The sequence below is a fragment of the Pseudomonas sp. GW821-FHT07G06 genome, from assembly GCF_058986625.1.
In genome coordinates, this window is record NZ_JBYSVW010000010.1 from 1 (window position 1) to 55,467 (window position 55,467).

57 protein-coding genes and 2 tRNA genes (1 of these 59 only partly in view) are annotated in these 55,467 nt (G+C 60.3%); 49 read left to right on the forward strand and 10 right to left on the reverse strand.

Translation table 11 applies throughout. The features are described from left to right. The first annotated feature begins 1 nt into the window (after window position 1). Window positions 2-77 (forward strand) — tRNA-Glu (locus AC3WJW_RS17650). 3 nt (window positions 78-80) lie between these two features. Beyond that, window positions 81-156, forward strand: a tRNA-Gly gene (locus AC3WJW_RS17655). A 59-nt stretch (window positions 157-215) separates the two neighbouring features. On the opposite strand, the gene AC3WJW_RS17660 is transcribed toward AC3WJW_RS17655, so the two are convergent. Next, the gene (locus AC3WJW_RS17660; protein ID WP_493726816.1) at window positions 216-1,085 is read right to left on the reverse strand and encodes an AraC family transcriptional regulator; all 870 of its coding nucleotides are present in this window, start codon (window positions 1,083-1,085) and stop codon (window positions 216-218) included. 406 nt (window positions 1,086-1,491) lie between these two features. Here AC3WJW_RS17660 and AC3WJW_RS17665 point away from each other — a divergent pair, with 406 nt between their 5' ends. The 11 genes from AC3WJW_RS17665 to AC3WJW_RS17715 all read left to right on the forward strand — a co-directional run bounded on the left by AC3WJW_RS17665 (window position 1,492) and on the right by AC3WJW_RS17715 (window position 11,425). Then, complete coding sequence (locus AC3WJW_RS17665) at window positions 1,492-1,686, forward strand: Flp family type IVb pilin (protein WP_493726817.1); 195 nt, start codon at window positions 1,492-1,494, stop codon at window positions 1,684-1,686. A gap of 27 nt (window positions 1,687-1,713) precedes the next feature. Beyond that, complete coding sequence (locus tag AC3WJW_RS17670) at window positions 1,714-2,244, forward strand: A24 family peptidase (protein WP_493726818.1); 531 nt, start codon at window positions 1,714-1,716, stop codon at window positions 2,242-2,244. A 2-nt stretch (window positions 2,245-2,246) separates the two neighbouring features. Then, entirely contained in the window at window positions 2,247-3,575 is a 1,329-nt protein-coding gene (locus AC3WJW_RS17675; protein ID WP_493726819.1) for a DUF8689 domain-containing protein, read from the forward strand. 15 nt (window positions 3,576-3,590) lie between these two features. Then, on the forward strand, window positions 3,591-4,400 hold the full coding sequence (cpaB, locus tag AC3WJW_RS17680) for a Flp pilus assembly protein CpaB (protein WP_493726820.1): 810 nt from the start codon (window positions 3,591-3,593) through the stop codon (window positions 4,398-4,400). Window positions 4,401-4,475: 75 nt separating this feature from the next. Next, window positions 4,476-5,807 carry a TadE/TadG family type IV pilus assembly protein gene (locus AC3WJW_RS17685; protein ID WP_493726821.1) on the forward strand — a complete coding sequence of 444 codons (1,332 nt, stop codon included), beginning with the start codon at window positions 4,476-4,478 and terminating at the stop codon, window positions 5,805-5,807. 9 nt (window positions 5,808-5,816) lie between these two features. Then, the gene (locus AC3WJW_RS17690; RefSeq protein ID WP_493726822.1) at window positions 5,817-6,296 is read left to right on the forward strand and encodes a TadE/TadG family type IV pilus assembly protein; all 480 of its coding nucleotides are present in this window, start codon (window positions 5,817-5,819) and stop codon (window positions 6,294-6,296) included. Beyond that, the gene (locus AC3WJW_RS17695; RefSeq protein ID WP_493726823.1) at window positions 6,296-6,790 is read left to right on the forward strand and encodes a TadE/TadG family type IV pilus assembly protein; all 495 of its coding nucleotides are present in this window, start codon (window positions 6,296-6,298) and stop codon (window positions 6,788-6,790) included. The genes AC3WJW_RS17690 and AC3WJW_RS17695 overlap by 1 nt, the downstream gene beginning before the upstream one ends. Further along, complete coding sequence (locus AC3WJW_RS17700) at window positions 6,784-8,004, forward strand: AAA family ATPase (protein WP_493726824.1); 1,221 nt, start codon at window positions 6,784-6,786, stop codon at window positions 8,002-8,004. Before AC3WJW_RS17695 ends, AC3WJW_RS17700 begins: the two co-directional genes overlap by 7 nt. 3 nt (window positions 8,005-8,007) lie before the next feature. After that, window positions 8,008-9,450 carry a TadA family conjugal transfer-associated ATPase gene (locus AC3WJW_RS17705; RefSeq protein ID WP_493726825.1) on the forward strand — a complete coding sequence of 481 codons (1,443 nt, stop codon included), beginning with the start codon at window positions 8,008-8,010 and terminating at the stop codon, window positions 9,448-9,450. Beyond that, the gene (locus AC3WJW_RS17710) at window positions 9,447-10,433 is read left to right on the forward strand and encodes a type II secretion system F family protein (RefSeq protein ID WP_493726826.1); all 987 of its coding nucleotides are present in this window, start codon (window positions 9,447-9,449) and stop codon (window positions 10,431-10,433) included. The genes AC3WJW_RS17705 and AC3WJW_RS17710 overlap by 4 nt, the downstream gene beginning before the upstream one ends. A gap of 29 nt (window positions 10,434-10,462) precedes the next feature. Further along, on the forward strand, window positions 10,463-11,425 hold the full coding sequence (locus tag AC3WJW_RS17715; protein ID WP_493726827.1) for a type II secretion system F family protein: 963 nt from the start codon (window positions 10,463-10,465) through the stop codon (window positions 11,423-11,425). A gap of 301 nt (window positions 11,426-11,726) precedes the next feature. On the opposite strand, the gene AC3WJW_RS17720 is transcribed toward AC3WJW_RS17715, so the two are convergent. From AC3WJW_RS17720 to AC3WJW_RS17735, 4 genes are all read right to left on the reverse strand, one after another. Continuing rightward, entirely contained in the window at window positions 11,727-11,996 is a 270-nt protein-coding gene (locus tag AC3WJW_RS17720; protein ID WP_493726828.1) for a DUF3613 domain-containing protein, read from the reverse strand. Window positions 11,997-12,014: 18 nt separating this feature from the next. Next, window positions 12,015-12,728: a tetratricopeptide repeat protein gene (locus AC3WJW_RS17725; protein WP_493726829.1), complete on the reverse strand. Its 714-nt coding sequence runs from the start codon at window positions 12,726-12,728 to the stop codon at window positions 12,015-12,017. Between the two features lie 119 nt (window positions 12,729-12,847). Continuing rightward, window positions 12,848-14,071 (reverse strand): type II and III secretion system protein family protein, encoded by a 1,224-nt coding sequence (locus tag AC3WJW_RS17730; protein WP_493726830.1) that lies wholly within the window; start codon window positions 14,069-14,071, stop codon window positions 12,848-12,850. Window positions 14,072-14,694: 623 nt separating this feature from the next. Continuing rightward, complete coding sequence (locus AC3WJW_RS17735; protein WP_493726831.1) at window positions 14,695-15,321, reverse strand: alanyl-tRNA editing protein; 627 nt, start codon at window positions 15,319-15,321, stop codon at window positions 14,695-14,697. Between the two features lie 89 nt (window positions 15,322-15,410). On the opposite strand from AC3WJW_RS17735, the gene AC3WJW_RS17740 reads away from it, so the two are divergent. Then, complete coding sequence (locus AC3WJW_RS17740; RefSeq protein ID WP_493726832.1) at window positions 15,411-16,409, forward strand: LysR family transcriptional regulator; 999 nt, start codon at window positions 15,411-15,413, stop codon at window positions 16,407-16,409. Between the two features lie 71 nt (window positions 16,410-16,480). On the opposite strand, the gene AC3WJW_RS17745 is transcribed toward AC3WJW_RS17740, so the two are convergent. Both AC3WJW_RS17745 and AC3WJW_RS17750 read right to left on the reverse strand, forming a co-directional pair. After that, a complete protein-coding gene (locus AC3WJW_RS17745; protein ID WP_007972361.1) occupies window positions 16,481-16,888 on the reverse strand; it encodes a PA2817 family protein in 408 nt (135 codons plus the stop codon). A gap of 74 nt (window positions 16,889-16,962) precedes the next feature. Beyond that, window positions 16,963-19,410 (reverse strand): acyl-CoA dehydrogenase, encoded by a 2,448-nt coding sequence (locus tag AC3WJW_RS17750; protein ID WP_493726833.1) that lies wholly within the window; start codon window positions 19,408-19,410, stop codon window positions 16,963-16,965. Between the two features lie 225 nt (window positions 19,411-19,635). Between AC3WJW_RS17750 and AC3WJW_RS17755 the strand changes: the two genes are divergently transcribed. The 5 genes from AC3WJW_RS17755 (at window position 19,636) to AC3WJW_RS17775 (ending at window position 23,049) form a co-directional block, all read left to right on the forward strand. Then, window positions 19,636-20,295 (forward strand): transglutaminase-like domain-containing protein, encoded by a 660-nt coding sequence (locus AC3WJW_RS17755; RefSeq protein ID WP_493726834.1) that lies wholly within the window; start codon window positions 19,636-19,638, stop codon window positions 20,293-20,295. 43 nt (window positions 20,296-20,338) lie between these two features. Further along, window positions 20,339-20,962, forward strand: coding sequence for a glutathione S-transferase family protein (locus AC3WJW_RS17760; RefSeq protein WP_493726835.1), 624 nt, complete (start codon window positions 20,339-20,341; stop codon window positions 20,960-20,962). Window positions 20,963-21,094: 132 nt separating this feature from the next. Then, on the forward strand, window positions 21,095-22,027 hold the full coding sequence (locus AC3WJW_RS17765) for an ABC transporter ATP-binding protein (RefSeq protein ID WP_007972354.1): 933 nt from the start codon (window positions 21,095-21,097) through the stop codon (window positions 22,025-22,027). Further along, window positions 22,024-22,803, forward strand: a complete 780-nt coding sequence (locus AC3WJW_RS17770; protein WP_007972352.1) for an ABC transporter permease — start codon at window positions 22,024-22,026, stop codon at window positions 22,801-22,803. Before AC3WJW_RS17765 ends, AC3WJW_RS17770 begins: the two co-directional genes overlap by 4 nt. A gap of 99 nt (window positions 22,804-22,902) precedes the next feature. Next, entirely contained in the window at window positions 22,903-23,049 is a 147-nt protein-coding gene (locus tag AC3WJW_RS17775; RefSeq protein ID WP_493726836.1) for a hypothetical protein, read from the forward strand. A 147-nt stretch (window positions 23,050-23,196) separates the two neighbouring features. Here AC3WJW_RS17775 and AC3WJW_RS17780 read toward each other — a convergent pair whose 3' ends face one another. After that, window positions 23,197-23,712, reverse strand: a complete 516-nt coding sequence (locus AC3WJW_RS17780) for a DUF2062 domain-containing protein (RefSeq protein WP_493726837.1) — start codon at window positions 23,710-23,712, stop codon at window positions 23,197-23,199. 135 nt (window positions 23,713-23,847) lie between these two features. Here AC3WJW_RS17780 and AC3WJW_RS17785 point away from each other — a divergent pair, with 135 nt between their 5' ends. From AC3WJW_RS17785 to AC3WJW_RS17840, 12 genes are all read left to right on the forward strand, one after another. After that, the gene (locus AC3WJW_RS17785) at window positions 23,848-26,082 is read left to right on the forward strand and encodes a DNA internalization-related competence protein ComEC/Rec2 (protein WP_493726838.1); all 2,235 of its coding nucleotides are present in this window, start codon (window positions 23,848-23,850) and stop codon (window positions 26,080-26,082) included. Window positions 26,083-26,180: 98 nt separating this feature from the next. Continuing rightward, window positions 26,181-26,816, forward strand: coding sequence for a MotA/TolQ/ExbB proton channel family protein (locus tag AC3WJW_RS17790; RefSeq protein WP_015096396.1), 636 nt, complete (start codon window positions 26,181-26,183; stop codon window positions 26,814-26,816). Then, window positions 26,813-27,241 carry an ExbD/TolR family protein gene (locus AC3WJW_RS17795; protein WP_493726839.1) on the forward strand — a complete coding sequence of 143 codons (429 nt, stop codon included), beginning with the start codon at window positions 26,813-26,815 and terminating at the stop codon, window positions 27,239-27,241. Before AC3WJW_RS17790 ends, AC3WJW_RS17795 begins: the two co-directional genes overlap by 4 nt. Continuing rightward, window positions 27,241-28,251, forward strand: coding sequence for a tetraacyldisaccharide 4'-kinase (gene lpxK / locus AC3WJW_RS17800; protein WP_116579974.1), 1,011 nt, complete (start codon window positions 27,241-27,243; stop codon window positions 28,249-28,251). Before AC3WJW_RS17795 ends, lpxK begins: the two co-directional genes overlap by 1 nt. A 24-nt stretch (window positions 28,252-28,275) precedes the next feature. Next, the gene (locus AC3WJW_RS17805; protein WP_003179363.1) at window positions 28,276-28,461 is read left to right on the forward strand and encodes a Trm112 family protein; all 186 of its coding nucleotides are present in this window, start codon (window positions 28,276-28,278) and stop codon (window positions 28,459-28,461) included. Further along, window positions 28,458-29,222, forward strand: a complete 765-nt coding sequence (gene kdsB, locus AC3WJW_RS17810) for a 3-deoxy-manno-octulosonate cytidylyltransferase (protein ID WP_116579975.1) — start codon at window positions 28,458-28,460, stop codon at window positions 29,220-29,222. The genes AC3WJW_RS17805 and kdsB overlap by 4 nt, the downstream gene beginning before the upstream one ends. Then, entirely contained in the window at window positions 29,222-29,686 is a 465-nt protein-coding gene (locus AC3WJW_RS17815) for a low molecular weight protein-tyrosine-phosphatase (RefSeq protein WP_102673880.1), read from the forward strand. The genes kdsB and AC3WJW_RS17815 overlap by 1 nt, the downstream gene beginning before the upstream one ends. Further along, window positions 29,683-30,702, forward strand: coding sequence for a UDP-N-acetylmuramate dehydrogenase (gene murB / locus AC3WJW_RS17820; RefSeq protein ID WP_493726840.1), 1,020 nt, complete (start codon window positions 29,683-29,685; stop codon window positions 30,700-30,702). The genes AC3WJW_RS17815 and murB overlap by 4 nt, the downstream gene beginning before the upstream one ends. Window positions 30,703-30,943: 241 nt before the next feature. Beyond that, window positions 30,944-31,414: a (2Fe-2S)-binding protein gene (locus tag AC3WJW_RS17825; RefSeq protein ID WP_015096391.1), complete on the forward strand. Its 471-nt coding sequence runs from the start codon at window positions 30,944-30,946 to the stop codon at window positions 31,412-31,414. After that, entirely contained in the window at window positions 31,411-33,741 is a 2,331-nt protein-coding gene (locus AC3WJW_RS17830) for a xanthine dehydrogenase family protein molybdopterin-binding subunit (protein ID WP_493726841.1), read from the forward strand. The genes AC3WJW_RS17825 and AC3WJW_RS17830 overlap by 4 nt, the downstream gene beginning before the upstream one ends. Continuing rightward, window positions 33,741-34,724: an XdhC family protein gene (locus AC3WJW_RS17835; RefSeq protein ID WP_493726842.1), complete on the forward strand. Its 984-nt coding sequence runs from the start codon at window positions 33,741-33,743 to the stop codon at window positions 34,722-34,724. Before AC3WJW_RS17830 ends, AC3WJW_RS17835 begins: the two co-directional genes overlap by 1 nt. Further along, window positions 34,721-35,317 (forward strand): nucleotidyltransferase family protein, encoded by a 597-nt coding sequence (locus AC3WJW_RS17840; RefSeq protein WP_493726843.1) that lies wholly within the window; start codon window positions 34,721-34,723, stop codon window positions 35,315-35,317. Before AC3WJW_RS17835 ends, AC3WJW_RS17840 begins: the two co-directional genes overlap by 4 nt. A 173-nt stretch (window positions 35,318-35,490) precedes the next feature. Here the strand turns inward: AC3WJW_RS17840 and rne are convergent, their stop codons facing one another. Continuing rightward, the gene (gene rne, locus AC3WJW_RS17845) at window positions 35,491-38,706 is read right to left on the reverse strand and encodes a ribonuclease E (RefSeq protein ID WP_493726844.1); all 3,216 of its coding nucleotides are present in this window, start codon (window positions 38,704-38,706) and stop codon (window positions 35,491-35,493) included. A gap of 702 nt (window positions 38,707-39,408) precedes the next feature. Between rne and rluC the strand changes: the two genes are divergently transcribed. Genes rluC through AC3WJW_RS17860 form a run of 3 tightly spaced genes read left to right on the forward strand, consistent with a single transcriptional unit; the run spans window position 39,409 to window position 42,035 of the window. Beyond that, entirely contained in the window at window positions 39,409-40,371 is a 963-nt protein-coding gene (rluC, locus tag AC3WJW_RS17850; protein WP_095963753.1) for a 23S rRNA pseudouridine(955/2504/2580) synthase RluC, read from the forward strand. Further along, the gene (locus tag AC3WJW_RS17855) at window positions 40,358-41,020 is read left to right on the forward strand and encodes an HAD-IA family hydrolase (RefSeq protein WP_493726845.1); all 663 of its coding nucleotides are present in this window, start codon (window positions 40,358-40,360) and stop codon (window positions 41,018-41,020) included. Before rluC ends, AC3WJW_RS17855 begins: the two co-directional genes overlap by 14 nt. Before the next feature lie 25 nt (window positions 41,021-41,045). After that, window positions 41,046-42,035, forward strand: coding sequence for a S49 family peptidase (locus AC3WJW_RS17860; RefSeq protein ID WP_493726846.1), 990 nt, complete (start codon window positions 41,046-41,048; stop codon window positions 42,033-42,035). 90 nt (window positions 42,036-42,125) lie between these two features. On the opposite strand, the gene AC3WJW_RS17865 is transcribed toward AC3WJW_RS17860, so the two are convergent. Then, window positions 42,126-42,704: a Maf family protein gene (locus tag AC3WJW_RS17865; RefSeq protein WP_493726847.1), complete on the reverse strand. Its 579-nt coding sequence runs from the start codon at window positions 42,702-42,704 to the stop codon at window positions 42,126-42,128. Window positions 42,705-42,809: 105 nt separating this feature from the next. Between AC3WJW_RS17865 and AC3WJW_RS17870 the strand changes: the two genes are divergently transcribed. The 15 genes from AC3WJW_RS17870 to AC3WJW_RS17940 form a co-directional block, all read left to right on the forward strand. Then, complete coding sequence (locus AC3WJW_RS17870; protein WP_007942001.1) at window positions 42,810-43,337, forward strand: YceD family protein; 528 nt, start codon at window positions 42,810-42,812, stop codon at window positions 43,335-43,337. A gap of 13 nt (window positions 43,338-43,350) precedes the next feature. After that, complete coding sequence (gene rpmF, locus AC3WJW_RS17875; protein WP_003179396.1) at window positions 43,351-43,533, forward strand: 50S ribosomal protein L32; 183 nt, start codon at window positions 43,351-43,353, stop codon at window positions 43,531-43,533. Between the two features lie 4 nt (window positions 43,534-43,537). Continuing rightward, window positions 43,538-44,548 (forward strand): phosphate acyltransferase PlsX, encoded by a 1,011-nt coding sequence (plsX, locus tag AC3WJW_RS17880; protein ID WP_102700898.1) that lies wholly within the window; start codon window positions 43,538-43,540, stop codon window positions 44,546-44,548. Between the two features lie 125 nt (window positions 44,549-44,673). Beyond that, window positions 44,674-45,612, forward strand: a complete 939-nt coding sequence (gene fabD / locus AC3WJW_RS17885; protein WP_493726848.1) for an ACP S-malonyltransferase — start codon at window positions 44,674-44,676, stop codon at window positions 45,610-45,612. Window positions 45,613-45,628: 16 nt separating this feature from the next. Beyond that, a complete protein-coding gene (fabG, locus tag AC3WJW_RS17890) occupies window positions 45,629-46,369 on the forward strand; it encodes a 3-oxoacyl-ACP reductase FabG (protein WP_007977052.1) in 741 nt (246 codons plus the stop codon). A gap of 196 nt (window positions 46,370-46,565) precedes the next feature. After that, complete coding sequence (gene acpP, locus AC3WJW_RS17895) at window positions 46,566-46,802, forward strand: acyl carrier protein (RefSeq protein ID WP_003175607.1); 237 nt, start codon at window positions 46,566-46,568, stop codon at window positions 46,800-46,802. Between the two features lie 109 nt (window positions 46,803-46,911). After that, entirely contained in the window at window positions 46,912-48,156 is a 1,245-nt protein-coding gene (fabF, locus tag AC3WJW_RS17900) for a beta-ketoacyl-ACP synthase II (RefSeq protein ID WP_057713716.1), read from the forward strand. Beyond that, complete coding sequence (pabC, locus tag AC3WJW_RS17905) at window positions 48,156-48,971, forward strand: aminodeoxychorismate lyase (RefSeq protein ID WP_493726849.1); 816 nt, start codon at window positions 48,156-48,158, stop codon at window positions 48,969-48,971. Before fabF ends, pabC begins: the two co-directional genes overlap by 1 nt. Window positions 48,972-48,974: 3 nt before the next feature. Beyond that, window positions 48,975-50,207, forward strand: coding sequence for an endolytic transglycosylase MltG (mltG, locus tag AC3WJW_RS17910; protein ID WP_493726850.1), 1,233 nt, complete (start codon window positions 48,975-48,977; stop codon window positions 50,205-50,207). Between the two features lie 19 nt (window positions 50,208-50,226). Next, on the forward strand, window positions 50,227-50,859 hold the full coding sequence (tmk, locus tag AC3WJW_RS17915) for a dTMP kinase (RefSeq protein ID WP_015096378.1): 633 nt from the start codon (window positions 50,227-50,229) through the stop codon (window positions 50,857-50,859). Beyond that, window positions 50,852-51,838, forward strand: coding sequence for a DNA polymerase III subunit delta' (locus tag AC3WJW_RS17920; RefSeq protein WP_493726851.1), 987 nt, complete (start codon window positions 50,852-50,854; stop codon window positions 51,836-51,838). Before tmk ends, AC3WJW_RS17920 begins: the two co-directional genes overlap by 8 nt. 68 nt (window positions 51,839-51,906) lie before the next feature. Next, window positions 51,907-52,695, forward strand: coding sequence for a TatD family hydrolase (locus AC3WJW_RS17925; RefSeq protein WP_493726852.1), 789 nt, complete (start codon window positions 51,907-51,909; stop codon window positions 52,693-52,695). A 387-nt stretch (window positions 52,696-53,082) separates the two neighbouring features. Beyond that, on the forward strand, window positions 53,083-53,721 hold the full coding sequence (locus AC3WJW_RS17930; RefSeq protein ID WP_007977040.1) for a TetR/AcrR family transcriptional regulator: 639 nt from the start codon (window positions 53,083-53,085) through the stop codon (window positions 53,719-53,721). 137 nt (window positions 53,722-53,858) lie between these two features. After that, window positions 53,859-54,827, forward strand: coding sequence for a GTP 3',8-cyclase MoaA (locus AC3WJW_RS17935; protein ID WP_493726853.1), 969 nt, complete (start codon window positions 53,859-53,861; stop codon window positions 54,825-54,827). Window positions 54,828-54,998: 171 nt separating this feature from the next. Next, a protein-coding gene (locus tag AC3WJW_RS17940) for a DUF4823 domain-containing protein (protein ID WP_493726854.1) crosses the window boundary here: on the forward strand, window positions 54,999-55,467 show its 5' portion. The gene runs 140 nt beyond the window's last position; 469 of the gene's 609 nt are visible here — the first part of the coding sequence; it begins with the start codon at window positions 54,999-55,001; its stop codon lies off the right edge, out of view.

Sequence of the window (55,467 nt, forward strand, 5' to 3'; positions counted from 1 at the left end):
TGTCCCCTTCGTCTAGTGGCCTAGGACACCGCCCTTTCACGGCGGTAACAGGGGTTCGAGTCCCCTAGGGGACGCCATTTGCGGGAATAGCTCAGTTGGTAGAGCACGACCTTGCCAAGGTCGGGGTCGCGAGTTCGAGTCTCGTTTCCCGCTCCATATTTAACGAAAACGCCGCTCATTGAGCGGCGTTTTTGTTTGCGCGTAAAAAACAAGCCTCAACCGCCGAGGCTTTGTACCAGGCTTTCGAGCGCGTCAGTGGTTGCTTCATCCTGCACCCGTTGCGTAGCTTCAGTCGCTCTGAGTTGGCGTGCCAGGCGGTACTCGCTGGGCGTGCAGTTTGCGAACTGCTTGAAGGCACGAGCGAAGTAGGAAGGATCCTTGAAGCCGGCCTCATAGCCGATGCTGGTAATCGGCATCTGGCTGTTGTCGAGCAGTTCTTTTGCGAAGTTCATGCGCTTGTCCAGGATGTAATCCGTGAAGCCAAGTCCATTGGCTTCCTTGAACAGGCGGCTGAAACGAAATGTCGTCATGCCGCAGCGCTGCGCCAGGTCCCTCTGATCGATGCTGTCTCGAAAGTGCTGTTCGATGTGCAGCATGACGCTGTTCAGTGCCTGGTGTTTTTGGTGGCCTGAGGTCAGCCGGATACTGTCCGGCAGGGTCGGGGAGTGTTCGATCTGCGATGACTTGTCCTGGCCTTTGGCATTTCGGCGCAGCTCGCAGAGCTGCAGCACCGCTGTCAGGTAGCGCTTCTTCTCGGTGGTCGAGAACGGGAGCACCATGTATTCCCAGACGCTGGAGCGCATGGCCCATACCGCCAGTTCCTCCGAGTGTTGCACGGTGAACATGGTGATCGGGATGGTAGGGGTGGTGCGTTTGATCTCCAGCAATAGCTTCAATCCTGGAGTGTCGGGGCGATCAAAATGGATGCAGATCATGTCTGCCTGTTCCCCGATGGGCAACACGGAGTTTTTTGCCAGTTTGCAGTCGCAGGCACTCTCGAACTGCGTGACGAGTTCTTTCGTGGACCGATCATGAGTCAGATCGAACCATAGGAGCGATGGCCTACTGGTCAAATTGGACGTCATGTCTTTACTCTGGTGGTTCTAGTGACTCTCATCGCCAGTATTGCCAATGTGCCATCAATTTGCAGATTTAATCCCGATAGAAAATGCGTTTTTTAGTTCTATTCGCTCTATGGGTTATCTGGAAGGCGGCTCCGGGCGATTATTTGCTCGTGTGTTCTCGAAAAAGCCGGGTTTAACCGCCTGTCGCTTGTGAATCAATGGCAATTGCCTTTGCGTTCCAATGCCTTGTTTACCCCTCCCGTGACTGCTGCATCGGCCAATGCTCCGTATTGGCCGCCCCGCAAAAAAGTCCTAGCGATGTGCAAAATCTTCCTAACGCCCATGCCTTGCTCCTGACTAGGGTTGCACTCAGGCAGCGCAGAAAGTACTGCCTCAGAAAAAACAACATTCGAGTGAGGTGGGCAAAATGATCATGCAAACAATCAAGGCTTCGGTACTGAAGTTCGTCAAAGACGAAGATGGCCTGACCATTGTGGAGTATGCGGTGGCTGGTGGGTTGGTTACGGTGGCTGTTGCCACTATGTTCGGTCTTTTGGGCGACGAGGTGCTCACCAGGATCACAGACCTGTGCGCTGCGGTCAAAGGTGCCGACTGCGCATAAGGGCAAATCACGGTGGGGATACACGCCATGTCCATGGAATTGCTGGTGTCAACAGTTGTACTACTAGGATTGCTTGGCGTGGCGGTGGTGAGCGATCTGCTTCGCCACCGCATCCCCAACGCACTGGTCCTGTTAGGCCTTGCCCTGGGATTGGCCGTTCAGAGCTATTCAGGAGGTATCAGCGGATTGGGTGACAGCCTGCTGGGTATCTTGATCTGTTTTGGGGTGTTTCTGCCCATGTACGTCTCGGGTGGCATGGCTGCCGGCGACGTCAAGTTAATGGCCATGGTCGGCAGTTTTCTACCGTTTCCTTTTGCGTTGTGGGCTGCCTTGTACAGCCTGATTGCCGGTGGCGTGTGCGGTTTTCTGATCGTGCTGGTTCGCGGTCAACTGCGTCAGACCTTGGGACGCTATTGGCTGATTCTTAGGGCGCAAGCTTATCTGGCGCCGACTTCGGATGAAGTAGCCGGCAAGCCTTTCCCTTATACCATTGCAATCTTGATAGGCACTTTGAACAGCGTTTACTGGCAACTTGTTGCCGGTGGAATGGGAGGTTAGTCATGCACGTCATTGTCGATAGTGATGCCTACCCCAGCGATCGGGAAGCGGTGCAACGATTGGCTCCTCAGCCATGCACAATCCGTGAGACCGGTCTGACCGACAGTTTTCTCGGTGAGTTGGTGTGCAAGCATCTGTATGACGCCGGCGTGCTGGACATGCCGCGGCTGGTGGAGCGCCTGGCGCTGACCGGCGCCGTACTTGAAGAGGTCCTGGCGTTTCTGCGCAAGGACGGTCGTGTCGAAGTGCTTGGCCAGATTGGCCAAAACGGTGGGCAGATGCTGCGATATGGCCTGACCGAGCGCGGCCGAAGTGCCGCCCGCGATGCCCTGTCGCGTAGTGGCTATATTGGCGCGGCCCCTTTCCCGGTCAGTACCTACCGGTCCCTGATCAAGCTGCAGACCATTCACCATGGTCGCATCAACGCCAACGATATGCGCAATGCCCTTACGGGCGTAGTGCTCACGGAGGGGATGCTCGATCAGTTGGGTGTGGCGATGAACTCCGGGCGCGCAATCATGATTTATGGCCCAGCGGGCACCGGCAAGACCTATGTCAGCAGTCGCCTGATCCGTCTGTTCGCCGAGGCCATCTGGGTCCCTCATGCCATCGTCATCAACGAGTCGGTGATCGAAATCTATGACCCGCAGGTGCATCAGCGGCTCGATGATAGCGCTCAACATAACAATCTGATGCTCAACGAAGGCATCGACCGTCGACTGCTGTGCTGCAAACGCCCGATCGTCATCACGGGCGGTGAATTGAGCATGGAACAGCTGGACGTTCGTTATGACCCCTTTACCCGTCAATACCAGGCCGCCTTGCAGCTCAAGGCCAGCAATGGCCTGTTCATCATCGACGACATGGGGCGCCAGCGCATGGCACCCGCCGAGCTGTTGAATCGCTGGATCGTCCCGATGGAGGAGAAACGCGATTTCCTCAACCTGGGCGGTGGTCGGCATTGCGAGCTGCCGTTCGATCTGATTCTGGTGTTTTCCACCAACCTCAATCCCCTGGAATTGGCCGATGAGGCCTTCCTTCGGCGGATTGGCTACAAGCTGCAGTTCGGTTACCTGAAGCCCGAGCAGTACGAAAAGATCTGGCGTCAGGAAAGCGAGCGTCTGGGCATTTCCTATGACCCGCTGCTGGTGCGTTATGTGCTGCAAAGGCTTTATGCAAGTGAAGGCATGCCCCTGGTGCCTTGCCATCCCCGTGATCTCCTGAACATGGCACTCGATCGCCAGCGTTATATGGGCGGTTCCGGACCACTGTCACCGAAAGAGTTGGAATGGGCCTGGCACAACTACTTCGTCCAGCTCGACTTTCTTTGATACGGAGATACTGACATGAGCTCTCGTACGCTTACCCTGATAGGCGTTTCCCTGGTCATGGGCCTTGGGGCTGCATGGATGGCCGACTCCTGGCTGAGCGCTCGGCTCAATGCCAGCCCGGATGATCATCTTCGAAGCGTGGTGGTCGCCACGGTAGAGATTCCATTCGGGCAGATGGTCGAGGCCCAGCAGGTCACGACCGTTCGCATGCCCATGGATACGATCCCCGACGATGCCTTCGATGCCAGCGAAAAAGCCGTGGGCAAGATCGCAACGTTCGACATTCTGCGAGGCGACATCGTGCGTGGTGCGCGTCTGAGTGAGCATCTGGGGGGCAGCACCCTGGCCTCTTTGATTGCGCCAGACAAACGCGCCATTTCGGTTCGGGTGGATGATGTGGTCGGCGTCGGTGGATTCCTGTTGCCGGGTAACCGGGTCGATGTACTGGCGACCAAAACCACCAATGCCGGCAGTAACAGCGCTACGTCCAGGACCATCCTCGAGAACTTGCGGGTGTTGGCGGTGGATCAGACCGCGGGCACCGACAAGACCCAACCGGTCGTGGTGCGTGCAGTGACCCTGGAGATGTCGACCGCTGAAGCGGAAGCCCTGGTCACTGCGCAGACGGAAGGCAAGTTGCAACTGGCGCTACGTAACCCGCTGAACCTAGAGAAGAAAACCGCGACCTTTGCGCCTGCTGCACCTGTTGCCCCAGCCATGGCTGTGGCCACCGCCGAGGCGCCAAAGCGCGTGGTACAGCGCAGCAGTGGCGGGGGTATCACCGTTATCCGCGGGATTGAAGCCAAAGTAGTCAACATTCGCTGACGGGACGCAACAGGTATCCGGGCACCAGGGAATTGGCGGAGCCGATCCGGATCAGTATCGGCAATCGAGGGCTTGATGATGAATCTTCGTATTCAGCGGCCGTTCACTTCGACGCCAAGGCGCCAGGAAGGATCGGTGAGTGTATTGATGGTGATCGCGTTGGCGGCGATGGCCATGATGGCGGCGTTGGCTTTGGACGGCGGGCATTTGCTGCTGAACAAAACGCGCCTGCAGAATGCGGTGGACGCCGCCGCCCTGAGTGGCGCCAAAACCTTGAGTCAGGTGGGGGGAGGCGTCAACGGTGCCAGCGCGACGCAAACCGCCGCGCTCTTTACGTTGGTACAGAATGCCAATGCCACGGGCAACAGCGAACTGGCTACGGCGGTCGGTGGCAACGCAGGTGCATTTGCGGTGGTGGAACTGGCAAGCAGCGTTTATGGCCCGTTCTCCTATCCCGGGCCGACGAATGCCAAGTACGTTCGGGTATCAGTACCGAGCTATAGCCTGACTGGATTTTTCTGGAACTTCGCCCAGGTATTTGGCACTGGTGGCCTGGGAGCCAAAGCGGTGGCAGCGATCGCCACCGCAGGTCCCAGCCCAACCAGCCCTTGCGATCTCGCGCCTTTGATGGTCTGTGGCAACCCGACTCAATACAACCCGGCTGCCGGCATGTTCTGGGGCTTTCAATATGGTGATTTGCAGGTTTTGAAAACGGCGGCCGGCAATTCGTCGCCCATTGGTCCAGGCAACTTTCAGTTGCTCGATTTTGGTTCGGGCGGCAATGCGGTCAGGGAGGAGATGGCCGGAGGCGGCAAGGTCTGCCGCAATGTGGGAGACAACGTCAAGACAGAGCCTGGCAACAAGGTCGGCCCTGCGTCTCAAGGCCTGAATACGCGCTTCGGCATCTACAACGGCCCGGTCAGTGCCTCGGCCTATCCGCCGGATCTGGTGACCACGTCCAGTACTCCCGAGATCACTTACGACGGAACAGTCCCCAAGTACAAAGGACAACCCGTCACCTCGGCCAACGGCAATCTTACGGCGGGCAGCAACTCGATACTGGACTACAACGACTGGCGTACGAGCGTTGCCGCGTGTGTAGCAGGGGGCAGTGGCTGTCTGGGCAATGGGGTGTTCGAGCGCCGGATGCTGAAAATCGTGGTGGGCAACTGCACAGGCAAACAGGGTGGCTCAACCTTGATCCCGGTCCTCGGTTTTGGCTGTTATTTCGTGGTGCAGCCCATGGATGGTGGCGGCAAGGACGCAGAAATCTTCGGCCAGTTCGTGATGGAGTGCGAAGGCGACAACGTGGCTGGCCCCTCACCGTCAACCGATTCCGGCCCGCAGATCATTCAGCTGTACAAAACCTATCTCAACGGCAGTGGTACTCCGAGCACTGACTCGTAGGGGGGCGTCATGAGACTTCACGGATTTAAAAGTCGGCAGCCCCAGCAAGGCCTGGCCATGGTGGAGTTCACGCTCGTCCTGCCGGTGTTGCTCCTGCTGTTGCTGGCCTTCGGTGAGTTCGGCCGCATGCTCTATCAGTACAACGTGCTGCTGCAGGCCAGCCGCGATGCCGACCGTTTTGTCGCCAGCCAGGCCTGGAACTCGACACTTGGCAAGGTCGTTCTGAGCAATACGCTGCAGACTCAGACAAAAAACGTTGCTGTGTATGGCGTGCCTGCCAACACCGGGACCGCTGTAGTGTCAGGTCTGACGACTGGCAACGTGGTCGTTGCCGCGGTGGGCACCGAGCATGTGCGGGTCACCATCACTTACACGTTCTGCCCGGTGATTGGCGCTGGCAATTGCACCGGATCGCTTCCCGGTTTTTTTGGTAATCAGATTGCACTGAGCATCCCGCTGGTTGCCACCACCGTGATGAGGGCACTGTGATGAACAGAAAACACATGCGCGGCACCTACACGGTGGAGTTCGCCGTCATTGGTCTGCTGGTGTTCACGCTGTTGTTCGGCGTAGTGGAAATAGGCCGCCTGTACTTCACGGTCAATGCGCTGGATGAGGCCGTGCGCCGTGGTACGCGCCTGGCGGCGGTGTGCAATATCAGCGATCCGGTGGTGCTACGGCGGGCGATCTTCAACGCGGCGGGCAATGCAGGTAATAGCCAACTGATCGGCGATCTGACCACCACCCACCTGACGTTGAGCTACCTGGACGCAAACGGTGCCTTGGTGGCCAACCCTGCTGACACTGTCAACGCCAACGGTTTTCGTGCCATCCGTTATGTCCGGTTGAGTCTGCAAAACTTCGTTTTCAATCTGTTCATCCCCGGGTTCGGCGTGCCCATTACCCTGCCCGTATTCAGGGCAACCTTGCCACGCGAAAGCCTTGGGCGTCATTCCGATTCCGGGGAGATCACGCCATGCTGAATACCAAGGACACTCCACTCTCTACCTCGACCGGCAAGGCCGGGCTCAGGTTGCTGATCAGCAGTCGTGATGCCACGTCGTTGCGCGACCTGCAGAGCGTCTGCCAACGCATGCCCAGCCTGGAGGTGAGCACTCGCCTGGTGAGCAACGGCCATGTCGACCCACTCTATGGCCTGGACCGGATGCCCGATCTTTTGCTGTTGCGCGTCAGCCACCTGTGGCGTGAAGAGCTGTCGGCACTGTTGCAGCGCCCGGCCCATGAGCGCCCGCCGATGCTGGTGTGCGGGCTGCTGAGCGAACAGGAGGGCATGCGCCTGGCGATGCAGGCCGGCGCCCGTGACGTGCTGCCCGAGCCCGTTGCCGAGACAGAACTGGTCGCTGCCTTGAATCGGCTGGTCATGGAGGTTCGGACCGGCAGCGGGACAGAAGGGAAATTGCTCGCCGTGATCAGCGCCAAGGGCGGATCGGGCGGCACCATGCTGGCTTGCAACCTGGCTCAGCAGCTCAGCATGAAGGGCGACAGTACCCTGTTGCTGGATATGGACCTGCAATTTGGCAGCGTGACGCATTACCTGGATGTGGCGCAAACCCACAGCCATCTTGAGGTGTTGCATCAGATCGACGGCATGGACAGTGTTGCGCTACGGGGTTTTTGCAGCCACTTCAGCCCGACCTTACATGTGCTGGGAGGCCGGGCCGGTGAGCTGTGTCTGCCGCAGGATGCCCAGCCTGAGCAACTTGACACCCTGATGCAGTTGGCCCGCGCCAGCTATGACTGGGTAGTGATCGATCTGCCACGGCAAATCGATCACCTCACCGGCTCCGTGCTGGAACAGGTGGACCGGGTGTACGTGGTGGTGCAGCAAAGCGTCAGCCATCTGCGCGATGCCAGCTCCCTGGTGCGGATTCTTCGCGAAGATCTGGGCGTGCGTGGTGATCAATTGCAGATCGTGGTCAATCGCTATGACAAGACGGCAGCGGTCAGCCTCAAGGATATCGGCGAGGCGCTGCGCTGCACGAACCTGTCGAAATTACCCAACGACTTCAACCTGGTCAGCCAGAGTCAGAACACTGGCGTGCCGTTGGGTCTGCATGCGCCGAAGGCAGCGATCACCGTTGCCCTGCGCAACGTGGCCGATGACCTGGTCGGCAACCAGATGGCCGGAAAAAAAGGCGTATTCAAACGTGCCTTCAACCGTTTTTTCGGGGGGTGACCCATGATCAGCGACTTTCGTAACCGCTTGCGCAAACATTCCGGTAAACCCGCCTCATCGCCGGCTACCCCGTTAGGCGGTGAGCTGCCGGATACGGCAGATGAATTGATGGCTTGGGAGCACGCAATCCCGGATGTTCTGTACGAAACCAGAAGCCAGGTCACCCCGGTGGAGGCCGAGTGGCGAGAAAAGATCTACCAGCAGTTGCTCAAGGTCATGGACCTGTCCTTGCTGGACTCCCTTGAGCAGGCTGAGGCCACGCGCCAGATTCGCGATATTTGCCAGCGCCTGCTCGACGAGCATTCGGCACCGGTGAGTACTTCCAGCCGCCAGTTGATCATCAAGCAGATCACCGATGAAGTGCTCGGACTTGGCCCCCTGGAGCCGTTGCTGGCCGATCACAGCGTGTCCGACATTCTGGTCAACGGCTTTGCCTCGGTCTATGTCGAGCGCTTCGGCAAACTGCAACGCACCGATGTGCGCTTTCGCGATGACCAGCATTTGCTCAACATCATCGACCGCATCGTTTCCAGCCTGGGGCGGCGAATCGACGAGTCCTCGCCCTTGGTGGACGCCCGGCTCAAGGATGGTTCGCGGGTCAACGCAATTATCCCGCCGCTGGCGATCGACGGCCCGAGCATGTCGATCCGGCGCTTTGCCGTGGACCTGCTCAATACCGACAGCCTGATTCAGGTGGGGACGTTGACCCCGGCCATTGCCCTGCTGCTCAAGGCGATTGTCCGTGGGCGCTTGAACGTGCTGATTTCCGGCGGTACAGGCAGCGGAAAGACCACCATGCTCAATGTCCTGTCCAGTTTCATTCCGCACAACGAGCGGATCGTCACCATCGAGGATTCGGCTGAACTGCAACTGCAGCAGCCCCACGTGGTGCGCCTGGAAACCCGGCCTTCGAACATCGAGGGGCGCGGCGAGGTGAGCCAGCGGGAGTTGGTGCGCAACAGCCTGCGGATGCGCCCGGACCGCATCGTGATCGGTGAAGTGCGCGGCGTCGAGGCGCTGGACATGCTGACGGCGATGAACACCGGCCACGACGGCTCGTTGACCACGATCCACGCCAACACCGCGCGTGATGCGTTGGGGCGGGTCGAGAACATGGTGTCGATGACCGGGGCGACCTTCCCGATCAAGGCCATGCGTCAGCAGATCGCTTCAGCCATCGATGTGGTGATCCAGCTGGAACGCCAGGAGGACGGCAAGCGCCGCCTGGTCAGCGTGCAGGAAATCAACGGCATGGAAGGCGAGATCATCACCATGACCGAAATCTTCTCCTTCGCACGCCATGGCGTGGGCGAAAACGGCGAAGTGCTGGGTGATTATCGGCCCAGCGGCATGATCCCCGCCTTCCGCGATGTGCTGGGCAAGCGTGGCATCGAGTTGCCGCTGACGATGTTCAGGCCTGAGTGGATGGAGGCACGGCAGTCATGAACAATATTCCTGGTGAATTCATTCTGATGTTCCTCGGCATGGTGTTCATCGCCGTCTTCCTCCTGTCCCAAAGCGTGGCGGTGCCGGTGTTTGGCGAGGCTGGCAAGATGCGCAAGCGCATTCGTGGTCGCTTGCATGTACTGGAGAAAGCCAACAATCAGCCCAACATGCAGACCGTGTTGCGACAGAAATACCTGACGCGTTTGTCGCCATTGGAGGCCAGGCTTGAGCAGCTGCCCTTTATGGAGGCATTGACGCAAATGATTGAGCAGTCCGGGTATGAATACCGGGCCTACCGGGTATTGCTGCTCGGGCTGGTGTTGGGGGGCTCGACGGGTATCTTGATCTGGATGGCCTCGTCAGTCTGGTGGATGGCGCTGGTGGCGGGTTTCGCGATTTTCTGGTTACCCATACTGAAAATCTCTTACGACCGTGGCAAGCGTTTCGCTGAGTTCGAGGAAGGCCTGCCGGATGCGCTGGATGCCATGTGCCGTGCTCTGCGCGCCGGGCACCCATTCAACGAAACCCTGCGTCTGGTGGCCGAGGAGCACAAGGGGGCGGTCGCTCATGAGTTTGGCCTGACCTTCGCCGATATCAACTATGGCAACGATGTACGTCGGGCCATGCTCGGCCTGCTGGAGAGAATGCCCAGCATGACGGTGATGATGCTGGTGACCTCGATCCTCATCCATCGTGAGACCGGCGGCAATCTGACCGAGGTGCTGGAGCGTCTGAGTCGCCTGATCCGCGGGCGATTTCGCTTTCAGCGCAAGGTCAAGACCTTGTCGGCCGAAGGGCGGATGTCGGCCTGGATACTGGTGGCCATTCCCTTCGTGCTGGCGATCGCGATCCTGGTTACAAGCCCCAAGTATCTACCTGTACTGATCAATGATCCTCTAGGACACAAGCTGATCATCGGGGCTTTCTGCGCCATGTTGATCGGGATTATCTGGATACGCAAAATTATCCGGATTCAGGTTTAAGCGGTATTCGCTACCGGGAGGTACAGGTCATGGATTTTTTACTCGGGTTGTTCAGTCGGGTCACGGGGAACGAGGAGATGGGGCGCCTGTTGTTCCTTGGCGCGATCGGTTTGAGTACGATGCTTGCGGTCATCGCAGTGATCTTGCTGATGCAGGGGCTTCAGGACCCGGTGCAGCGTCGTCTGGCGCTTATCAAGCGTGGTCATTTAGGCAACACGACAGGACAGGACGCTCCAGGTAACCTGCAACTCTTGTTGGAGCGGGTCGGCCAGCGTTTTGCCTCGGCTGAATCGGCTCAGGCGTCTGCCACCCAGACTTTGTTGACGCATGCGGGGTACCGCTCCTCTTCGGCGGTGCAGATGTACTGGGCGGTGCGCTTGCTGTTACCGCTGGTGTTGGTCGGCATTGCGTTGTTGCTGTTGCCGATGATTCCCAAGGTTTCGCTGAGCATGGGGCTGCTGTTGGTGGCCATGATGGCTGGTGTTGGATGGCTGGTGCCAGCGCTGTATGTCGGCAAGCGCAAGCAAATGCTACAAGGTCGGCTGCGTGCCGCGTTTCCGGACGCACTGGATCTGATGGTGGTCTGCGTGGAGTCGGGCCTGGCCTTGCCCACGACCATTGAACGGGTGGCTGAAGAGATGTCGGTCAGTCAGGTGGAACTGGCTGAAGAATTGGCCCTGGTCAATTCGCAAATCCGTGCAGGCATTTCCAGCACCGAGGCGCTCAAGCAATTGGCCGTGCGCACCGGGCTGGAGGACATTCAAGGATTGGTCAGTCTACTGGCGCAAAGTATCCGCTTCGGCACCAGCGTGGCCGACACTCTGCGCATCTATGCTGATGAATTCCGTGACAGGCGTACGCAGGCTGCCGAAGAGGCGGGGGCGAAAATCGGTACCAAGCTGATATTCCCGCTGATTTTCTGCCTGTGGCCGAGCTTCTTCCTGGTCGCCATAGGCCCTGCCCTGATCGGCGTGCTCAGAACATTCGGGTGAGGTAAACGGGCGAGGCTGTCGAGCAAGATGGCCTTGCCACCCGAGCCTGATCTGCACTTTCCTGCCATAGGTTTACACATTCCCTGTAGGAGCTGCCGAAGGCTGCGATCTTTTGATCTTCCTGCGATATCACGATCGCTTGAAGTCAAAAGATCGCAGCCTTCGGCAGCTCCTACGGGGTAATCCGGCCAGGATTGGATAATGTGCAGATTCCAATGCTTTTATGCACACGACGCCCGGCCCGGCTTTGCAGCCAGGCCACTATGGACTAAGCCAGAGGCAGATCACCCATCGACATGCCTCAGTTGCCGATGGTCATTTCTCCCGCTGAATCCTGGTCATAAAATTCCGGAATCGGAAAGTTGAAGCTGTTCAGCCAGCGCTGCATGGCCAGGTCACGTTCGGTGGCCGAAGCGGTTTGCAGGTGAGGGGAGGCAACCACTCCGCGAATCTGCAGCTGCAACCACTGCTCGGTGCCTTGTTGATACGGCGAAGAAGGGCCCGGCTCAATGCCCCAGGCAGTGGTGGACAGGCAAGCCATGCACCCGATCAACAGCCTTTTGGTCTTCATCTCGACTCCTCGTACGTTCTACTTGTTCGCACTGGAAGAGGCATCGGCTACCTCAGTCTTGCGATTGCCCTCGGAGGCCACCACTTTTCTGGCAGGGGCCTTGAGTTTTTCCGCGCGGGTTTGCGCTTCAGCGACTTGCTTGGGACTCAAGTCGGCGCGGGTCACGAGTTCGGCAGCCGCCTTCCAGTTATCCTGGTAGATCAGCAACGTCACCATATTGAGGGCCGCCAGTGTGTTCGCCTGCTTGAGCTCCATGGAGGTCATGAACTCAAAGCGAGCTTCAGGGATCCGTCGCTGATTGAGGTAGACGACCCCCAGGTCATTGCGCATCCTTTCGTCAGTGGGGGCCATCTTCACCGCACGCTCAAGGTGAGTGGCAGCGCTGGCATTATCATTTCTGGCGGCGGCCAACTGGCCCAGGCCATGCTCCCCTTCAGCCGCCAGACAGGTGCCGAGCAAGCTTTCGTACAACGGCTGCGCGTCGCCGCTACGCCCCATCAAGCGCAGTACCCGAGCCTTGCGCAGGCGAACCTGGACCAGGTTATCGGGCAATCCTTCCAGATTCGCCAGGCTGGCATACAAACGTCCTTCTTCGGCCATGTTGTCGGCCAGGTTCAGGGCCAGTTCTTGCTCCGAACCGGGCTTGGCACAGCTGGACGGTCGCGAAGACAGGCCATTGCTGGCACAACCTGCGAGCATTAATGTCGCCGCTATTGCAATGACTGCTTTCATTGAATGTCCTCTGGCTACAACAGGTTGAACGCCTGGCCAATGGCAGCACAGCTGGCCCGGCAAGCGTTCAAAGTCACCGTTACGAGTGAGGGCGAGGTCAGTGCGGTTCAGGCTGCGTTTCATTGCGAGAGTCCGCTGAGACTGTCGAAGTCACCATTTTCCAGGAAGAACATGCGGTAGAAATTCGGGTCGTAATTGCGTAGCTGCTCGCCAGGCAATGACGGCAGTTGTGCATTGGCAGCCAGTGGCTGGACCAGATGCGGAGTGACGATCATCAGCAGTTCGCGCTCTTCACGGTTGATGGTGTTGTCGCGGAAAAACGCGCCCAGAACCGGGATATCGCCCAGCCCCGGAAACTTGTTCACCTGGGAATCGTTGTGGGAGCTGATCAGGCCGCTGATGACGAAGCTTTCGCCGTCGGCCAGGGAGATGCTGGTATCGGTGCGGCGCACGGTCAGGGCCGGGACTACCGTTCCGGCGATGCTCACGGCGTTGGTGAAGTCCAGCTCACTGACTTCCGGCGCCACCTTCAGCGCGATACGGTTCTTCCCGACGATGGTCGGTGTCAGGGTCAGGCGGATACCGAACTCCTTGTACTCGATGAAAATGTTATCGCTGCCTGAACTGGGCACCGGAATCGGTATTTCACCGCCGGCCAGGAAGCTCGCACTCTGCCCGCTGAGCGCTACCAGGCTCGGCCGCGCCAGGGTGTAGGCGAAACCGCTGCCCTCCAGCGCGTTGAGCGCCACCAGGGTACTGCCGGTAGCAAACGTGAGGTTGAAGTTATTGTTGTTCACCGGTATCACCGGCGTGACAATGCCGCCGATGGTAGGCAAGGTTCTCGGCGAGCCGAACAGGAAGTTGCCCCGGATGCCGAAAATCGAGGCGGAGGCTTCCTTGAGTTTGGTCCGGCTGACTTCTACGAAGCGGATATCGGTCTGCACCTGGCTCGGCAGCAACGGGTCGTCGGAAGGCACCGACGGCGCGCTGGTCAGCGCCGACGTGGCCCTGCCCTTGACGAACACCATGCTTTGGCGCGGCGTTTTCGAACAGGCGGTCCAGACCATCAGGCTGGTGGTCCCCGGCGCAATGCCCGTGAGTATGAACGCGTTGCTGCCGCTGGGTTGCACGTCGGCAATTTTCGGGTCACCCACCGCCAGTTGCGTTACCGGAACGGGGCTGCGCAGTTCATTCTGCAGGCCCTGACCGACCTCGTACGTTGTTGGCCAATTGTCCAGTTGCGGACAGTTGGCCGGCGCGGCCTGAGCCGCATCCACGCTGAGGCCCATCCAGAACAGGCCATGGATAATTCGCTTGAAAGCGGGCACGGGACGAAGGCTCATCAAGTACATCCTCACTGAATAGGCCAATCTTCGGCAGACTGAGCTGTCTCGGATCACTTCACGGGGATCGGGCTATCCCCCCAATGCGCCAGTCCACTTATCCATGGCCTTGGCGTTATTCCTTGCGTGCTACACACGAGCGGGCGCAATTCGCTGATCTGGCTGGACCGCGAGCGACCTTTGCAAAAAACGGGTTGAGTGATCCGGTTATCTGAATTGCCTGTCAGAGCGATGCGTGTGGCTATGGACTGCACTGTCCGCCGACCTGGCTCCCCCGGAAAATAGTCGGCAATGAAGGTACAGCGCCGGAAATCGCCTGCCAGGATCATAGTGAGGTAACTCCTTTTGCCAATCCGCTATCTGATCACTGAAGCTAACGTGGAAAATCGAGCCGTTATGACTTCTTATGGTTTGACGTTAGTTCAATCAAACCAAAGTGCCATGAGTTAACGGAAAACTAATGGTGCAAAGACTGGAGACAGGTGGGCCGGCAGGGGTGTAACGCAGTGCTGACGGGATGTACTGAAGCAGAAAAGGCCCGCCAGTATGAATGGGCGGGCCTTTTGCGTTCCGGGCAATGCTTGCATCGATAAAATCAGGCGTCCCTCACGAACGCCCAGTGCTCAGTCCACGTGATAGTGGATGGACAGCGTGCCTTTTTTCTGCGAAAGGGCGGCGATGGTGACCGCGCCCAAATCCTTCAAGCTGCGAACATGGGTACCACCACAACCGTAGGCGGGCAGTTCACCGAAGCCGATTTCCCGGGCGCCTTCGCGCAGTGAGGTCAGGCGCGGCAGGTCGTGGTCGATCCACTGACCGATGCCGAGCTCGATTGCCTGGGCCTCGACGTCCTGCGCTGATTTGCCCGGCTGGAATTGCACGCGGCCTTCACCTGGCCAGTGATGCGCCTTGATCGGCATCCAGCCCATGGCCTGGACAAAGTGGCCGATCAAATGACCAGCCGAATGCATGCGCGTGTTGAACCGCCGGCGTTGTTCGTCGACGCGGATTGGCGTCATCCCGGTTTTTACCGGCTGGTCGACAAAATGAATGATCCGCTCGGGATCCTGAACCACGCGCAGCACCTGGCTTTCGCCGATCCAGCCAGTGTCGCAAGGCTGTCCACCGCCCTGGGGGTGGAACAGGGTCGCGCGCAAGACCACGGCAAACTCGTTTTCGTGGGGGGTGCATTCCAGGACTTCCACGTTGGCCTTGAGCTCATCACTATGGAAAAAAAGGCGCAGCGTCATATTCCAGGCTCGTATTGGTCATCGGTTTCTATTATAGAAAGCCTGTAAATACGTGATAATCCGCGCAAACATCAAAGGACTGTTGCGTTGTGAGCATAAATCTTCCACTGCCGCTGCTCGGTGAAATGGCGATTTTCGTCAAGGTTGTCGAGACGGGCAGTTTCTCCGAGGCCGCTCGCCAGTTGGGCTCCTCGCCCTCGGCGGTCAGTCGGAGCATTTCGCGTCTGGAGAAGGCGCTCGCCACCCGGTTGCTGCAACGAACCACGCGCAAGTTGCGTCTGAGCGACGGTGGCGAGGAGGTGTTCAAGCGGTGCCAGGAAATGGTCAATGCCGCGCGGTCAGTGATGGAAATCAGTGGTCAGTTCACCGATGAACCCGAGGGGCGGGTGCGTATCAGCGTACCGAAAGCGGTGGGCCGAATCGTGATTCACCCGCACATGCCGGAGTTCTTGCGGCGTTATCCCAAGGTGGATGTGGAGCTGTTGCTTGAGGACCGCCAGGTCGATTTGATCGATGATCACGTCGACCTGGCGATTCGCATCACCGATCGGCCGCCTGTGGGTCTGGTGGGGCGGCAGTTGCTGACCATCGATCATATGCTCTGCGCCACTCCGCAGTATCTGGCCGAGCACGGGACGCCGACTCATCCCCATGACTTGCTCAATCACAGTTGCATTTACCTGGGCGAAACACCCAGCGACGCACGCTGGAAATTCAAGAAAGGCAGCAAGACAGTAACCGTGGGTGTGCGCGGGCGATATGCTGCCAATCACACCGGCGTACGTTATGGCGCGGTGTTGCAGCACATCGGCATTGGCAGCCTGCCGTATTTCACGGCGCGCCATGCCCTGGAGAAGGGTTTGATGGTGCAAGTGCTGCCGGACTGGACCTTTCTGGCGTCCTACCATGGCGGCGCCTGGTTGCTGCATTCGCCAACCCGATACCTGCCGCCCAAGCTACGGGTGTTGATCGACTACCTGGTGGAGTGTCTGGCGAAGGAGCCGACGCTGGGCAATCCAGGCCGGTCGAATGGTCCGGGCTGGTCGCCATCGGAGTATGAACTGCCGGAGAGTGACGGCTTGTTTTGAAGGTAGAAAAAAACGATCGCAGCCTTCGGCAGTTCCTGTAGGAGCTGCCGAAGGCTGCGATCTTTTGCAGATCAGTGCTTGCTGTCCTGGTTCGACAACGCCAGCAGTTGCTTTTCCTGGTTCCAGTCGAAAGGTTCGTCGTTCTGTTCGGCTTCGAAGCGACGTTCTTCCAGCGCCTGGTACAGGTCGATTTCATCATCGGGCATGTAATGCAGGCAGTCACCGGCGAAATACCACAGCAGGTCGCGCGGTACCAGATGCGCAATTTGCGGATAGCGAGTGATGACCTGGCACAGAATGTCCTGGCCCAGGTACTGGCTTTCGATCGGGTCGACAGGCAGTAACGCCAGCAGCTCGTCGAAGCGCTCAAGGAACAAGGCATGGCTTTCGTCGGGAACCTGCTCGGCCTCACCTACGGCGACCAGGATGCTGCGCAGGTGGTCGAGTAAAACGAGATGATCGGCAACGATGTTGGACACGAGATAAGTCCTCAAGAGCAAAACGGGCGCGGGAGTATAAAGCGCCCGCGCCCGTTTTTACATGTTTGAAGGGATCAGCGGACTTTTCCCCCGGCCAGTGCCAAAGCCTCTTGGTCAAAGTCATCGACATCGATCACCTTGCGCCGGGCCGCTTCGGCTTCACGCAGGGTCTGCGCTTCCACCGGCTGCAACACGCCAGCCTCGAGTGCGGCATCGATCAGCGACTCGCCGGCCAACGGTTTGACCTGGCCGCTCTTGAGTGCCACATGCAGCTTTTTCTGCAGCGGTTGAGCGGCACCCAACAGGTTGCAGGCGTGTTGTAAGGCGCCGACCGGATCGTCGCTCGCCTGTGGGCGATAGCAACCCAGGAGCAATTCCTCGAGGGCGGGGTCGCCCTTGGCGCGACCAATCAAGGCAGCGACTTCGGCAGCGAGTTTGTCCGAGGGGCCTTTGTGCCGGCGACCGAACGGGAACACGATCACCCGCAACAGGCAGCCCACGACTTTGTTCGGGAAGTTGTTCAGTAGCTCATCCATGGCCCGTTCCGCCTGCCCCAGGCTTTCTTCCATGGCCCAGCTTACCAGTGGCGTCATGTACCCCGGTGTGTCGAGATCGTGATAGCGCTTGAGTGCGGCAGAGGCCAGGTAAAGGTTGCTCAGTACGTCACCCAGCCGTGCGGACAGGCGTTCCCGGCGTTTCAGTGCACCACCCAGCAACATCATGCTGAGGTCGGCGAGCAGAGCGAAAGCAGCGGCCTGACGATTGAGGGCGCGGAAGTAACCCTGGCTGAGTTTGTCGCCCGGGGTGTGTTCGAGGTGCCCGAAACCGAGGTTCAGCACCAGCGTACTGGCGGCGTTGCCCACGGCAAAACCGATGTGCTTGAGCAGCAGGCCGTCGAACTCTCTGAGCGCCTGATCCTTGTCTTCACGGCCGGCGAGGGCCATTTCCTTGAGCACGAAGGGGTGGCAGCGGATCGCGCCCTGGCCGAAGATCATCAGGTTGCGCGAGAGAATGTTCGCGCCTTCCACCGTGATAAAAATCGGCGCGCCGTTCCATTTGCGGCCCAGGTAATTGTTCGGCCCCATGATGATTGCCTTGCCACCGTGCACATCCATGGCATCGCTGATGCAGTCGCGGCCTCGCTCGGTCAGGTGGTACTTGAGAATCGCCGACAGCACCGACGGCTTCTCACCCAGGTCGACCGCATTGGCGGTCAGCATGCGGGCGGCATCCATCATCCAGGCGTTGCCGCCAATGCGGGCCATGGCTTCCTGAATGCCCTCGAATGCGGCAATCGGTACATTGAACTGCTCACGAATCTGCGCGTATTGGCCCGTCACCAGGCTGGTGAACTTGGCCATGCCGGTGCCCACCGCCGGCAGGGAAATCGAACGCCCCACCGACAGGCAATTCATCAGCATCATCCAGCCCTTGCCGAGCATTTCCTGGCCGCCAATGAGGAACTCCAGCGGGACGAACACGTCCTTGCCCGAGTTCGGGCCATTCATGAACGCGGCGCCCAACGGCAGATGCCGGCGGCCGATCTCGACACCGGCGATGTCGGTCGGAATCAGCGCCAGGCTGATGCCCAGGTCTTCCTTGTCGCCCAGCAGGTGATCGGGATCATAGGCCTTGAAGGCCAGGCCGAGGAGGGTAGCCACCGGGCCGAGGGTGATGTAGCGCTTTTCCCAGTTCAGGCGCAGGCCGAGAACCTCCTGGCCTTCCCATTGACCTTTGCAGATCACCCCGGAGTCCGGCATGCCGCCCGCGTCGGAGCCGGCCAGGGGACCGGTAAGGGCAAAGCACGGGATGTCGTCGCCGCGTGCCAGGCGTGGCAGGTAATGATTGCGTTGTTCGTCGGTGCCGTAGTGCAGCAACAATTCGGCCGGGCCGAGGGAGTTGGGGACCATCACGGTGGAGGCGAGGTCGCCGCTGTGGCTCGCCAGTTTCATCGCCACTTGCGAGTGGGCATAGGCAGAGAAGCCTTTTCCGCCAAACTCTTTGGGGATGATCAGGGCGAAAAAGCCGTTGTCCTTGATGAACGTCCAGGCTTCGGGCGGCAGGTCCATGGTTTGACCGAGCTGCCATTCATTGACCATGGTGCAGAGTGTTTCGGTCGGCCCGTCGATGAAAGCCTGTTCTTCTTCGTTCAATTGCGCTTTGGGATAGGACAGCAGTTTGCTCCAGTCCGGACGGCCACTGAACAGCTCTCCGTCCCACCACACCGTACCGGCGTCGATGGCATCGCGTTCGGTTTGCGACATCGGCGGCAGGGTTTTCTGGAACCAGTTGAACATCGGCGCGCTGAACAATTTGCGACGCAGGTCGGGCAGCAACAAGGGCGCGGCGACGGCAGCGATCAATACCCAGAAAACCAGCAGCAACCAGCCCGGCGCGCGGCTGAAAGCGCCCATGGCCACGACATAGACGGCCACGATGACCAGGGCGGGCAGCGGGGCGATGCGGCGGTGGGCCAGATAAGCAATACCGACCAGCAGAACCAGTATCCACAACAGCAGCATATTTATTCCTCCGTGAAACCAGGGCGAACCAGCCCTCAGAGCTTAGACGGCATCCGCAAAACAGGCGGGTGGTGACCCTGGATGATTTTCGTGCGCCCGATGGGCCGCGCACGTGGGAAAAACCTTCATTGAGCGAGCGGCAAAGCGCCCATGTTTGGCCGAAACGTCGTTATCTCTGTGCTGAAGCTCTCGCTAGACTCGGGGCTTCCCCTGGAGATTATTCTCATGCACGAGTACCTGAGTCCCGGCCGCTTCATCGATAGTGACCATCCGTCCATGGTGGAGTTCGCCGAAAAACACCGTGGTGCCAGTCGCGATCCGCTTGAGCAGGCGATCAGTCTCTATTACGCCGTGCGCGAAGCGGTGCGCTACAACCCGTACACCTTCAGTCGCGATCCGCAGACCCTGCGCGGCAGTCATGCATTGGCGACCGGGGAGAGTTACTGCGTGCCCAAGGCCACGTTGCTGGCAGGTTGCGCGCGGCATTGCGGGATTCCCGCGCGGATCGGCCTGGCGGATGTGCGCAATCATTTGTCGACGCCTCGGCTGCTTGAATTGCTCAAGAGCGACATGTTCGCCATGCACGGCTACACCGAGTTTTATTTGCAGGGTCGCTGGGTCAAGGCGACGCCAGCGTTCAACCGCAAACTCTGCGACCTGTTCAATGTGGCGCCGCTGGAATTCGACGGGATCAACGACAGCGTTTTTCATCCCTTCAACCGCGATGGCGCGAAGCTGATGGAGTACCTCGTCGATCACGGCCAGTTCGCCGACGTCCCTGAAGCGTTCTTTTTCGAACACCTGGAAAAATGCTATCCGCACCTGTTCGGTGAACAACTGCAACCGCTGTTGGGTGACATGCAGAGCGATTTGAGTCGCACCTGATCCGGCGTATGCTGCCTGCCCACTTATCGAAAAAGAGGCGGTCATGCTGAAGATCTGGGGTCGGAAAAACTCATCGAATGTGAGAAAGCCATTGTGGGCCGCCGAAGAACTGGGCCTGGCCTACGAGGCGATCGATGCCGGCGGCGCCTTTGGTGTCGTCGATACACCCGAGTACCGCGCGATGAACCCCAACGGTCGGGTGCCGGTGATCGAGGACGATGGTTTCGTGTTGTGGGAATCCAACGCCATCGTGCGTTACCTGATGGCCCGCCACGCCGCCGACACGGCCTGGTACCCCGCGAATCTGCAAGCCCGTGCCAGCGCCGACAAATGGATGGACTGGACCACCTCAAGCTTTGCCGGCCCGTTCCGTACCGTGTTCTGGGGTGTGCTGCGTACCCCGGCAGACCAGCAGGACTGGCCCGCCATCAAGGCGGCGATCAAGGAGTGCGACACGCTGCTGGCGATGGCCGACCAGGCGTTGGCGAACAAGCCGTACCTGTCCGGAGACGAGATCGGCATGGGTGATATTCCCCTGGGCAGTTTCATTTATGCCTGGTTCGAGATGCCGATCGAGCGTGCGCCACAACCGCATCTGCAGGCCTGGTACGCGCGGTTGAAACAGCGTCCGGGGTATCAAAAGGCGGTCATGACCGCGTTGACTTAATACTCACTATCGACACGCTTGACTGTACTTGTGCGGCGGCGACAAGCACCATTGTGCCAAGTTGTTGCGGTTGTATTGTTCGCCGCCGTCCATACTTATCCCTTTCTTCCCTTCTTGGTGCGTAAATCAGATATGAGTTCCGCTCTGTCCATCCGGCAGCTAACCAAAACCTACGGCAACGGTTTCCAGGCCCTGAGTGGTATCGATCTGGAAGTCGCCGAAGGTGACTTTTTCGCCTTGCTCGGCCCCAACGGCGCCGGCAAATCCACGACCATCGGCATTCTCTCGACCCTGGTGAACAAGACCAGCGGCACGGTGAATATCTTCGGTCACGACCTGGACCGCAATCCTGCGCAGCTCAAGCGCTCCATCGGCGTGGTGCCTCAGGAATTCAACTTCAACCAGTTCGAAAAGACCTTCGACATCGTCGTGACCCAGGCCGGCTACTACGGCATCCCGGCGAAAATCGCCAAGGAACGCGCCGAACAGTACCTGACCCAACTGGGGCTGTGGGACAAGAAGGACGTGCCGTCGCGTTCACTGTCCGGCGGCATGAAGCGTCGCCTGATGATCGCCCGCGCGCTGGTGCATGAACCGCGCCTGCTGATCCTCGACGAACCGACTGCCGGGGTGGACATTGAGCTGCGTCGCTCGATGTGGAGCTTCCTCACCGAACTGAACCAGAAAGGCATCACCATCATCCTCACCACCCATTACCTGGAAGAGGCTGAGCAGTTGTGCCGCAACATCGGCATCATCGACCACGGCACCATTGTCGAGAACACCAGCATGCGTCAGTTGCTCAGCCAACTGCATGTCGAAACTTTTCTGCTGGACCTCAAGGGCGACCTGCCCGCCGCACCTCAGTTGCTCGGCTACCCGTCCCGGCTGATCGACAGCCACACCCTGGAAGTCCAGGTGGAAAAGTCCATGGGCATCACCGCACTGTTCACCCAGCTGGCGCAGCAGAACATCGAAGTGCTGAGCCTGCGTAACAAAACCAATCGCCTCGAGGAGTTGTTCGTGTCCCTGGTGGAGAAAAATCTGTCGAAGGTGGCGGTATGAGTTCCGAGTTGCGCCCCAACCTCATTGCCCTCAACACCATCGTTTACCGTGAAGTCCGGCGTTTCACCCGGATCTGGCCGCAGACCCTGCTGCCGCCGGCCATCACCATGGTCCTGTACTTCGTGATCTTCGGTAACCTGATCGGTCGGCAAATCGGCGACATGGGTGGCTTCACCTACATGGAGTACATCGTGCCGGGGCTGATCATGATGTCGGTGATCACCAACTCCTACGGCAACGTGGTGTCGAGTTTCTTCGGCAGCAAATTCCAGCGTTCCATCGAAGAGCTGATGGTCTCGCCACTGTCGCCGCACACCATCCTGATCGGCTACACCCTGGGCGGTGTGCTGCGCGGCTTGATGGTGGGGATCATCGTGACCCTGCTGTCGCTGTTCTTCACCCACTTGCAGGTGCATCACCTGGGCGTGACCATTCTGGTGGTGGTGCTGACGGCGACTATCTTCTCGCTGCTGGGCTTCATCAACGCCGTGTTTGCGCGCAACTTCGATGATATTTCGATCATTCCGACTTTCGTGCTGACGCCACTGACCTACCTGGGCGGGGTCTTCTACTCGATCACCTTGCTGCCGCCGTTCTGGCAGACCGTCTCACTGGCCAACCCGGTGCTGCACATGGTCAACGCATTCCGCTACGGCATTCTCGGCGTATCGGATATCCGCATCAGTGTGGCCATCGCTTTCATGCTGGTGGCGACCGTCGTGCTGTATATCGGTTGTGCACGGTTGCTGGTCAGCGGACGCGGGATGCGCACCTGACCTTGTAGGAGCTGCCGAAGGCTGCGATCTTTTGATCTTGATTCGGGTCCGTTAAAAGGCGAAAAGATCGCAGCCTGCGGCAGCTCCTACAGGGGGTGTATGGCAGATGTAAAAAACGGCGCCCTGGGGCGCCGTTTTGCATTTTCACATCCCCGTGTGGCCATTGCTTTCATGCTGGTGGCGACCGTGGTGCTGTATATCGGTTGCGCACTGTTGCTGGTCAGCGGACGCGGGATGCGCACCTGACCTTCCTTGTAGGAGCTGCCGAAGGCTGCGATCTTTTGGCTTTTGACGGGCCCAAATCAAGATCAAAAGATCGCAGCCTGCGGCAGCTCCTACAGGGGGTGTATGACAGATGTAAAAAACGGCGCCCTGGGGCGCCGTTTTGCATTTTCACATCCGGCTCCTCTTGCGCCGCTTCCATTGCCTGGCCACCCACCAGCGCCAATACGCCATCACCATGAAGTAGGACAGCGCGCCGAGTGCCAGCCCCGTCACCACCGAACCCAACAGGAACGGTTGCCACAAGGTCGAGATTTCGCCCCTGATCCATTCCCAGGTCAGTGAGTCCGGCAACTGCCGGGCGGGGACGTCCATCAGCCAGGCGCCGGTCTGGTAGGTGCAAAAGAACACGGCAGGCATGGTGATCGGGTTGGTCAGCCAGACCAGGCTCACGGCAATCGGCATGTTGCCGCGCACGATAATGGCGAGGGTTGCCGCCAGCAGCATCTGCAACGGGATTGGCAGGAACGCCGCGAACAAACCCACGGCCATGGCGCGGGCCACGGAGTGGCGGTTGAGGTGCCACAGGTTCGGGTCATGCAGCAGCGTGCCGAGAAAGCGTAAGGACTTGTGTTCCCTGATGCTCATAGGGTCTGGCATGTAACGTTTGAATAAGCGCCGGGGCATAAGGCTTCTCGGTCGGTCAGGGTGGCAAGTATGTCTGGATTCTATGAACTGCCCATTCAGACTTTGTGACAATTGATAACGGCGTCCGCGCGACGGGCGGGCTAAGCCTTGGAGGGGACTCTCAAGGACGGGCTTATGCGCACAGGGGTGATGGCGTTGGCGCTGGGTCTGCTGACTTTGCGTTTTTTACCGGCGTTGCCGCCGGTCTGGTTGTGGCTGGCGATGCCGGTGGCGGGTTTGATGTTGTTGCCATTCAGGACGTATCCGGTGGCGTTTTACCTGTTCGGTTTAAGTTGGGCCTGCGCGAATGCGCAGTGGGCGCTGGATGACCGGTTGCCGCCGGCGCTGGACGGAGAAACCCGCTGGGTCGAAGGGCGGGTCACTGGCTTGCCCCGGCATGACGACGGTGTCGTGCGTTTCGAATTGACCGACATCCAGTCCCGGCGTACCCGGCTGCCGCGGCAAATGCGCCTGTCCTGGTACGGCGGGCCGCCGGTGAACAGTGGTGAGCGCTGGCGTCTGGCAGTCAAATTGAAGCGCCCGGTCGGGCTCCTCAATCCGCAGGCGTTCGATTACCAGGCCTGGTTGCTGGCACAACACATCGGGGCGACCGGGACGGTCAAGCAGGGCGAACGCCTTGCGCCAGCCCAATGGGCCTGGCGCGATGGAGTCCGCCAGCATTTGCAAGCGGTGGATGCCCAGGGGCGAGGCGGCGCGTTGACCGCGTTGGTACTCGGGGACGGTGCAGGACTGAGTCGCGAGGACTGGCAGGTATTGCAGGACACCGGCACGGTGCATCTGTTGGTGATTTCCGGGCAGCACATCGGCTTGCTGGCGGGCGTCGTGTATCTGCTGATTGCCGGCCTGGCCCGCCTTGGGTTATGGCCGAACCGTCTGCCATGGTTGCCTTGGGCGTGTGGCCTGGCATTCGCCGCGGCGCTCGGTTACGGGATGCTGGCCGGATTCGGGGTGCCGGTGCGACGAGCCTGCCTGATGCTTGGCCTGGTGTTGTTGTGGCGTCTGCGGTTTCGTCATCTCGGTGCATGGTGGCCGCTATTGCTGGCACTCTGCGGCATTTTGCTGCTGGAGCCGCTGGCGAGTCTCCAGCCTGGTTTCTGGCTGTCTTTCGCGGCCGTGGCCATCTTGATATTGACCTTCGGCGGCCGGTTGGGCCCCTGGCGATGGTGGCAAACCTGGACCCGCGCCCAGTGGCTGATTGCAATCGGACTGTGCCCGTTACTGTTGATATTGGGATTGCCGATCAGCCTTAGCGGTCCGGCAGCCAATTTGCTGGCGGTGCCGTGGATCAGTCTGCTGGTATTGCCACCCGCCTTGCTCGGGACATTACTGTTGTCGGTGCCCTACGTGGGCGAGAGCCTGTTGTGGCTGGCGGGTGGTTTGATCGGTGGGTTGTTCAGGGGCCTGGCGGTGTTGGCCGAGGTGCTACCCGCGTGGGTGCCGGAGGCGATTCCTCTGGGGATATGGAGCCTCGGCGCGCTGGGCGCTTTTCTACTGCTGTTGCCGCGTGGCGTTCCGTTGCGCCCGTTGGGTTGGCCTCTGCTGCTGTTGCTGGTGTTCCCACCCCGGTCAATGCTGCCGGAAGGCATCGCTGAAGTCTGGCAGTTGGACGTGGGGCAGGGGCTGGCTATTTTGGTGCGCACCCGGCATCACACCTTGCTGTATGACGCCGGACCGCGATTCGGTGAACTCGACCAGGGGGAGCGGGTGGTGCTGCCGGCGTTGCGCAAACTCGGGGTGAAGGACCTCGACCTGATGTTGATCAGCCACGCCCACGCCGACCATGCCGGCGGTGCCCGGGCAATTGCCAAAGGCTTGCCTGTGAAACAGGTGGTCAGTGGTGAACCGTCAGACTTGCCTGTGGAGTTGCAGGCCGGGCGTTGTGAGAGCGGCCGGCAATGGACCTGGGATGAAGTCGATTTCCAGCTTTGGCACTGGCCGTCGGCTGGCGACAGCAACCAGAACTCCTGTGTCTTGCTGATCGAGGCCAATGGCGAACGGTTGCTGTTGAGTGGCGACATCGATGCCGCCGCCGAAAGAGCCCTGCTGGACAGTCCGCTGGCTCTGCCCACCGACTGGCTGCAGGCGCCACACCATGGTAGTCGCAGTTCGTCGTCTAACGCCCTGCTGGATGTCCTGCAACCTAGAGGGGCGTTGATCTCCCGCGGTCAGGGCAATTCGTTTGGCCATCCGCATCCCACGGTCATCGCGCGTTATCAAAAACGCGGGATGGCGATCTACGACAGCGTCGAACAGGGTGCCATTCGTCTGCAACTGGGGCGCTTCGAGCCGCCGTGGTCGATGCGCCAGGAACGGCGTTTCTGGCGCGATCCGCCGCCTTTGAACCCATGACCGAGCGTTATCAAAGCCCGACCGGTTGCGACATCACGGTCTTCGGTGCGTCCACCCCCTATGTTAGAGTGGCGCACTTTTTCGAGGGGGCTGTCACTGTGTGGGAATTGGTCAAATCCGGCGGCTGGATGATGCTGCCGATCATTTTGAGCTCCATCGCGGCCATGGCGATCGTTGCCGAGCGTCTGTGGACCCTGCGGGCCAGCCGCGTGACCCCGGAGCACTTGCTCGGGCAGGTCTGGGTCTGGATCAAGGACAAACAGCTCAACAAGGAAAAACTCAAGGAACTGCGCGCCAACTCTCCGCTGGGCGAAATCCTGGCGGCCGGCCTGGCCAACTCCAAGCATGGTCGCGAGATCATGAAGGAGTGTATCGAAGAGGCCGCACAACGGGTCATCCATGAGCTCGAGCGCTACGTCGCCGCCCTCGGCACCATCGCCGCCATGGCGCCGTTGCTGGGCCTGCTGGGTACGGTGCTGGGCATGATCGATATTTTCAGTGCGTTCACAGGCTCAGGCATGACCACCAACGCTTCGGTACTGGCCGGTGGTATTTCCAAGGCCCTGATCACCACGGCCGCGGGCCTGATGGTGGGTATTCCCGCAGTGTTTTTCCACCGTTTCCTGCAACGCCGGATCGATGAGCTGGTGGTGGGCATGGAGCAGGAAGCGATCAAGCTGGTCGAAGTGGTGCAGGGTGATCGCGACGTGGACCTGACCGGGAGCAAAGCGTGAAATTCCGCCGCAAACCACGGGAAACGGTGGACATCAACCTCGCATCGCTGATCGACGTGGTGTTCATCCTGTTGCTGTTTTTCGTCGTGACCACCACCTTTACCCGTGAGACCCAACTGCGCGTCGAGCTGCCGGAAGCCGTCAGCGGCACGCCGGCCGATGATCAGAGCAAGCCGCTGGACATCGCCATCAGCGCCGACGGCGTGTTCTCGGTGAACAACCAGATCCTGCCGAAAAGCGACCTGGCCTCGTTGATGGACGCGCTGCAAAAAGAAGCCAACGGCGACACCAACCGGCCGCTGTCCATCAGTGCTGACGGCAAGACTGCGCATCAGTCCGTGGTGACGGCCATGGATGCCGCCGGCAAACTCGGCTTCAGTCACTTGCGCATGACCACCATCGAGGCGGCGCCTCCCGCGCCCTGATGGCCATGTCCGATCGATTGCTCGCCGCGTGGTACGCAGGTCATCCGGCCCTGAAACTGTTACAGCCACTGGAATGGCTGTACCGGCGCGTGGTCATGAACAAGCGCAAGCGCTTTCTGGCGGGTGAGGGCGAGATCTACCAGCCGCCGGTGCCGCTGATCGTGGTCGGCAATATCACCGTGGGAGGCACCGGCAAGACGCCGCTGATTCTATGGATGATCGAGCACTGCCAGCGCAGCGGCCTGCGGGTCGGCGTGGTCAGCCGCGGCTATGGCGCCAAACCGCCGCAGTTGCCGTGGCGGGTCGAGGCCGAGCAGAGCGCCGATGTTGCCGGTGACGAGCCACTGCTGATCGTACAGCGCACGGGCGTGCCGCTGATGATCGACCCCAATCGCAGCAACGCCGTCAAAGCTTTGCTGGCCAGTGAGCCGCTGGACCTGATCCTGTCCGACGATGGCATGCAGCATTACCGCATGGCTCGCGACCTGGAGCTGGTGCTGATCGACGCCGCCCGCGGCCTGGGCAACCGCCGCTGCCTGCCCGCCGGACCGTTGCGCGAACCGGTCGAGCGCCTGCAAAGCGTCGACGCGGTCCTCTACAACGGTGCCGCATCCGACCGCGACGATGGCTTTGCCTTTCAATTGCAACCTACCGCGCTGGTCAATCTGCGCAGTGGTGAGCGCCGTCCCCTCGACTGTTTCCCTGTCGGCCAGGCCCTGCACGCGGTCGCCGGTATCGGCAATCCGCAACGTTTCTTCAAGACCCTCGAAACGCTACACTGGCAGCCTGTTCCACATGCGTTTGCCGACCACGCCGAATACAGCGTGCAGGCGTTGAATTTCACGCCGTCATTGCCGTTGGTGATGACGGAAAAAGACGCGGTGAAATGCCGTGCCTTTGCCGCCGCCGACTGGTGGTACCTGGCGGTCGATGCCGTGCCGTCGCCGGCCTTCGTGGCCTGGTTCGACACACAATTGATGCGCCTGCTGCCGGATCGTTTGTTGCCTTAACTCCGTTTTTTCCAGGGAATGCTCATGGACACCAAATTGCTCGACATCCTCGCTTGCCCGGTCTGTAAAGGCCCGCTCAAGCTCAGCGCCGACAAGACCGAGCTGATCAGCAAGGGCGCCGGCCTGGCCTACCCGATTCGCGACGGCATCCCGGTGATGCTCGAGTCGGAAGCACGCACCCTGACCACCGATGAGCGTCTGGATAAATGACCACAGCCTTTACCGTCGTCATTCCATCGCGTTATGCCTCCACCCGCCTGCCAGGCAAGCCGCTGCTGCTGATCGCCGGCAAGCCGATGATCCAGCACGTCTGGGAACAGGCGAGCAAAAGCAGCGCCGGGCGGGTGGTGGTTGCCACTGACGACGCGCGCATCGTCGAGGCCTGCAAGGGCTTCGGTGCAGAAGTGGTGCTGACCCGTGAGGATCACAATTCCGGCACCGATCGCCTGGCCGAAGTCGCGATGAAGCTGGGCCTGGCGCCCGATGCCATCGTCGTCAACGTGCAGGGCGACGAGCCGCTGATCCCGCCGAGCGTGATCGATCAGGTCGCCGCCAATCTGGCGGCCCACGCTGAAGCGCGCATGGCCACCCTGGCCGAGCCGATCGAAGACGCGGACACCCTGTTCAATCCCAACGTGGTCAAGGTCGTCAGCGACCTCAATGGCCTGGCGCTGACGTTCAGTCGCTCCACCTTGCCCTGGGCGCGGGATGCGTTTGCCGTGAACCCTGAGCAGTTGCCGGAAGGTGTGCCGTATCGCCGCCATATCGGCATCTATGCCTACCGCGCCGGTTTCCTGCAGGATTTCGTCAACTGGGGTCCGTGCTGGCTGGAAAACACCGAGTGCCTGGAACAGCTGCGTGCCCTGTGGCACGGCGTGCGGATCCACGTGGCCGACGCATTGATCGCGCCGCCAGCCGGCGTCGATACCGCTGAAGACCTCGAGCGCGTTCGTCGCCTGCTGGAGGCGTGATGCGCGTTTTGTTCGTGTGCCTGGGCAACATCTGCCGTTCTCCCACGGCCGAAGGCGTGTTGCGGCACAAACTGCGCGAGGCGGGGCTGGCCGATCAGGTTGAGGTTGCCTCCGCCGGCACCGGTGACTGGCATGTCGGCAAGGCGCCGGACAAGCGCAGCCAGGCCGCGGCGAAACTGCGCGGTTACGACTTGTCGGCCCAGCGCGCCCGGCAAGTCAGCCGCGCCGATTTCGCCACCTACGATCTGATCCTCGCGATGGACAACAGCAACCTGCGCAACCTCAAGGCCTTGCAGCCCGCCAAGGGCAAGGCCGAGCTGGACCTGTTCCTGCGCCGTTACCAGTCGCCGATCGATGAAGTGCCGGACCCGTACTACGACGGCGAGCAAGGCTTCGAGCAGGTGTTGGACCTGATCGAGCGCGCCAGTGATTTGCTGGTGATTGAATTGAAGGGACGGTTATGAGTTTGCAGGTTCGATCGCAGGTATCGCTCAAGCCATTCAACAGCTTTGGCGTGGATGTCCAGGCCCGGCTGTTTGCCGAGGCCCATAGCGACGCCGATGTACGGGAAGCCCTGGCCTACGGACTGGAGCACAAGGTCCCGGTACTGGTGATCGGCGGTGGCAGCAACCTGCTGCTGACGGCCGATATCGATTCGCTGGTGCTGCGAATGGCCACTCGCGGGATTCGCGTGCTGAGCGATGACGACGGCAAAGTGGTGATCGAGGCCGAGGCGGGCGAGCCCTGGCATCCCTTTGTGCAACACACCCTGGCGCTTGGGTTGTCCGGCCTGGAAAACCTCAGCCTGATTCCCGGCACCGTGGGTGCGGCACCGATGCAGAACATCGGCGCCTATGGGGTCGAGATCAAGGATGTGTTCGCCGGCCTGACCGCCCTCGATCGCCAGACCGGCGAACTGCGCAACTTCAGCCTGGGGGAGTGCAACTTTGCTTACCGCGACAGCCTGTTCAAGCAGGAACCGGGGCGCTGGTTGATCCTGCGTGTGCGCTTCGCCCTCGACCGTGCCGCGCATTTGCACCTGGAGTACGGCCCGGTGCGTCAGCGCTTGACCGAACAAGGTATCGACCATCCGACCGCCCGCGATGTCAGCCAGGCCATTTGCAGCATCCGCAACGAAAAACTCCCGGACCCGGCCGTACTCGGCAATGCCGGCAGTTTCTTCAAGAACCCTTTGGTGTCGGCGGCGCTGGCTGCGCGACTCAAGGGCGAATACCCGGACCTGGTGGCCTATGCGCAACCTGACGGGCAGATGAAGCTGGCCGCTGGCTGGTTGATCGAGCGGGCAGGCTGGAAAGGCTTTCGCGATGCCGACGCAGGTGTTCACAAGCTGCAGGCGCTGGTGCTGGTCAACTATGGCGGCGCAACGGGCCTGCAATTGCTGAACCTGGCGCAGCGCATCCAGAAAGACATTTCAGAACGCTTCCATGTCGACCTGGAAATGGAACCGAACCGGTATTGAGCTAAGCTTTCAGGACAGATCAAAAGGCCCTGCACGATGTTTATTGTGCAGGGCTTTTTTGTTAATGCTCGGTTAACTTAGTCAGCTAACGATGCACACTCTTGCTCCACCAAAGGCCCGGTGCAGACCGTTTGCGTCTGCACAAGAGAGCCGATTAGCCTGAGTCGATCTGCGTGCGACCCACCGAGATCCAGCGGCAGATTGCTCGACCCCATCACTCAAGATCCGTGCGGGCGTGCCCATGATTACCCTGAAGCTCAATGGTCAAGACCATCAACTCGACGTCACCGAGGACATGCCGCTGCTCTGGGCGATCCGCGACGTGGCTGGTTACAACGGCACCAAATTTGGCTGCGGCATGGGCCTGTGCGGGGCCTGCACCATTCATATCGAAGGGGCTCCGGCACGCAGTTGCATCACGCCCATCGGTTCTGTCGTCGGTCAGAATGTCAGCACCATCGACAACCTGCATGCCGATCCGATAGGCAAAGTCGTCCAGCAAGCCTGGCTCGACACGGCGGTCGCCCAATGCGGTTTCTGCCAGGGTGGGCAAATCATGTCGGCGACAGCGCTGCTCAAGACCCACCCGAACCCCAGCGACGAGCAGATTGAAGAAGCGATGGTCGGCAACATCTGCCGCTGCGGAACCTACAACCGCATCAAGACCGCCATCCGCCAGGCCTCCACTCACCTGAAGGAGGCCAAGGCATGAGCCGGTTACCGAATGATTTCACCCTGAGCAATCTGAGCCAGCTCAGTCGCCGTGGCTTTCTCAAAGGCGTGGGCGCCACCAGTGCACTGGTATTGGCGGCGAGTTGGGGCTGGCAAGACGCTTTTGCCGAAGAAAAAGACAAGAAGTTCGGCGCCGACGGCATGCCCCACGGCTGGGTCGACGATCCGAAAGTCTATGTGAGCATCGCCGCCGATGGCACGGTGACCGTGATCTGCAACCGCTCGGAAATGGGGCAGGGCGTGCGTACCAGCCTGACCATGGTGGTGGCTGATGAGCTGGAAGCCGATTGGGCACGGGTCAAGGTACAGCAGGCCCCGGGCGATGAAGCACGTTTCGGCAATCAGGATACCGACGGCTCACGCAGCATGCGCCACTGGTACGAACCGATGCGTCGTTGCGGGGCTGCTGCACGTGCCATGCTGGAGCAGGCCGCCGCTGACCAGTGGAAAGTGTCGGTGGGCGAGTGCCATGCGCAACTGCATAAAGTCATCCATAAACCCTCGGGCCGCGAACTGGATTATGGTGCGCTCGCCGCCGCTGCCAGCGCTTTGGCCGTACCGGCGCGTGACAGCCTGAGGCTCAAGCAGCCTTCGGAATTCCGTTACATCGGCAAGGAAGGCAGCAAGGCCATCGATGGTGAGGACATCGTCAACGGCCGTGCGGTGTACGGAGCCGACGTGCATTTCGACGGCATGCTGTACGCGACCATTGCCCGGCCCACGGTGTATGGCGGCAAAGTCAAAAGTTTCGACGCCAGCGCGGCGATGAAAGTCCCCGGCGTGGTCAAGGTGCTGCAGATCGAAAGCCGTCCGTTGCCTTCGGAGTTCCAGCCCCTGGGTGGCATCGCCGTGGTGGCGAACAATACCTGGGCGGCGATCAAGGGCCGCGAGGCGCTGAAAATCGAGTGGGATGACGGCCCCAATGCCAGCTACGACTCGATCGCCTATCGCAAGGAGCTCGAAGCGGCCTCGCTCAAGCCTGGCAAGGTGGTGCGCAATACCGGCAACATAGACGAAGCCATGAGCAGCGCCGACAGCACGCTGGAAGCCTCTTACTACTTGCCGCATTTGTCACAGTCGCCGATGGAACCGATGGTCGCCATTGCGCGGTTCAAGGACGGTGCGTGCGAGGCCTGGGGGCCAAGCCAGGCACCGCAGGTCACCCGGGAACGGATCGGTGAAAGGCTGGGCCTGCCCTTCGACAGCGTCACGTTCAACGTGACCTTGCTGGGCGGTGGGTTCGGGCGCAAGTCCAAGCCTGACTTCATCATCGAAGCCGCGATCCTCGCCAAGGAATTCCCCGGCAAAGCGGTGCGGGTTCAATGGACCCGCGAAGACGACATTCATTGTTCCTACTTCCACACCGTTTCGGCCGAATACCTCAAGGCCGGCCTGAACAAGGACGGTCTGCCGTCCGGCTGGCTGCACCGTACTGTGGCGCCGAGCATCACGGCGTTGTTTGCGCCGGGCATGAACCATGAGGCGGCGTTCGAGCTGGGCATGGGCTTCACCAACATGGCGTATGCGATCCCCAACATTCGCCTGGAAAACCCCGAGGCCACGGTGCATACCCGCGTCGGCTGGTATCGCTCGGTGTCAAACATTCCCCACGGCTTTGCGATCCAGAGTTTTATCGATGAGCTGGCGCACAAGGCCGGGGAAGATCCGCTGAAGTACCAGATCAGATTGCTCGGCCCGGACCGTCAGATCGATCCGCGCACCTTGAGTGAAGAGTGGAACTACGGCGAATCCCCCGAGCGCTATCCGATCGACACCGCGCGCCTGCGCACGGTACTGGAGACCGCCGCCAAAGCCGCCGGATGGGGGCGTGAGTTGCCCAAGGGGCGCGGCCTGGGCCTGGCGGTGCATTACAGCTTCGTGACCTATGTGGCGGCGGTGATCGAGGTGGAGGTCAAAGACGACGGTACGCTGGTGGTGCACAAGGCCGATATTGCCGTCGATTGCGGACCGCAGATCAATCCCGAGCGGATTCGCGCGCAGTTCGAGGGCGCCTGCGTCATGGGCCTGGGTAATGCGGTGCTCGGGGAAATCAGCTTCAAGGACGGCAAGGTCCAGCAGGATAACTTCCACATGTACGAAGTGGCGCGCATGTCCCTGGCGCCGAAAGAGGTGGTTGTGCATCTGGTGACGCCGCCGGGCGACGTGCCATTGGGCGGGGTTGGGGAGCCGGGCGTGCCACCGATTGCGCCGGCCCTGTGCAATGCGATCTTTGCAGCCACCGGCAAGCGCATCCGTAACCTGCCGGTTCGTTATCAGTTGTCGGGCTGGCAGCAGGCCGGAGCCTGATGGACAGCGCCGACCTGAACGTCCTGCGCAGTGTGCTGCAATGGCAGCGCGCCGGTCAGCGGGTGGTGTTGTACAGCGTGGTCGAAACCTGGGGCACTGCGCCCCGGGCACCCGGCGCCATGCTGGCCCTGCGTGAAGACGGCGTGGTGATTGGCTCGGTTTCCGGCGGGTGTGTCGAGGATGACTTGATCGCCCGGCTGCACGACGGCCGTCTCGCACTGGACGGGCCGCCGGTGCAACTGATCACGTACGGCGTGACCCGCGAGGAAGCCGCACGTTTCGGCTTGCCCTGCGGCGGCACCCTGCGCTTGACCGAGGAGCGCATCGACGATGGGGATTGGGTCGAACAACTGCTGACCCGATGCGAGGCCCATGAAATCGTTGCGCGTGAACTGAACCTGGCCACCGGCGAAGTGCTTTTGCAGCCGGCCAGTAAAGCTGACATCTTGACGTTCGACGGTCAGACCTTGCGGGCGATCTATGGGCCGCGCTGGCGCTTGCTGCTGATCGGCGCCGGGCAGTTGTCGCGCTATGTCGCGGAAATGGCCCGCCTGCTGGATTTCGAGGTACTGATTTGCGATCCGCGCAGCGAGTTCGTCTATGGCTGGGAAGAGCAGCACGGACGATTCGTCTCGGGCATGCCGGATGAGGCGGTATTGAATATCCAGACCGATGAACGCACGGCCATCGTGGCCTTGACCCACGATCCGCGCCTGGACGACATGGCGCTGCTCACGGCCCTGGATTCCAAAGCCTTTTACGTTGGAGCGCTGGGGTCGCGGGTCAACAGCCAGAAGCGCCGGGAAAACCTGGCTCAACTGGGTTTGTCGCAACCGGCGATTGACCGTTTGCATGGTCCGATCGGCTTGCACATCGGCAGTCATAATCCAGCGGAAATTGCCTTGTCGCTCATGGCGGAAATCGTGGCGGTCAAAAATGGCGTCGAACTGAAACAGAAAAAAGTCTTGCGGGAGAAGGTATGAGCGAGTCCATTGGCGTCGTCGTACTGGCGGCGGGGCAGGGCAGCCGGTTTCGCCAGGTGGCGGGTGCCGAAAGGGATAAGTTGGTGGCCGATTGCACCGGGCGTGACGGCGTGGTGCGGTCCGTCATCGAGCACACATTGGTCAACCTGCCGGCGAAGCTGGGCAAGCGCGTATTGGTGACCACTGCTGACCGCCCGCAAGTGATTCGCATGGCTCAGGCCTATGGCTGCGAGATTGTGCTGATCGAATCGACCGGCATGGGCGACAGCATCGCCGCCGGGGTCGCTGCCTGCAAACAACTCGATGGCTGGCTGATGGTGCTGGGGGATATGCCGTTCATCCTGCCGTCCAGTATCGAGCAAGTGGTGGCGGGTATTGGCAATGACAGCATCAGTGTGCCGGTACAGGGTGGTAAGTATGGGCATCCGGTCGGGTTTGGGCGGGACTTCGCAGCGGGGTTGATGGCGCTATCGGGGGATCGTGGCGCGAAACCGCTGTTTGCCCAGGGGCGGGTGGTCGAAGTGACTGTGGATGATCCAGGTGTGTTGTGGGATGTGGATGTGCCTGAGGCACTAACCTTCAGGCCAGCATAGGTCCTTGTGGGAGCGAGCTTGCTCGCGATAGTGGCGGATCAGCTAGCACCAATGTTGAATATCATTCCGCTATCGCGAGCAAGCTCGCTCCCACAGGGGATTGGGGGATATTCAGGGATATAAAAAAGCCCCGCCTGGGTTCACCAGGCGGGGCTTTTTAGTGGCCGATGGAATCAGGCGAGAGGTTTGGTCTCGTGCTCTTTTTCCAGGGCTTGCTCGTGTTGCTCTACCGCTTCCTGAACGGAACGCGGCGCTTCGTGGATCACCGACTCGGCCGGCTCGGCAACCACTTCGGCGGCCGGGGCAGGCGCTGCCTCAACCGCTTCAACCGGAGCCGCAGCGGCAGCCAGTTCAGCTTCCTTCTGCAGACGTTCGGCTTCACGCTTGCGACGACGCACTTCACGTGGGTCGTTAGGCGCACGGCCACTTGGCGTCAGGGCGCTGACAGGCGCGGCTTCGACGACCGGCGCAGGCGCTTGGGCAACGACCGCAGCTTCAACGACAGGAGCTTCTACGGCAGGTGCTTCAACCTCTGGCGCTGGAGCCGGTTCCGCGGCGGCAACCACCGGCTCGGAAACCATGGCTTCGGCCACTTGGGTCTCGGCAGCAGGCGCTGGTGTTTCAGCGACGGCTGGCTCGGCCACCCAGTTGAACGCCGTTTGCTCTTCACGCACTTCGCGAACGGTTTCAGTCACGGTCTCGACGACAGCTTCTGCAGCTACGGCAGGTGCTTCAACCACAGGAGCCGGCTCGGCAGCCGCTTCAACGGCTGGCTGAGCTGCCGGCGCTGGCGCCACTTCGATTTCCGGCGAGGCGGTGACTTCGACCGGTGTGGTCGCTTCAACGACTGGCGCTTCAACCGGAGCTGCTTCCAGGGTGGCGGCAGTGGCGCGTTCGGCTTGCACATTGGCTTCAGCTTCGGCTGGAGCGCTGATCACGCTGCTGGCAACGGCTGCGGTGACAGCCAGGCCTGCGGCCAGATCGGCAGTGCTTGGCACTTCAGCGTTTTCGCCGGACTCGGACTCTTCCGAACCTTCGATCACGTTGCCGTTGGCGTCACGCTGACGCTCGCGACGGTTGCTGCGACGACGCTGGCCACGGGAACGGCGGCGTGGACGATCGCCTTCGGCGTTTTCCTGACCCTCTTCCTGCAGTTGCTCTTCGTTGGTGGTCAGTTCTTCTTCGGCAGCGGCGGCGGCAGCTTGTTCTGCACGAGGCTGACGCTCTTCACGCGGTGGGCGTGGAGCACGCTCTTCACGTGGCTGGCGAGCTGGACGCTCTTCTGCGGTAGCAGCGGCGGCCGGAGCAGCCGGAGCGGCATCCAGAGGCTCGCGCAGTTCACGCACGCGTTCTTCACGCTCGCCACGTGGCTTGCGATCTTCACGCGGAGCGCGCGGCGCACGTTCTTCACGAGGCGCGCGTGGTGCGCGTTCTTCGCGAGCTACTGCCGGGGTTTCTTCACGGGACTCGCGAGGCTCGCGCACTTCGCGTGGCTGACGCTCTTCACGCGGCGCGCGCTCTTCACGCGGTGCGCGTTCTTCGCGAGGCTTGCGCTCTTCATCGCGGCGACCGTTACGGTTGCGGCTCTGCTGGCGACCGTTGCGACGCTCTTCGTTGCGGGCCGGACGCTCGGCGGCTGGCTTTTCAACCACAACCGGCGCGACAGGCTCTTCCTTGGTGGCGAACAGGCTCACCAGCGACTTCACCAGGCCTTTGAACAGGCTTGGCTCAGGCACGACGGCCGGAGCCGGGGTCGGAGCGGCAACTTCGGTCGGAACCGGAGCGTTGGCGCGGGCCGGAGCGGTCTTGACCGCGGCTTCCTGGCGAACCAGGGTGCGGGTCGCAGCGGCTGGCTGGACTTCTTCGACTTCGGCAGCGGCAGCGGCGATTTCGTAGCTGGACTGGTTGGTCGCCGCTTCCGGGCTGTCATCACGCAGGCGTTGCACTTCGAAGTGTGGCGTCTCGAGGTGATCGTTCGGCAGGATGACGATGCGGGCGCGGGTGCGCAGTTCGATCTTGGTGATCGAGTTGCGTTTTTCGTTGAGCAGGAAAGCTGCAACCGGAATCGGCACTTGTGCGCGAACTTCGGCGGTGCGGTCTTTCAGGGCTTCTTCTTCGATCAGGCGCAGGATCGCCAGGGACAGCGATTCAACGTCACGGATGATGCCGGTGCCGTTGCAACGCGGGCAGACGATGCCGCTGCTTTCGCCCAGGGATGGACGCAGGCGCTGACGGGACATTTCCAGCAGGCCGAAGCGCGAGATGCGACCGACTTGCACGCGAGCGCGGTCGGCTTCCAGGCATTCGCGGACTTTCTCTTCCACGGCGCGCTGGTTCTTGGCAGGGGTCATGTCGATGAAGTCGATGACGATCAGGCCGCCGATGTCGCGCAGGCGCAACTGACGGGCGATTTCTTCGGCCGCTTCAAGGTTGGTCTGCAGTGCGGTTTCTTCGATGTCGCTGCCTTTGGTGGCGCGCGCCGAGTTGATGTCGATGGACACCAGGGCTTCGGTCGGATCGATCACGATGGAACCGCCGGAAGGCAGTTCGACGACGCGCTGGAAAGCGGTTTCGATCTGGCTTTCGATCTGGAAACGGTTGAACAGCGGAACGCTGTCTTCGTAGAGCTTGATCTTGCTGGCGTACTGCGGCATCACCTGGCGGATGAAGGTCAGGGCTTCGTCCTGGGCTTCAACGCTGTCGATCAGCACTTCGCCGATGTCCTGGCGCAGGTAGTCGCGGATCGCGCGGATGATCACGTTGCTTTCCTGGTAGATCAGGAACGGCGCGGCGCGATCCAGCGAGGCTTCTTTGATAGCGGTCCACAGTTGCAGCAGGTAATCGAGGTCCCACTGCATTTCTTCGCTGCTGCGGCCCAGGCCGGCAGTGCGCACGATCAGACCCATGTCGGCCGGGGCAACCAGGCCGTTCAGGGCTTCGCGCAGTTCGTTGCGCTCTTCGCCTTCGATGCGACGGGAGATACCGCCGGCACGCGGGTTGTTCGGCATCAGCACCAGGTAACGGCCGGCCAGGCTGATGAAGGTGGTCAGGGCGGCGCCCTTGTTGCCACGTTCTTCTTTTTCGACCTGAACGATGACTTCCTGGCCTTCGCTCAGGACGTCCTTGATGTTGACGCGACCTTCCGGGGCTTTCTTGAAGTATTCGCGGGAGATTTCTTTGAGGGGCAGGAAGCCGTGGCGCTCAGAGCCGAAATCGACAAAGGCAGCCTCGAGGCTTGGTTCGATGCGAGTAATCCGGCCTTTATAGATGTTGGCCTTCTTCTGCTCGCGTGCACCGGATTCGATGTCCAGGTCGTAGAGGCGCTGGCCATCTACCAGTGCAACACGCAACTCTTCGGGTTGAGTTGCGTTAATCAGCATTCTTTTCATGTAGTACCGTCGGTTTCCGGGCTGCCGGAAACGGCGTTCGGCACACACGACTTCTCACGGTCGGTGTCAGGTGCGTCGGGAGTGGTTGGCCATTTCCCGTGTCCAGCGAAGTCCGGCCAATGTGGGCCTTCATCGCGACGTACGCGTCCTGCTTGCTGTGGCTACTTAAGCACTCAGTCAGGAGGAGGAATCAACCAGCGGCTGTGGACGAGATGAAGCGTCTTGAGAAAGCCTGTTGCTACACAGTCCGGCGGTTGTGCATCTCCACCCTACACGTATCCCTGATAATTCGGGTGCTGCCGCGCGCAGAATCCGCAGCGGGTTGGCATTTACCGTGAGCTCCGAAAGGGGAGGTCACGCATCATGGCTAATTTAGGCGTTGTTTCCGATGCCTTCGCTCGGGGTCATTCGCAGCTGACTGCACTTTGTGAACTGGCCGTGAATATGGCTCGCAAAACGAGTGGAAAACTCTGCTTTGTGGCGTGATTCAGGCCTCATGTCACCTGCGCTCGTTACACCTGCAAACTCCACCGTTACGTAGCGAAAGCCCCGTAGGACGGCCTCGCGTCCTGGTGAATTGCGTTGGTCAGGGCCGGTTTTTGACCGTTGGTCCGCTGGCCAGGCCGCTTTTGGCGGCGTTCGCGACTATAGCAGCAATGATTAAGTGCTTCAATTCCATAAAAAATTGTTATCATCTGCGGCATGACGACGACTACCCCCCCGACTCCAGGCGTACAACTGCTTGAGGTCTCGCCGGAATATGCCGGCCAGCGTATTGATAATTTCCTTCTCGCCCGACTCAAAGGCGTGCCCAAGACCTTGATTTACCGCATTTTGCGCAAGGGCGAAGTGCGCGTGAACAAAGGTCGGATCAAGCCCGAGTACAAGCTGCAGGCGGGCGATATCGTGCGCGTGCCGCCGGTTCGCGTGCCTGAGCGCGACGAGCCGGTGCCACTGGCACAAGGCCTGCTGCAGCGGCTCGAGGCCTCGATTGTCTTCGAAGACAAGGCCCTGATCGTGATCAACAAGCCCGCCGGCATTGCGGTTCACGGCGGTAGCGGCCTGACGTTCGGGGTGATCGAAGCCTTTCGTCAGTTGCGCCCCGATTGCAAGGAGCTCGAACTGGTTCACCGTCTCGACCGTGACACGTCCGGCCTGTTGATGATCGCCAAGAAGCGCAGCATGTTGCGCCACTTGCACACCGCGTTGCGCGGTGATGGCGTCGACAAGCGCTACATGGCGCTGGTCCGCGGCAACTGGGCGAGCTCGATCAAGCAGGTCCGTGCATCGCTGGGCAAGAGCAATCTGCGCTCCGGCGAACGCATGGTCGAGGTCGACGAGGAGGAGGGCAAGGAGTCCGTGACCGTGTTCAAGGTCCTGCGCCGCTTCGGCGACTTTGCCACCCTGATCGAAGCCAAGCCGATTACCGGCCGGACTCACCAGATCCGCGTGCATACCTTGCACGCCGGGCATTGCATCGCTGGCGACACCAAGTACGGCGAAGAAGGTTTCAGCAAGGAGATCCGCGATCTGGGCGGCAAGCGCCTGTTCCTGCATGCCTACATGCTGACCGTGCCGTTGCCTGATGGCGGCGAGCTGAAGTTGCAGGCGCCGGTCGACGAGATGTGGGCCAAGACTGTGGAGCGATTGAGTGCGCCCATCTGATTACAAGCTGCTGATCTTCGATTGGGACGGCACGCTGGCCGATTCCATTGGCCGGATTGTCGAGGCGATGCATGTTGCCTCCCGGCGCTCCGGTTTTGAACAGCGCGACGATTTTGCCGTCAAGGGCATCATCGGCCTGGGCTTGCCGGAAGCGATCCGCACCCTGTACCCCGAGATCGAAGACGCCGAGTTGATCGCGTTTCGCGAGCACTACGCCGAGCATTACATTGCGTCGGAGGCCGTGCCTTCGCCGTTGTTCGAGGGTGTGGTCGAGTCGCTCGAGGCATTTCGTGCCGAGGGTTATCATCTGGCTGTGGCGACCGGCAAGGCCCGTCGCGGGCTGGATCGGGTGCTGAAGGCCCATGGCTGGGAGGATTACTTCGATATCACCCGTGCCGCCGACGAGACCGCCAGCAAGCCCCATCCGCTGATGCTCGAGCAGATTCTCGCCCATTGCGAGGTGCGCCCGGAGCAGGCATTGATGGTCGGTGATTCGTCCTTTGATTTGCAGATGGCACGCAACGCCGGCATGGAGTCGGTGGCGGTAAGCTATGGCGCTCAGTCAATCGATGCGTTGAAGCTTTATGAGCCGCGACTGGCCATCGACCGTTTTTCAGAATTGCACGCCTGGCTGAGTCAGCAGGCTTAACCGGGTTGTTTTTGGGGTGGATGGCATGACCGACGAATGGAAGGCGCCCGCCAAGGCGAGCGCAGAGAGCGGTGACGACAAAAGCTGGAAGCTGCTGGAGAAGACGCTGCTGGCCAGTGTGCAGGAGCAGCGTCGCTCCCGTCGCTGGGGCATATTCTTCAAGTTAATGACTTTTGTTTATCTTTTCGGCGTTATTGCTCTGTTTTCGCCGCTGATGGATATGGAAAAGGCCGCTACCCTCAGTGCCAATTACACGGCGTTGATCGATGTGACAGGTGTGATTGCCGACAAGGAGTCGGCCAGCGCAGACAATATCGTTGGCAGCCTGCGCGCGGCTTTCGAGGACAAGAAGGTCAAGGGCGTCATCCTGCGTATCAACAGCCCGGGCGGCAGTCCGGTGCAGTCGGGTTATGTCTATGACGAGATCCGTCGCCTGCGCGGCCTGCATCCGGACACCAAGCTGTATGCGGTCATTTCCGACCTGGGGGCTTCCGGTGCTTACTACATCGCCAGTGCGGCGGATCAGATCTACGCCGACAAGGCGAGCCTGGTTGGTTCCATCGGTGTGACGGCAGCCGGTTACGGCTTTGTCGGCACCATGGAAAAGCTGGGTGTCGAGCGTCGCACTTACACCTCGGGCGAACACAAGTCGTTCCTCGATCCGTTCCAGCCACAGAAGCCGGAAGAAACCGCTTTCTGGCAGGGTGTGCTCGATACGACCCACAAGCAGTTCATCAACAGCGTCAAGCAAGGGCGCGGCGATCGCCTGAAAGACAAGGAGCATCCGGAGCTGTTCTCCGGTCTGGTCTGGTCTGGCGAGCAGGCGCTGCCGCTTGGATTGATCGATGGACTGGGTAATGCCAGTTCGGTCGCGCGGGATGTGATCGGCGAGAAGGAGCTGGTGGACTTTACCGTTCAGGAGTCGCCATTTGATCGCTTCTCGAAAAAGCTCGGTGCCAGCGTGGCTGAGCATTTGGCGATGTGGATGGGGTTTAACGGTCCGTCGTTGCGTTAAGCCGTTTTAAAGATCAAAAGATCGCAGCCTGCGGCAGCTCCTACACACAGATCACCTGTAGGAGCTGCCGAAGGCTGCGATCTTTTGCTTTCAGGGTATTTGCAAGCCTTCGGCCAATAGCATGTCGATCAAGCGAATCAGCGGCAGGCCGATCAGGCTGGTGGCGTCAGGACCCTCGGTGCTGCGAAACAGGCTGACCCCCAGGCCTTCGGCCTTGAAGCTGCCTGCGCAATCGTAGGGCTGCTCGGCGTGTAGGTAGCGCTCGATGCGGGTCGCGTCGAGTGTGCGCATGTGTACGGTGAACGGCACGCAATCGACCTGGCAGTGCCCTGTCCGGCTGTTGAGCAAGGCCAGGCCGGTCAGGAATGTCACGCTGGTGCCGCTGGCGGCCAGCAGTTGTTCGCGGGCTTTTTCGAAGGTGTGGGGCTTGCCGATTATCCGCTCTCCCAGCACGGCGACCTGGTCGGAGCCGATTATCAGATGAGCGGTATGGCTGGCGGCCAGGGCGCGGGCTTTCTCTTCGGCAAGGCGCTTGACCAGCGCGATGGCGGATTCGCCCGGGCGATGGCTTTCGTCGATATCCGGCGAACTGCAGGTGAATGGCAGTTGCAGGCGGGCCAGCAATTCCCGGCGATAGACCGAGCCGGAAGCGAGTAATAAAGGCAGCATGCGCATCTCCATAAGGCAGGTGCGAATTCTAGCGAGGCTTCCAAGTGACGGACAGGGCTGAATTTCCTTTGACATGGGCGGGTGCATCCCTATAATGCTGCGCCTATGTTGAATGACCCGATTCCACCTCACGTTGACCCGCGCAAATTGGCTGATCGTGGCACCACCCTTCAAGGTGAAATGCTGCTGGCCGATTTGGAGAGACTCTGCGACCCGCTTTCCGACAATGTCGGTACGGTGCAGGCTAAATTCGTTTTTGAACGAGATGAACGTAAATCTGTGGTCATCCACAGCTTTATCGACACTGAAGTCAAAATGGTTTGCCAGCGTTGTCTTGAGCTGGTCACCCTGCCGATCCATAGCGAATGCAGTTACGCTGTGGTGAAGGAGGGTGCGAATACCCAGTCGTTGCCGAAAGGTTATGACGTGCTGGAACTGGGCGAAGATCCATTGGATCTGCAGTCACTGATCGAGGAGGAGCTTCTGCTCGCCTTGCCCATTGTGCCTGCTCATCATCCGGAAGAATGCCAGCAGCCGGCGGGAGCAGATGAGCCCGAACCGAGCGAGGACGAGGTAACGCGGTCCAACCCGTTCAGTGTATTGGCGCAGTTAAAGCGTGACCCAAACGTTTAGGAGTTAATCAATTATGGCTGTTCAGCAGAACAAAAAATCCCGCTCTGCCCGTGACATGCGCCGTTCGCACGACGCTCTCGAGGCTAGCACCCTGTCTGTAGAAAAAACCACCGGTGAAGTTCACCTGCGTCACCACGTTTCGCCAGAAGGCGTATACCGTGGCCGTAAAGTGATCGACAAGGGCGCTGACGAGTAATCACTTGTCCGCTCAAGTCATCGCGATTGACGCAATGGGCGGGGACTTCGGTCCCCGCAGCATTGTCCAGGCCAGCCTTGCTTGCCTGTCCGCTACACCCTCGCTGCACCTGACCCTCGTCGGTCAACCCTCCCTTCTTGAAGAATTGATCGCTGGCCATTCGGCTGTGGATCGCGCGCGCCTGTCGATTGCTCCGGCGAGCGAAGTCATCGGCATGGACGAAAAGCCCGCCCAGGCCTTGCGAGGCAAGCCCGATTCATCGATGCGCGTGGCCCTTGAGTTGCTGCGCGACGGTAAAGTCCAGGCCTGTGTCAGTGCGGGCAATACCGGGGCGCTGATGGCGTTGTCGCGCTTCGTGCTCAAGACCCTGCCGGGCATTGACCGTCCGGCCATGGTGGCGGCGATCCCGACACAAAAGGGTTACTGCCAATTGCTCGACCTGGGTGCCAACGTCGATTGCAGTGCCGAGCATCTGTTGCAGTTTGCGGTGATGGGCTCGGTGGCGGCGGAGACGCTGGGCATCAGCCGCCCACGGGTGGCGTTGCTGAACATCGGCACCGAAGACATCAAGGGCAATCAGCAGGTCAAGCTGGCGGCGACTTTGTTGCAAGGCGCCCGGGGCATCAATTACATCGGCTTTATCGAAGGCGACGGTTTGTACCGTGGCGAAGCGGATGTGGTGGTGTGTGACGGTTTTGTCGGCAACATCCTGCTCAAATCCAGCGAAGGCCTGGCGACCATGATTGCCGGGCGCATCGAGGCGTTGTTCAAGAAGAGCCTGGCCTCACGTGCGGTCGGTGCACTTGCGCTGCCGTTGATGAAGCGTCTGCAGGCTGACCTGGCGCCTGCCCGGCATAACGGCGCGAGCTTTCTCGGCTTGCAGGGGATTGTGGTGAAGAGCCACGGTTCTGCCGGGGTCCAGGGTTTCCAAAGCGCCATTTCGCGCGCCATGATCGAGATTCAGGAAAATCTTCCCGAGCGCCTGCACGGTCGTCTGGAGGATTTGTTGCTTTAGGCGTTTTCGTCGGACAATGCTTAAATGTGACCGCTTGGTTCGATGGGCCATCCAACTGTCAGTTTCTTGCGTCCCCAAAGCGGGGCGCCAATTCTCCGACGACAAGATCATTAGGGGCTTGTTACATGTCTGCTTCCCTCGCATTCGTCTTCCCGGGACAGGGTTCGCAGTCCCTCGGCATGCTGGCCGAGCTGGGCGCACAACATCCGGTTGTCCTTGAAACATTCAAAGAAGCTTCCGATGCACTGGGTTACGACCTGTGGGCACTGACCCAGCAAGGGCCGGAAGAGCAACTCAATCAAACCGATAAAACCCAACCGGCCATTCTGACCGCCTCGATCGCCCTGTGGCGTCTGTGGCTGGCCGAAGGTGGTGCGCGTCCGGCTTACGTCGCCGGGCACAGCCTGGGTGAATACAGCGCGCTGGTGGCAGCGGGCAGTCTGAGCCTGGGCGACGCGGTGAAACTCGTCGAGCGTCGCGGCCAACTGATGCAGGAAGCCGTTCCGGCCGGGCAGGGCGGCATGGCCGCCATCCTCGGCCTGGAGGATGCCGACGTACTGGCCGCCTGTGCCGAAGCGGCGCAAGGCGAAGTGGTCAGCGCGGTCAATTTCAACTCACCGGGCCAGGTGGTCATCGCCGGTGCCAAGGCAGCGGTCGAGCGCGCCATTGAAGGCTGCAAGGCGCGTGGTGCCAAGCGGGCCATGCCGCTGCCGGTCAGCGTACCGTCCCACTGTGAGCTGATGCGTCCGGCTGCCGAGCGTTTCGCCGAATCGATCGCCGCGATCAACTGGCAGGCGCCACAGATTCCCGTGGTCCAGAACGTCAGCGCCGAAGTGCCGGCCGATCTGGAAACCCTCAAGCGTGATCTGCTCGAACAGCTGTACAAGCCGGTACGCTGGGTCGAGTCCGTACAGGCGCTAGCTGCCAGGGGCGCGACCAATCTGGTCGAGTGCGGCCCGGGTAAAGTGCTGGCCGGTCTGAACAAACGTTGCGCCGAAGGCGTATCGACATCCAACCTCAATACCCCAGACGCTTTCGCTGCCGCCCGTGCAGCGTTGGCCTGAATCAGGAGAAGCTTGCATGAGTCTGCAAGGTAAAGTTGCACTGGTCACCGGTGCAAGCCGTGGCATCGGCCAGGCTATCGCCCTGGAACTGGGTCGTCAGGGCGCCATCGTTGTCGGTACGGCGACTTCCGCGTCGGGTGCCGAGCGTATTGCCGCGACCCTGAAGGAAAACGGTATTCAAGGCACCGGCCTGGAACTCAATGTCACCAGTGACGAGTCCGTGGCGGCGGTCCTGGCGAGCATCCAGGAGCAGTTCGGTGCGCCGGCGATCCTGGTCAACAATGCCGGTATCACCCGCGATAACCTGATGATGCGCATGAAAGACGACGAGTGGCATGACGTTGTCGATACCAATCTGAACAGTCTGTTCCGCCTGTCCAAGGGCGTTTTGCGTGGCATGACCAAAGCCCGTTGGGGCCGAATTATCAGTATTGGTTCGGTTGTGGGTGCCATGGGCAACGCAGGCCAAGTAAACTACGCTGCCGCCAAGGCCGGTCTGGAAGGTTTCAGCCGTGCATTGGCGCGTGAAGTCGGTTCGCGTGCGATTACGGTAAACTCGGTGGCCCCAGGGTTCATCGATACCGATATGACCCGTGAACTGCCCGAGGCGCAGCGTGAAGCCTTGCAGACGCAGATTCCGCTGGGTCGTCTGGGGCAAGCTCAAGAGATCGCGTCCGTGGTCGCTTTTCTTGCGTCGGACGGTGCGGCTTACGTTACCGGAGCTACAATCCCGGTGAACGGCGGGATGTACATGTAATTCAAATGTGACGGATTGCTTCAAAAAAATGTCATACGAGCTGTCTAAAATCCGTTATAAAGCTGCAATCTATTTATAGGCAGAGGGTCACCGGGTTCGAGGAGTGAAGCTTTCAGTTGAAAAGCTGAAAAGCCTTTCTATACACTTACCCACTGGCCAGCTGCCTGAATTTGTCCATTAGGAGTGAAAACAAGGTATGAGCACCATCGAAGAGCGCGTCAAGAAAATCGTTGCTGAGCAACTGGGCGTTAAAGAAGAAGAAGTGGTCAACACTGCTTCCTTCGTTGAAGACCTGGGTGCCGACTCCCTTGACACCGTTGAGCTGGTGATGGCTCTGGAAGAGGAATTCGAGACCGAAATCCCTGACGAAGAAGCCGAGAAGATCACTACTGTACAAGCTGCAATCGACTACGTTACTAGCCACCAGGCGTAATAGTTTGTAATCGTTGCTCGCTGTCATGGAAAAACCGCACTGCCATCATGGCGTGCGGTTTTTTCTTTAGGCCTGATGCAAAGTCGTCATTTGAAAAAAGGAGAGTGCTGTGTCGCGTAGACGCGTCGTAGTCACCGGTATGGGTATGTTGTCGCCACTGGGCACGGATGTGCCGAGCAGTTGGCAGGGCATTCTGGCTGGCCGCAGTGGCATTGGTCTGATCGAACACACCGACCTTTCTGCCTATTCCACCCGTTTTGGCGGCTCGGTAAAGGACTTCAATGTCGAGGAGTACCTGTCGGTCAAGGAAGCCCGCAAGCTCGACCTTTTCATTCAGTACGGTCTGGCCGCAGGTTTTCAGGCGGTGCGCAACGCCGGTCTGGAAGTCACTGACGCCAACCGCGAGCGTATCGGCGTGGCCATGGGCTCGGGTATTGGCGGTCTGACCAATATCGAAGAAACCGCCCGCACGCTGCACGAGACCGGCCCACGGCGGATTTCCCCGTTCTTCGTGCCAGGCTCGATCATCAATATGATTTCCGGTTTCCTGTCGATCCATCTGGGGGCACAGGGACCTAACTACGCCATCGCCACGGCCTGTACCACCGGTACCCACTGCATTGGCATGGCAGCCCGTAACATCATGTACGACGAAGCCGACGTGATGATTGCTGGCGGCGCCGAGATGGCAGCCTGCGGCCTGGGCATGGGCGGCTTCGGTGCCTCGCGCGCGCTGTCGACCCGCAACGACGAGCCGACCCGCGCCAGCCGTCCATGGGACAAGGGCCGTGACGGCTTCGTGCTGTCCAATGGTGCCGGTGCGCTGGTTCTGGAAGAGCTGGAACACGCCAAGGCCCGTGGTGCGACCATCTACGCCGAACTCATTGGCTTCGGCACCAGCGGCGATGCCTACCATATGACTTCGCCACCCGCCGATGGCGCGGGTGCTGCCCGCTGCATCACCAATGCGTTGCGCGATGCGAAGATCAATGGCGATCAAGTGCAGTACATCAACGCCCACGGCACGTCGACTCCCGCAGGCGATCTTGCTGAAGTCAATGCGATCAAGTCGGTGTTCGGCGAGCATGCCTACAAGCTGGCCGTCAGTTCGACCAAATCCATGACCGGCCACCTGCTGGGTGCGGCGGGCGCGGTCGAGGCGATCTTCAGCGTGCTGGCGATCAACAGCCAGGTGGCGCCGCCGACCATCAACCTTGATGAGCCGGATGAAGGCTGCGACCTCGATTTTGTGCCGCACACCGCGCGCAACATGGATATCGATGTGGTCGTGTCCAACTCCTTCGGTTTTGGCGGCACCAACGGCTCGCTGGTGTTCCGCCGGTTCGCAGGCTGATGGACAGCTGGGTCGACGGTCAGCCGGCTGACGCTTTGTCGCTGAAGGATCGCGGCCTGGCTTATGGCGATGGTCTGTTCGAGACCATCGCCGTGCGCAACGGGAAGCCCGTGTTGCTGGAGCGGCATCTGTCGCGTCTGGCGGATGGCTGCTCGCGTCTGGCGCTTGCTGCCGATCAGGAATTGATCCGCAGCGAACTGCTGGCCTACGCCGCGGCATTGGGTGACGGGGTGCTCAAGCTCATGCTCACCCGCGGCGACGGTCTGCGCGGTTACGCTCCCGATCCTTCGGCCCAGGCCCGACGCATTCTGCAAGGCAATCCATCTGCGGCTTACCCTGCCGCGCATGGCGAGCAGGGTATTCGTCTGTTTCCCTGCACCACACGATTGTCCAGGCAGCCATTACTGGCCGGCCTCAAGCACCTCAATCGACTTGAACAAGTCCTCGCCCGTGCCGAATGGCAGGACACCGAGCATGCCGAAGGCTTGATGCTCGATCAGGCCGGGCGCGTGATCGAGGGCGTGTTCAGCAATCTGTTCCTGGTGCGTGACGGTGTGCTCATCACGGCTGATCTCAAGCGCTGCGGCGTGGCCGGGGTGATGCGTGCCGAACTATTGTTCCAGGCCAGGTCGCTGGGAATCCCCACGCAAATCACCGACATTCCCCTCGAACAGCTGCAATGGGCTGACGAAGTCTTTGTCTGCAACAGCGTGTATGGTATCTGGCCGGTGCATGCCTATGCTGCTCTTCACTGGCCGGTTGGGCCACTCACCCGTAAACTCCAAACCATTGCCCGTGTGCTACTGGATGCTTGATACGTGAGACGTAAACTCTTGCTGCTGCTGGAAACCGGAGTGGTTCTGGCAGGGCTGCTGATGGGTGCTTCAGCCTGGAAAATTCATTCGGCGCTGGTACAGCCGCTGAACATTGCCCAGGAACAATTGCTGGATGTGCCCAAGGGCACCACGCCGACCCGCACCTTCTACCGACTCGAAGCCAATGGTGTCATCAAGGACGCCTTCTGGCTGCGCGTGTATTGGCGCTTCAATCTCGGCAAACAACCCCTGCACAGCGGTGAATACCGCATGCAACCGGGCATGACCGTCGAAGGCCTGATCGACCTGTGGAAACGCGGGGAAATGGTTCAGTACAGCCTGACCCTGGTCGAAGGCTGGAATTTCCGTCAGGTTCGCGCAGCGCTGGCCAAGGAAGAGAAGCTCGACCATAGCCTCGACGGTTTGAGCGACAGCCAGGTCATGGACAAGCTCGGTCACACCGGGATTTTTCCGGAAGGACGCTTCTTCCCTGACACCTATCGTTACGTGCGCGGCATGTCCGATATCGAGCTACTGAAAACCGCCTACGACCGCCTCGACGAAGTGCTCGCCAAGGAGTGGCAACAGCGCTCTTCCGATGTGCCGTACACCGAACCCTACCAGGCGCTGATCATGGCTTCGCTGGTGGAAAAGGAAACCGGTGTGCCGCAGGAGCGCGGGCAGATTGCCGGTGTGTTTGTGCGACGCATGGCGATGGGCATGCTGCTGCAGACCGATCCGACGGTGATCTACGGCCTTGGCGACCGCTACAGCGGTAAGCTGACCCGGGCTCACCTCAAGGAATCGACGCCTTATAACACCTACATGAATGCAGGCCTGCCACCGACGCCGATTTCCATGGTCGGTCGCGAAGCCATTCATGCGGCACTCAATCCGGTGGAGGGCAACAGCCTCTACTTCGTGGCGCGCGGTGATGGCACTCACGTGTTCTCCGACGACCTGGATGCCCACAACAATGCCGTGAAGGAGTTCCAGCTCAAGCGCCGCGCCGATTACCGCTCCAGCCCGGCGCCCACTGCCACGCCAGAGACAGCGCCGACCCAGACTGAGCAAAATGGTACGCAGGAGGCCAAGGCTTCGCAGGAGCTGGCACCGATCCCGGCCGCTTCACCGGACACGGCTCCCGAGGCGCTGCCGCAAGTGCCGGCGCAAGATCCCGCGCCAGCTCCTGAAACGCCGGAACCCGATGCAAGCGTACCGAATAGCCCGCAATGACTCTGACTAAGGACTGCCTGTGACTGGCTTGTTTATTACTCTGGAAGGCCCGGAAGGCGCCGGCAAGAGCACCAATCGCGAATACCTGGCCGAGCGCCTGCGCGCCGCCGGCATCGAGGTGGTGCTGACCCGCGAGCCGGGGGGCACGCCGTTGGCCGAGCGCATCCGTGAAGTGCTGTTGGCTCCCGTCGATGAAGTCATGAACCCGGATACCGAGTTGCTGTTGGTGTTCGCGGCGCGTGCCCAGCACCTGGCTGAAGTGATTCGCCCGGCGCTGGCCCGCGGTGCCGTGGTCTTGTGTGATCGTTTTACCGATTCGACTTACGCCTACCAGGGCGGTGGCCGTGGCTTGTCGCTTGAGCGCATCGCGGCTCTGGAAACCTTCGTTCAAGGCGATCTGCGCCCGGACCTGACACTGATTTTCGATCTGCCTGTCGAGGTGGGTCTGGCCCGCGCCAGCGCACGCGGCCGCCTGGATCGCTTCGAACTCGAAGGCCGGACCTTTTTCGATGCCGTACGCCATGCGTTCCTCAAGCGGGCCAAGGCGGATCCGGCGCGTTATGTGCTGGTCGATGCGGCCCAACCGTTGGCACAGGTTCAGCAATCGCTGGATGCCTTGTTGCCGCGCCTGCTGGAGTTGAGCCGTGGCTGAGGCCTATCCGTGGCAGGAAAACCTCTGGCAGCACCTGGCGGGGCGCGCGCAGCATGCGCACGCCTACCTGCTGCATGGCCCGGCCGGGATCGGCAAGCGGGCACTGGCCGAGCGCCTGATGGCCAGCTTGCTGTGCCAGCGCCCGACGGTGCTGGAGGCCTGTGGCGAATGCAAATCCTGTCTGCTGCTCAAGGCTGGCAGCCACCCGGATAACTACATCCTTGAACCGGAAGAAGCCGACAAGGCGATCAAGGTCGATCAGGTTCGCGATCTGGTCGGTTTCGTGGTGCAGACCGCGCAGTTGGGCGGACGCAAAGTGGTGTTGATCGAGCCGGTTGAGTCGATGAACATCAACGCCGCCAACGCCTTGCTCAAGAGCCTTGAAGAACCGTCCGGCGATACGGTTTTATTGCTGGTCAGCCATCAGCCGAGCCGCTTGTTGCCCACCATCAAGAGTCGCTGCGTGCAGCAGGCCTGTCCGCTGCCGGGTGAGGCGATGAGCTTGAAGTGGCTGGCGCAGGCATTGCCGGAATGTTCCGAGGAGGAGCGCGTCGAGTTGCTGACGCTGGCCGCAGGTTCGCCACTGGCGGCGGTCAATCTCCAGACCCAGGGCGTGCGCGAGCAGCGCATGCAAGTCGTGGAAGGGGTGAAGAAACTCCTCAAGCAACAGCAGTCGCCGACGCAACTGGCCGAAGAATGGAAAAACATTCCGATGTTGCGCCTGTTCGATTGGTTCTGCGACTGGTCGAGCCTGATCCTGCGCTATCAGTTGACCCAGGACGAAGCCGGCCTCGGCCTGGCCGACATGCGCAAGGTCGTGCAATACCTGGCGCAGAAAACCGCCCAGGGCAAAGTCCTCGATATCCAGGACTGGATCCTCGCCCAGCGGCAGAAAGTCTTGAGCAAGGCCAACCTCAATCCGGCCTTGCTGCTGGAGGCCTTGCTGGTGCAATGGGCGTCCTTGCCTGCCCAAAGATGACTGCCTGCGCCTAGAATCTATCAGTACACCCGACCGTCCCACCCATTCGATGTAAGTTGCAGCCCTTTATGCTCGTAGATTCCCATTGTCACCTCGATCGCCTCGACCTGGCCGCCCACGACGGCTCCCTGGATGCTGCCCTGGATGCCGCCCGGCAGCGCGGAGTAGGGCACTTTCTGTGTATCGGTGTCAGCGCGGACAACGCAGCTGACGTCAAAGCCCTGGCCGAACGTTATGACGACGTCGACTGCTCGGTGGGCGTGCACCCTCTCGATGTACAACCGGGTGCCGCGCCGGCGTTGGACTGGCTGTTGCAGGAGCTCAATCACCCGCGTGTGGTCGCCATTGGCGAAACCGGCCTCGATTACCACTACGAGCCGGAAGCGGCGCAGTTGCAGCAGGAATCCTTTCGCCTGCACCTGCAAGCGGCGCAGCAGACCGGCAAACCGGTGATCATCCACACCCGCGGGGCCCGCACCGATACCCTGGACTTGCTGCGCGAAGCGGCACTGCCCCAGGCGGGCGTATTGCACTGCTTTACCGAAGACTGGGACATGGCGAAGGCTGCACTGGACATGGGCTATTACATTTCCTTGTCCGGGATTGTCACTTTTCGCAATGCCGATGCGTTACGCGATGTGGCCAGCAAGGTGCCGGCCGACCGGTTGCTGGTGGAAACCGATTCGCCCTACCTGGCGCCGATTCCCCATCGCGGCAAGCCAAACCTGCCGCAGTACGTGCGTGAAGTAGCGGAATTTCTGGCAATGTTGCGCGGTGAACCCTACGAGCGGTTTGCCGAGCAGACCACAGCCAATTTCAAGCGGCTGTTCCCGCTGGCGCATGTGAAATCAGTTTAGGATTCGAAGCCGCTTTCGCGAGCAGGCTCGCTCCCACAAGGTTAAATCGCAGGCAAAAAAAACCCGGGTTCTGGGGGGTGAATCCGGGTTAAGACCATTAGGAGTAAAACAATGGCACGCGGTCCGTTGGTACCAATATCGGCGTGACACTTGGGGGAGATGCCCCGCCGACAGTTCAAGTATTGATCAGGATTGCGCCTAGTCCAGTTTGCCGACCCGGGTTTTTAAACAAATTTGGAATACGTGCGCTTCGGAAGAGTTCTCATCAACCGACAATCGTGCGCGGAATGACCGGAAAGCGCAGATATGGTCGGATGATCCGTGCATTTTTGCGTAAGTTAGGCATAATACGCGGCTTCGAATTTTGACCCCGACAGACCTTTTCTTATGCATAAAGAACCTCGTAAGGTCCGTGAGTTTCGTCGCCGCGAGCAGGAAATTCTCGATACCGCGCTAAAGCTGTTCCTCGAACAAGGTGAAGACAGTGTCACCGTCGAGATGATTGCTGATGCCGTCGGTATCGGCAAAGGCACGATCTACAAGCATTTCAAATCCAAGGCGGAAATCTATCTGCGCCTGATGCTCGACTACGAGCGCGATTTGAACGCACTGCTGCATTCGGCCGATGTCGACAAGGACAAGGAAGCCCTGTCCCGGGCCTACTTCGAATTCCGCATGCGCGATCCACAACGCTATCGCCTGTTCGACCGCCTCGAAGAGAAGGTGGTCAAGGGCAACCAAGTGCCGGAGATGATCGAGGAGCTGCACAAGATCCGTGCCTCGAACTTCGAACGCCTGACCCTGCTGATCAAGGGCCGGATCAGCGAAGGCAAGCTGGAAGACGTGCCACCTTACTTCCATTACTGCGCGTCCTGGGCGCTGGTGCACGGTGCTGTCGCGCTGTATCACTCGCCGTTCTGGAGCAATGTGCTGGAAGATCAGGAAGGTTTCTTCCAGTTCCTGATGGACATCGGCGTGCGCATGGGCAACAAACGCAAGCGCGACACCGACACTTCCGGCAGCTGAGCCATTCAGTTGCCTTATTGCGCCATGATTTCGCTACTTGGCGCAGTACCGCAGGAATATACTCAGGTAGAGGACTTGCTAAAACTTGATTTCTGAGTCAAGTTTTAGCGGCCCGATATTCTTCCGCCGGAGTGACCATGATCGTTGACCGTCAAGGCAGGCGTTTTCGCAACTTGCGAATCAGTCTGACCTCTGCCTGCAATTACGCCTGTACCTATTGCGTGCCCAACGGCAAGCGGCTGGTGGCTGCGCAGGATGAATTGTCGGCCGAAGCGATGGCACGTGGTGTGGCTTATCTGATTGAAGCGGCCGGGATCGAGCGTTTGCGCATTACCGGCGGCGAGCCGTTGGTCAGCCCGAAACTCGAAGCGTTCATGACAGCGGTCGGGCAGATGGGCCTGGAAGACATCAGCCTGACCACCAATGGCCAGTTGCTGGCGAAGAAGCTGCCGCTGCTGGTGAACGCCGGCATTCGGCGCCTCAACGTTTCCCTCGATACCCTCGACGCCAGTGCGTTCCGCGGCATTGCCCGGGGCGGCGATCTGGCCACCGTGCTCGACGGCATGAGCGAGGCCAGTGCGGCCGGCATGAGGATCAAGGTCAACATGGTGCCGCTGCGCGGACAGAACCTTGATCAAGTGATGCCGCTGCTCGACTACTGCCTGGAGCGCGGTTATGAACTGCGCTTCATCGAGCTGATGCGCATGGGCCACCTGGCCAACGACTCCAATGCGTTTTTGCAGCAGTTCGTCAGCCTCCAGCAATTGCTCAGCCTGATCGGCGAGCGCTATGAATATCTGCAGGCCGATGCCCCGGTCGATGCAACGGCGGTTCGTTATGAAATTCCCGGCCAGGGTTACTTCGGCGTGATCGCCAACGAAAGTGTGCCGTTCTGCCGGACCTGCTCGCGACTGCGCTTGTCTTCCACCGGGTGGCTGCATGGCTGCCTGTCGTCGAGCAATCGTCATTACATCGGCGACCTGCTGGACAAACCGCGCCACCAGGCGCTGCCGGCCTTGCAGAGACTCCTGGTGAAAGCCTTGGGGGACAAGCAGGAAGTGGCGTTCTCTGGCGGCGCGACTGTCATGAAGATTATCGGCGGCTGATCCGGCCTCATCGCGGGCAAGCCACGCTCCCACAAGGTTTTGCGTAAACCCTTGTGGGAGCGAGCTTGCTCGCGATGGCTATGGATAAGCCGACAATGCCCATGAGCTGGCGCAAAAGCTGCATCCTACGGCCATTCGCCGGTTTTCCGACACCGGCCTCTGGAGGATAGGATGCGTAGCCTGGTTTTGCTGCTGGCCGTTTTGGCGCTTGGTGGCTGCATGAACGTCAGCGATATGGCCGAAGGGACTCGTTACCATATGAGCGATGCGGGGTTGCTCGATCACAGCGACAGCCGCCGCGTAAACAACCTGCGCATTCAACCGGATTCGTTCGTCTACATCGCCCAAGGCGCCTTCATGCCGCCGGGCAGCGCCATTTACCCACGGCCCAATGTGATTGCCGAAGTCGCGTTCGATGGCTTCGTCGAATACTTCCCTATGGTCCGCCGTGCCCGCATGCCGGAAGGCCTCGACCAGGCCATGGGCGAAGCCCGTGCCGCCGGTGCGCACTATCTGCTCTACACCCGATTCGCCAAGTCGGACGACCGTATCGGCAACTCGGACGAATGGCTGGATCAGGAAGCCCTGGATCGCCTCGGCATCGACAGCGGTATGATTCAGATCATGTTGATCGAGACCA

What these genes read in the sequence shown, in the direction of transcription:
- AC3WJW_RS17665 (WP_493726817.1), top strand. Translation starts at nt 1,492, where the DNA reads ATGATCATGCAAACAATCAAGGCTTCGGTACTGAAGTTCGTCAAAGAC.
- AC3WJW_RS17830 (WP_493726841.1), top strand. Translation starts at nt 31,411, where the DNA reads ATGAGCCGGTTACCGAATGATTTCACCCTGAGCAATCTGAGCCAGCTC.
- AC3WJW_RS17925 (WP_493726852.1), top strand. Translation starts at nt 51,907, where the DNA reads ATGCTCGTAGATTCCCATTGTCACCTCGATCGCCTCGACCTGGCCGCC.
- AC3WJW_RS17815 (WP_102673880.1), top strand. Translation starts at nt 29,222, where the DNA reads ATGCGCGTTTTGTTCGTGTGCCTGGGCAACATCTGCCGTTCTCCCACG.
- rne (WP_493726844.1), bottom strand. Translation starts at nt 38,706, where the DNA reads ATGAAAAGAATGCTGATTAACGCAACTCAACCCGAAGAGTTGCGTGTT.
- lpxK (WP_116579974.1), top strand. Translation starts at nt 27,241, where the DNA reads ATGGCCATGTCCGATCGATTGCTCGCCGCGTGGTACGCAGGTCATCCG.
- AC3WJW_RS17930 (WP_007977040.1), top strand. Translation starts at nt 53,083, where the DNA reads ATGCATAAAGAACCTCGTAAGGTCCGTGAGTTTCGTCGCCGCGAGCAG.
- AC3WJW_RS17660 (WP_493726816.1), bottom strand. Translation starts at nt 1,085, where the DNA reads ATGACGTCCAATTTGACCAGTAGGCCATCGCTCCTATGGTTCGATCTG.
- AC3WJW_RS17700 (WP_493726824.1), top strand. Translation starts at nt 6,784, where the DNA reads ATGCTGAATACCAAGGACACTCCACTCTCTACCTCGACCGGCAAGGCC.
- AC3WJW_RS17670 (WP_493726818.1), top strand. Translation starts at nt 1,714, where the DNA reads ATGTCCATGGAATTGCTGGTGTCAACAGTTGTACTACTAGGATTGCTT.
- kdsB (WP_116579975.1), top strand. Translation starts at nt 28,458, where the DNA reads ATGACCACAGCCTTTACCGTCGTCATTCCATCGCGTTATGCCTCCACC.
- AC3WJW_RS17770 (WP_007972352.1), top strand. Translation starts at nt 22,024, where the DNA reads ATGAGTTCCGAGTTGCGCCCCAACCTCATTGCCCTCAACACCATCGTT.
- AC3WJW_RS17695 (WP_493726823.1), top strand. Translation starts at nt 6,296, where the DNA reads ATGAACAGAAAACACATGCGCGGCACCTACACGGTGGAGTTCGCCGTC.
- murB (WP_493726840.1), top strand. Translation starts at nt 29,683, where the DNA reads ATGAGTTTGCAGGTTCGATCGCAGGTATCGCTCAAGCCATTCAACAGC.
- fabD (WP_493726848.1), top strand. Translation starts at nt 44,674, where the DNA reads ATGTCTGCTTCCCTCGCATTCGTCTTCCCGGGACAGGGTTCGCAGTCC.
- AC3WJW_RS17835 (WP_493726842.1), top strand. Translation starts at nt 33,741, where the DNA reads ATGGACAGCGCCGACCTGAACGTCCTGCGCAGTGTGCTGCAATGGCAG.
- AC3WJW_RS17785 (WP_493726838.1), top strand. Translation starts at nt 23,848, where the DNA reads ATGCGCACAGGGGTGATGGCGTTGGCGCTGGGTCTGCTGACTTTGCGT.
- AC3WJW_RS17720 (WP_493726828.1), bottom strand. Translation starts at nt 11,996, where the DNA reads ATGAAGACCAAAAGGCTGTTGATCGGGTGCATGGCTTGCCTGTCCACC.
- AC3WJW_RS17775 (WP_493726836.1), top strand. Translation starts at nt 22,903, where the DNA reads ATGGCAGATGTAAAAAACGGCGCCCTGGGGCGCCGTTTTGCATTTTCA.
- AC3WJW_RS17755 (WP_493726834.1), top strand. Translation starts at nt 19,636, where the DNA reads ATGCACGAGTACCTGAGTCCCGGCCGCTTCATCGATAGTGACCATCCG.
- AC3WJW_RS17805 (WP_003179363.1), top strand. Translation starts at nt 28,276, where the DNA reads ATGGACACCAAATTGCTCGACATCCTCGCTTGCCCGGTCTGTAAAGGC.
- AC3WJW_RS17715 (WP_493726827.1), top strand. Translation starts at nt 10,463, where the DNA reads ATGGATTTTTTACTCGGGTTGTTCAGTCGGGTCACGGGGAACGAGGAG.
- AC3WJW_RS17870 (WP_007942001.1), top strand. Translation starts at nt 42,810, where the DNA reads ATGTTGAATGACCCGATTCCACCTCACGTTGACCCGCGCAAATTGGCT.
- AC3WJW_RS17750 (WP_493726833.1), bottom strand. Translation starts at nt 19,410, where the DNA reads ATGCTGCTGTTGTGGATACTGGTTCTGCTGGTCGGTATTGCTTATCTG.
- acpP (WP_003175607.1), top strand. Translation starts at nt 46,566, where the DNA reads ATGAGCACCATCGAAGAGCGCGTCAAGAAAATCGTTGCTGAGCAACTG.
- AC3WJW_RS17735 (WP_493726831.1), bottom strand. Translation starts at nt 15,321, where the DNA reads ATGACGCTGCGCCTTTTTTTCCATAGTGATGAGCTCAAGGCCAACGTG.
- AC3WJW_RS17690 (WP_493726822.1), top strand. Translation starts at nt 5,817, where the DNA reads ATGAGACTTCACGGATTTAAAAGTCGGCAGCCCCAGCAAGGCCTGGCC.
- cpaB (WP_493726820.1), top strand. Translation starts at nt 3,591, where the DNA reads ATGAGCTCTCGTACGCTTACCCTGATAGGCGTTTCCCTGGTCATGGGC.
- AC3WJW_RS17725 (WP_493726829.1), bottom strand. Translation starts at nt 12,728, where the DNA reads ATGAAAGCAGTCATTGCAATAGCGGCGACATTAATGCTCGCAGGTTGT.
- AC3WJW_RS17685 (WP_493726821.1), top strand. Translation starts at nt 4,476, where the DNA reads ATGATGAATCTTCGTATTCAGCGGCCGTTCACTTCGACGCCAAGGCGC.
- AC3WJW_RS17825 (WP_015096391.1), top strand. Translation starts at nt 30,944, where the DNA reads ATGATTACCCTGAAGCTCAATGGTCAAGACCATCAACTCGACGTCACC.
- AC3WJW_RS17780 (WP_493726837.1), bottom strand. Translation starts at nt 23,712, where the DNA reads ATGCCCCGGCGCTTATTCAAACGTTACATGCCAGACCCTATGAGCATC.
- AC3WJW_RS17705 (WP_493726825.1), top strand. Translation starts at nt 8,008, where the DNA reads ATGATCAGCGACTTTCGTAACCGCTTGCGCAAACATTCCGGTAAACCC.
- pabC (WP_493726849.1), top strand. Translation starts at nt 48,156, where the DNA reads ATGGACAGCTGGGTCGACGGTCAGCCGGCTGACGCTTTGTCGCTGAAG.
- fabG (WP_007977052.1), top strand. Translation starts at nt 45,629, where the DNA reads ATGAGTCTGCAAGGTAAAGTTGCACTGGTCACCGGTGCAAGCCGTGGC.
- AC3WJW_RS17865 (WP_493726847.1), bottom strand. Translation starts at nt 42,704, where the DNA reads ATGCTGCCTTTATTACTCGCTTCCGGCTCGGTCTATCGCCGGGAATTG.
- AC3WJW_RS17730 (WP_493726830.1), bottom strand. Translation starts at nt 14,071, where the DNA reads ATGAGCCTTCGTCCCGTGCCCGCTTTCAAGCGAATTATCCATGGCCTG.
- AC3WJW_RS17760 (WP_493726835.1), top strand. Translation starts at nt 20,339, where the DNA reads ATGCTGAAGATCTGGGGTCGGAAAAACTCATCGAATGTGAGAAAGCCA.
- AC3WJW_RS17840 (WP_493726843.1), top strand. Translation starts at nt 34,721, where the DNA reads ATGAGCGAGTCCATTGGCGTCGTCGTACTGGCGGCGGGGCAGGGCAGC.
- rluC (WP_095963753.1), top strand. Translation starts at nt 39,409, where the DNA reads ATGACGACGACTACCCCCCCGACTCCAGGCGTACAACTGCTTGAGGTC.
- rpmF (WP_003179396.1), top strand. Translation starts at nt 43,351, where the DNA reads ATGGCTGTTCAGCAGAACAAAAAATCCCGCTCTGCCCGTGACATGCGC.
- AC3WJW_RS17765 (WP_007972354.1), top strand. Translation starts at nt 21,095, where the DNA reads ATGAGTTCCGCTCTGTCCATCCGGCAGCTAACCAAAACCTACGGCAAC.
- AC3WJW_RS17710 (WP_493726826.1), top strand. Translation starts at nt 9,447, where the DNA reads ATGAACAATATTCCTGGTGAATTCATTCTGATGTTCCTCGGCATGGTG.
- AC3WJW_RS17675 (WP_493726819.1), top strand. Translation starts at nt 2,247, where the DNA reads ATGCACGTCATTGTCGATAGTGATGCCTACCCCAGCGATCGGGAAGCG.
- AC3WJW_RS17860 (WP_493726846.1), top strand. Translation starts at nt 41,046, where the DNA reads ATGACCGACGAATGGAAGGCGCCCGCCAAGGCGAGCGCAGAGAGCGGT.
- AC3WJW_RS17935 (WP_493726853.1), top strand. Translation starts at nt 53,859, where the DNA reads ATGATCGTTGACCGTCAAGGCAGGCGTTTTCGCAACTTGCGAATCAGT.